Consider the following 57671-nt stretch of genomic DNA (forward strand, 5'->3'; position numbering starts at 1 on the left):
GTTGCGCATCATCATGAGTGTTGTTGTCGCGGCGTGTAGTTCGCGTGTGGTGGCGTCGGCGTCGATATAGATATCGCGCAACTCGGCGAGGAGGGCGGGGAGTGGGGGCATATGTCCATTATGTGGAGAACATGTGTTCGAGTCAAGGGATTCGCGGAAGGAGGTTGATCGAAATCGACTGTGCACCAATAGATTCAGAAACGGCAGAAGGGCGGTAGTCCGATTGTAGCGGCGACCTCTGACAGAAACGGGGCGTCGAATTGGGTTATCCACAGCCGACATCGAAGTGACACCGGCAGTACACAGCCAGACGTCAACCACCAGCGCGAGAGTGACACGGCCGCAGCCTGTTACACGTTCCAACCGCAGTAATACTCAGTGCGGAAGACGCCACGAAACACCGGCGCGAGCCTCGACCACCCGCCAGAACAAGCGGTTACGACCCGCAGTCGGCGACGCTGGTGACGGAGAGCAGATCCGCGACCGGTACACGGATCGTTGTCTGTGTGCCCGACAGCTTCAACGGAAGGCCTGCGGCCGGAGCGGTTTCGGTGATCTTCCCGCAGAGTGTGGCACCGGACCGCAACGTGACGCGGACCTGTTCGGTGGCCTGGGGCTCGGACGCCGGGACCAGCCACCACGCGACGACGCCCACTCCGAGCGCGATGAGCGCCCCGGCGACGAACCTCTTGGCGGTAGTGATCTTGTCGGCCGAGCCGATCGCGACCGCGACCGAGTACGTGCGAATGGAGCCGTACTTCTTGATCACCTCGGTGTAGTCGACCGAGTCCAGCCCGGGTGAGCTCGCCGACTGTGCCTTCCACAACCCGATGATCGCCAAAACTATCCCCGCTGCAAACGCGATGACGAGCACGTAGATCCAGGGAGCCGGAATCTTCTGGGCGTCGGGTCCCTTGATGATCAGCAGCGAGGTGATGAGTGCGATGAACCCGGCGAGTCCCGCCCGCCACTTCTCCGCGGTCGCCGTCGCACGCTCGATGCTGTTGTCCAGCAGAAGATCCCACGCGGCCAGGTTCGCGGCGGCGTCGGCGGGCGGAGGCTGCGTTGGCCGGCGGTACTTCGCAGGCTCGGGCTCCGAAACGGGCGCGGCGTCGTCAGTCATCACGGTTCTCCGGCTTCACGTCGGCCCGGAACCAGATACCGCAGCCGTTCGAAACGCCCTTCGGTCGGCCGGGATGTTTTCCTTCGCAACGGCATTGGACGTCGACCGACTCGTACTCGACCCCGTCGCCCGAAGAGTCTGAGTCGGCTCCGAGGCTCTTGGCTCCGGCGGGGAGAGGTGCGGTGTAGGTGGCGTTGAATGCGACGTCGTGCTCGCAGCGTGGGCATGTACCGGATGCCGTGGCAGTCCGAATCCTCTTCTGCTTCACCAGGTCCACGCTGAGTGTGCCCTCGATCAACAGGTCGAAAGCCTGGATGGTCCACTCGAACGCGTTCTGGTCCTTCAGCGTGTACGGCATGTCGGTCAGGGTTCATCTCCTCACCACGTTCCCAGCACGGTGAGCGGTGCCCACCGAGACAACTCCCCGCGGCGAAGATCCGGGTGTCGCAGCCATTTGAGAGTTGCAGACTGCAGTGCTCGAGGCAAGGGTTGTGCAGTCGATTCGTGCAGAAACCAGTTGACGAACATCGAACTGGGACCGTCGTCGAGCATTTCCGACGAACTCGCGACGACCGCGCGCGAGCCCCGGGCAAGGGCGAGCGTCGCGATTGACAACGGGTCGCCCGCACCATGATCGGGGGAGTGCGACCCCCAGCAGGAGATGAGTGCCAGCACTCCCGGTGGCGACGCTCCCAGCATGTCCGCGGGTGTCAGCGCGGTGTGTACGTCCAACTCGATGTAGTGCACCAACTCGCGGACGGGTCGCCCGTGCGCGACCGCGATCACCATCTCGTCCGACGATCCGCGGAGGATGGCCGCTCGGCAGTCCTGAGCTGTCGCGAACTCGGCGCCGCCGACCACCCCATGCGCGTCCACCTCGGGACTCTTCCAATGCCTGACCCGTGCGTCGACCACATCGCGTAGGCGCCCACCCGCCTTGCCGATCATCGTGACGGATGGACTGATGCACGACGGGTTTCGTTCACCGAGAAACAACTCGTTCGACGCCGCGCGCACCGGCAGCGCTGCCCACGGCACCGCCCACAGACTTCCGGCGGGAACGATGACCAGCGGGGTGTCCGATGGCACGATGGCGAACAGATCCGGGTGCAGCACCTGATGCAGAATCGCGACGTCGTCGGGTGTCGCCTTCAGGGACAGCCCGTCGCGATAGAGCTCGACGAGGAGGTCCCACGCGGCGTCGTCGATCGGATAGATGCTGCTGTACATGTTGCCGGTGGCATCGAGGAGAAGCATGGCGATCTCGTGTGGTTCGCGCAGCGGTGCCAGCAACAGTAGCCACGAGTCGCCGAGATCGACGCGCTCCCACAGGTCGTCGATCGACGCCGGATCGAAGGGGGAGTACAGCGCGGCGAGGGCGTCGTCGAAGTCGGCGCGCGCGAGCGGCGGCAGCGCCGACCGCACCGCGATACCACCGAGCATGCGGGTACGGTCTTTTCGTTTGCTTGCGTGGGCGTCGGCTTCGAGAACCAACTGCGACATGAGTTGTGCGTCAACGGTGTTCTCCGGCGCCGCTTCGAGCAGACCGGCGAGGCGCCGGCCTACGACGGACTCGAAGACGGAGATGAAGGCGTCTGGGCGCTGTGCGTCGACGGCGGCGAAATCGACGAAGGCTGCACCGAGGTTCGACAATGCCTCTGTGGCTTGCGATGGTCAGCGTCGTTCAATAGGAGGCAAGCCCGCGCAAGGCGACGCGCGGCGAGGCGTAAACGACGCGCGTAGTCGACGTCGTGAAGAGCAGGTGGCCATACGCTCTGGGCTCGACGAACAAGATTTGTGCGCGCACTCGATTCAAACTGCGTTTAGTTCGCCGCACGGCGTCGAAACCTCATCGAGGAGAGAGTCATCCGGCTTATACTCAGATCCTGCGAGAACATCAGCTTTTGCCTCCGCGATGTCGGCGTCTTCCACTGCGACACTCTCGCGACGCGCCGCGAGGAATCCTGCTGTTGCGGCAAGCTCGCCCACTGTATTCGCCGTGCTGCGATAGATGCTCCTTGATTCATCGAACGCATGCTGCGCTGCGGCGAAATCACCCGCGTATCGCTCACATACTCCGATGTACCGGCGGAACACCGCGGCCGCCCAGGAGTGCTGAAGCGACTGATGCGGTGACTCATGAAGGAAGGTTTGGCCGAGCGAGGTGAGTTCAGCGGCTATACGTCTGGCCCCGCCAGAGTCGAGGGTCCTTGCTCCGCAATCGAGGTCAGCGATGATGATCGATGCTGCGGCGAGGGCGCCCCACGAGATGGAGCCAACAGCTGTGAATGCGTCACGGGCGTACGTAAAATGCTCGCGAGCACGGACCGGTTCGGATCGCACGATCAATTCGCCTGCCCAGAAACTGCATTCAGCTGCCACACGAGTGTACCCACGGCTGATCGCATAACTTATGCCAGCAGCAACGTCAGGTGAGTTCGGCGCATTGAATAGGTAGTGGAGTCGAATCTGTGCTACTTCTGATGCTGCTATTCCGTAGGTGTCATCGGCGCTGCCGAAGTAGTCGCGCGCTTCCGCGATTTCTTGAATTGCTCTCACATCGCCCTGACGGTCCAAAATCAGAGCACGGGTATAAGCGCACCATCCGTGGCGAATATCGCGCTCGGGGCCCTCAATCGAAATGGCCGCCTTGTCTGTGCGATCAAGATCGTCCAGTACCGCCGGTGTGTCATGCGGATACGCGAACAAAGATGCGCGAGCCCGCTCATAGTAAGCGCGCGCGAGGAGCTTAGGGTCCAGAGTCGTCTGGGAAAGCTCGAGCGCACTCTGCGCCAAGTCGAGCGACTCCATTCCGTCCGGACTCGCGCCCGTGCGTCGGATTATCATGCTTGCCAAACACAGTGCCTCGACGCGAACGCTTGGTGCCGATTTGGGCGAGTTTCCGATGGAAGCGAGATCATTGACGAATTGCGGTGTCTCACTGATGTTGAGCTTCGATTGCCGGTAAACGAAAGTCACGATCAGGGCGGGGCAGTCGATGAGCGTGGGATCGATTGCATTGGTCACGCGGGCAGGTGGACTGGCATGTTCGACGATTCGCTTGTAGCGTCGAACCCTCTTGTCGTCCTTATCTGTGACCCACGTCAAGTCTCCGGATTGGGTAAGTTCACGAAGTGTGCGGGAGATGACGGTGACCGGAGAACCAACGAAGGCGCTGATCGACGTAGGAGTGTCTATGCCAGCGTCGATTGCTAACAGCACCTTCTGTCGTAGTGGCGTGCTCGACGGCGTGCGCGCAGCCGCGGCTGATGTCGTGCTGTGAAGGTGCTGCCGAAGAAGTCCCAGGAGTGTGGTTATCGGTACCGACCACTCATCGGCTATATCGGCACCCTTACTCTTGGCGGAGCGTCGCGCGTCTTCGAGCGTCTCGACGGCATCTTGGAGAATTCGCGTATCCGTTTCGGGCGCATCTATCAAGTCCGAAACCGCTTGCCCGAGAGCGGAAGCGGTCCTCATATCAACGCTTCGGGCGAGTAGCCGTGGTAGCAACTCAGCGAAGTCAGTGGCTGGTGTAGCTGACGCCAGGTCGTTTGCGGTCATACCACGTATAGTACATGTCAAGTACCGTGTAGCAGTGCAAGATGCCTTGGGGATCTTGCACTGCCAAAATCACACGGTTGTAATACGCCTCGTGGAGGTGTCAAAAATCGCTACCTCAGTCGGTGAGGAAAAGTTGTGGCGAGCGATTCGTTTGGCGTGCTCTCTTGCGGGTAGTACGACGATAGTCCCGGGATCGTGAAGGTTTCCTGTGATCCACTGAGACGGGTTGTTGGCCAGGACAGTGGTTGTCTGGGTGGCTGCCAACAATCCGTCTGCGACGGACACGAAGCCACTGGTCTTGCCCGTCATGTTGCAGACGATGAGGAGCGTGGGCCGGATTCTGCGCAGAATCTCTTGAATCGTTGCGTTTAGCAGGTCGGAGCAGATGAGCACAGCGACGCTGTAGTTTTTGCCGTGGTAGAGGGTGATCTGATGAGAAGCTTCGATGTCTTCGGTGTGGATGGTGCCGGCAGCGATCAGTTGGAATACGCCGGACTTACTGTGTGAGCCGTCGCCGAGGCGGTTGGGTCCGTGCGGAAAGTGTATTTTGACGGAGTTTCGCTTCTTTCGATCGGTGTCGATGTGATGATAGCTTCCCGACACTACAACCCGAAGTCGCGAACGGTAGGGATTACTGTCCAGCGCCTTTCCGAGGCGGGCGCGTAGTTTGATGTTTTTGCCGATCAGGTAAGTGCTCAGGCGGCGAACAATGTGTCGATTGGCGACTAGTTCGGGAAAGACGACGATTCCTGCGTCTGCTGCAAAGGCTTTCTCAGTCCCCGCCTTCATGACAGAGTACTGAGTCATAGGATGGGATGGGCGTATGCCGAAGAATAAGTGGGCGTCTCGTGACTTATACCATTCTCCAAGATTCAATTCACTAAAATCTCTGTTGGGTTGTATTATCGCAATGCGAAGCCCGTTTTCTCCGATCGCCGTGTCGAAATGTCGACCGCGCGTTCGGTCGATGCTCACTCGGAATGGGGAGGCTAATTCGTTTCGCCACAGTGACAAGCCTGTCACTGCTGAAGGATTGAACTGGTCGAACCGCTCCGGCGAGGGGCTCTCGGATAGATCATGGGGATCATAAAGCGCTAAGCAGCCCTGAGCGTGGGTGGGGAACGCGCGCATATCGACGAGGTCGTAGATTTCTGCGCCATCGGGGCTAAATTCATTGGCTTCAAAGGTGCCGTTGAGGCCAACGGCGATAACATTCGCTGCATGCCACGCGGCCAATGGACTGTCAGATGATTTCGCGATCAACTCTGAGAGCTTCGAGAGGACCGGTACCCGTATGGTTGAGGCGATGGTCAGGCCAATGAGCTGGGTAATCTCAGGAGCTACGTCAAGCCTGCGCACTGCAGCAGTATCAAACGTATGCCCGCTCGCAGTGCTACGTGTCGCGTAGATCAGGCACACTTCGGCGACATCAAGGGCGGTGACGACGTGGTTCTCAAGTGCGTGTCGAAGGGAGTCCAGGTGAGAATCGGACAAGGAGACTCCTTCGGGTGCGGCACGAAAGGCTAATCCTATCTAGCGCAGTGTGATGCAGAGCGGCAAATCGCAGAGGATGCCAGCAATTCGCCGTATCGATCGGGGGTCTGTCGCCATAGACCTGTTCACTTCGCAACAGAACATCAAGGCGGTGTGCACCAGATGAGACGGGTACTCAGCCATCCGACGGTCCACCCACGCACCGCTCGATAGTCCCGTCCACGAGCGCCGCGATGTGGTTGCGGACGTCGTATCGAGCGGCGTAGGCATTCCACACCGGCAGCACCCGCGCCAGCGCGGGGTAATCATCTTCGACGCTGCTCGGTTCGACGGTCTCCAGCCACGGCTTCTTCTGGTCATACGCGCGGTTGACCTCATGCCATTGCAGCTCGAACCCGATGAGCGACCAGACCGCGCGCCAGAGGTCGTAGGCCTGCTCGTCGGATAATCCGGTCTCGTTGGCGGTGGTGATGAACGTGTCGATCATCTTGTACGGCGGAGCGCCGGTACTCGCACCCTGGTGCAGCAGCTCGGGGAGCCACGGAATCGCTGCCAACCCGGCGTACGTGTCGTAGAGCTGGGCGAGGAGCCGATCGCGCGGTCCGCTCCTGGGCGCGTGCCACTTCACGCGACTCGTGACCTCGGCGATGACCATCGACAGCAGCTCCGGCTTGCCGCTCACATAGTGATAGAGCGCCATGGGACGCAGATCCATCTCCTCAGCGAGGGACCGCATGTTGAGCGCGCCTGCGCCGTCGCGGTCCAGAATGCGGATCGCGGCGTCGATGAGGCTTGCTCGGCGTTGTTGCGGGGTGACAGTCACTGAAACAAGATTCACACAGTCGACGACGTGGCGCCACTACCTGCAAAGGGTTCTACCAGCGACAACAAGCGAGTAGCAGCCAGGGCTGGCCACTAGCGGCCATCGGTGCAACACGGTGGAGTTTATGCGAAAGCTACAGAGATGCCCGCCCGCTGCTTAGTCTTCGCCGTTTGCGGAAGAATTGAAATCGGGACATATCAAACAGAGCGTCTCGATTCAGGTGCGGATTCTTTTTGATATTAAGTGTACGCACATCGAGGTTGTGGATATTGCATCTGGGCGAACGACCTTGCGTCCTGGAAGCTTCGCTCCCCAAGCGCAAAAAGAGAGCCTACCAGCATATTCAGCGCCAGAACGGTATCGCACCAACGTGAGTGCAGTGCCGGCCCGACGGTGCATCAGCGACCGTATGTATGGGCCGCCTCAGGTTACTCACAGGTACGAATTGTGCGATTGGTTGGCTCGGGTTATCTTTCTCGCAGCGACACAATGTGGCGTCGTACGCGTAAGAAATCTCGCAACGTAACCTTCAATGAATGGGGATCAGTCGTGCTTCGGTCAAGGCCGGGGGAAGCAAGGGGGACAAGTGGTAAGCCGCACTCAGGGCGTACCAAACGCGGCGACGGTGCCGTCGATCAGTGCGGTCACATACGTCAGCACGTCGTAACCGGACGTGAACTCGTTCCAGTGGGGCACCAACCTCGTCACGGTCGGCAGGTCTTGCAACGCATCGGGACTGATCGTGTGATGCCACGGTGTGTCGTCGGGGTACGAGCGGGTGGCGTCGTCCCATTGCAGCTCCGAGCGCAGCAGAAACCACACCGATCGCCACAGTCTCACGGCGTGCGCATCGCTGAGGCCGAGCTCGTTGGCCGCGGTGACGAACTGTTCGGCGAGGATCAGTGGCGGGATTCCGATGCCTGCGCCTTGTCGAAGAAGATCGGCCATCCAGGGGATCGCCGACAGCTTTCTGAAGATCTCTGCGGACTGGTTGAGCATCCGGGTGCGCGGGTCGCCGCGGTGGATCGTCCAGTCGATGTTCGACGCCACCTCGGTGATCACCATCGACAGCAGCGCCGACTTGTTGGGTACGTGGTAGTAGAGCGTCATGGGCTTGAGGTGAAGCTCTGCCGCGAGGGTGCGCATGCTCAAGCCGTCAACACCGTTGCGATCAAGGATGCCTATCGACGCGTCGACGATGCTTGCGCGACGCAGGGGTGCCTCGGGATTCATCCGACACATCGTTACCCATGCCTGCACGGATACGCCAGTACAGATAGTTGCCGGAAGTAATGAACCGGCGACCGCGAACCCAGCAACTACGCACTCTCGTCGAACATCGTGTAGTCCAAGCGGATGAATCTCACTCGATCGGTGTTTCGTACACGTGCGGTTTACATGCACGAACCCGTTCGGCAACGCGCGCAGGTCACACTCGGCGGGCCGTTCTTGTCGGTGGAATCTGTTGTAGTGCAACCATGTTGAGCGAAGTTGGTGAGCGCAGTCACAGTGCTTATTGCGTTCCACGAGGAAAACGTCACCCCCGAATTGTGGCAAACCTGAGAGCAACGTATGTTTCTCGTACGCGTGCGAAACACTCTGAACGTATGCGCTCCACCGTCGGGGTTGGTTCTGTCTGCAGTACCTCACGCTTCAAGAAGGAGAGGGAAGTGTTCCTTCGACGTGTCGACTCCGATGCATGCTGCACTGAGCAGCGGGCTTCGTTCTCGACTGGCTCCGGACGGCTGTCATGACCGCCGAACGCGACTTCTCATTGGGTGACGAGGTCGACTTCGCCAGCGTGACGACGGCGGACTCGCCGCGCGCGTGGGTGAAGGCATACCTGACGCGGGTGAGCTGGAGCGATGCCCTCGTCGTGACGGTGGTGGTGCTGGCCGCGCAGATCTTCCGATTCGGATCCGACGACCCGCTGCGCCCAAACGGCGGATGGGGTTTGCCGGCGACATTCGTCTCGATCGCGCTGATCCTTTGTTGGTTGGGCGCGTTGCGTGCTTTTCAGTCGCTGGACCGTCGCATCGTTGGAGCGGGACCCCAGGAGTACAGTCGCGTGATCTCCGCGTGCCTGTCGGTCTTCGGCGTGCTGGCGATGCTCGACCTGATGTTCCGGCTCAACATCGCGCGAGGCTTTCTGCTGGTCGCGCTACCTGCCGGCACGCTGGGCCTGCTGCTCAACCGCTGGATGTGGCGCAAAGACCTGATTCGGCAACGCACCAAGTCGCAGAATCTCGAACGCCTGCTGGTGGTGGGAGCCGTCGAGCCCTCCAAGCCACTCGTCGAGCGGCTACTCAAGAGTCCTTCGCTCGGATACAACGTTGTCGGCGTCTGTCTTCCGCCGAGCCGACGCGGGACGCCGGAAGAACTCTGGGTGGCCAAGCGCATGGTCCCGGTCTTCGGCGACTTCGACGATGTGCGCGACGCCGTCCAACACACCGGCGCGACGACCGTCGCAGTCACCAGCGCAGAGGCTCTCGGCCATCAGGCCATGCAGGATCTCTCCTGGGAACTCGAGGGCATTTCCGTGGAAATGCTTGTGGCGCCGGGAGTTACCGACGTCGCCGGCCCGCGGATGATGGTGCGACCAGTCGCCGGCCTACCTCTCCTGCACATCGACAAGCCGCGCTATGAGGGAGCGAACAAGTTCCGGAAGGGCTTCTTCGACCGGTTCGGTGCGAGCGTCGCCCTTGTGCTTGCGGCGCCGGTGATGCTCTGTGTGGCGTTGGCAGTCAAGCTCGATTCGCGCGGGCCGATCTTCTACAAGGCCACGCGGGTGGGACTCAATAACGAGCCGTTCGACATGTGGAAGTTCCGCTCGATGGTGCAGGACGCCGACCAGAGGAAGTCGACGCTGGCCCACCTCGACGAGGGCGCCGGTGTGCTGTTCAAGATGCGCGACGACCCGCGAGTTACTAGAGTCGGCAAATTCATCCGCCGATACAGCCTCGACGAGCTGCCCCAACTCTTCAACGTGCTCGGCGGATCGATGAGCCTTGTTGGCCCACGCCCGCCGCTTCCCGATGAGGTGAAGAAGTACGACGGTCGGGTGTCTCGACGGATGCTTGTGAAGCCAGGAGTTACCGGCCTATGGCAGGTGTCGGGGCGATCCGATCTCACGTGGGAAGAGTCTGTGCGGCTTGATCTTTCGTACGTGGAGAACTGGTCAATGATGCAGGACCTGCTAATCGTCTTCCGAACGGCGCGAGCGGTAGTCCGGCAAAGCGGCGCATACTAGCAATTCTCTGTCGGAAAGTAATACTCCTAACCTCTAGACATATATGAGAGCGAGTGGATTGTGGAGCGAATACGCTCGGCCAACAAGAGGTCTATCCAGAGCAGAGCAAGACCCAAAGTTGCCCACGTAACCGAGGCGCTTGGAGGAGGAGTGCAAACTGCGATACAGCAGTACATTGCAAACTCGCCGCACGCAGACCACGTACTCATCGCAAGAACCCGAACTGATTCGAAGGTGGTAGACGAAAAAGGAGTCGTGCAAGCTGTACTCACGGCAAATGCTGGAGACGGATTCGCAAAGTTCGCGAAGAATGCGTTGAAGGCCTTAAAGGCGGTGGATGCAACACATGTTCATCTCCACTCGAGTTTTGCGGGGCAGCTTCGCCACGTGCTAAACCCCGCAAACTACGAAATCATCTACTCACCACATTGTTTCGCGTTCGAGCGCTGCGACATAAACGCCGTTCAGAGATCGAGTTACAAGATGCTCGAACGCATCGCATCTAGTCGCTATCCGCACGTGATTGCTGGGGTTAGTGACTACGAGAGGCGAACTGCGAGTGCAATGAGCAGAAAGGTAGAAGCAGTCGAACTACCAAACGTTTTTGGCGAACATAACGCCGAAGTGTGTGCTCTACTCGCTACGAGGATTCAAAACCCACCACGCCGAATTGCAACAGTGGGTCGTGTGGGTCGTCAGAAAGCTCCAGAGTATTGCGCCGAGGCCGCGCGATTGCTCGATGACCAGGGAATTGAGTGGGTTTGGGTGGGTGACGGTGCCCCCAAAGAGGTGGCTCGGCTCAGATCTGCAGGTGTCAGAGTTACTGGCTGGCAGCCGCGTACGGAAGCGTTCAGGGTCCTCTCGGAATCCGGCCTCTACGTGCACACGGCAGCCTGGGAAGGAGCGCCGATGGCATCCCTCGAGGCACGAGCCAACGGCGTTCCTGTGCTAATGCGTCGAACCCGGACTACTGCTGGTCTGCCGTTCCAGCATTTCGGCGGGGTCAATGAGTGTGTGGCCGCGATCCGGGATTTCTTCGAGGACCAGCAGAATAGAGAAAAGATGATCGACCGTGAGATCGACTATATAAATCACCTCAAGGAGAGCAAAACGAACCAGGCCGCTGTATTGAATCGTTTGTACGCGATATAGCACGTCAAATGGAGAATGGGCTACCCTTGAGAGTAATAGTGCCAGGACGAATCATCGAAAGAAACGTCGGCGGCAATACTACGTACACGCGAGCGCTTGCAGACGGACTCACCGCGCGTGGAGTGGAGGTGAGTGCTATGAGGTGGGGCAAACATCCACCGACAACAGCACTATACGAGGCGTGCGAATCCCTAGGTCGCGCACCTGACACCGTTCTACACTTTACTGCCGACACTGGCCCAATTCTACGAACAAGAACACCCTCAATTGTCACTGTACACGGGATTGCATCCCGCTGGATCGATGGCGTACGCCGGAAGCCGGCGGAGAAAGTTTGGCGAACAAGGGTATCGAGAGCTATTTCTTCGGCAGATGCGGTCGTCACTGTTTCCGCGTCCAGCGCAAAAGATGTTGCGGCAGTCTTTAACATTGACGAGAAGGCGATAAATGTAATTCCGCATGGAATAGACTATGAACGGTTTTCCCGTCCTTCTGGACTATCCTTACAGGCCGGGAGTGCCGTTCCGCGAGAATTCATGCTATACATCGGGAATATCGAGCCCCGTAAGAACGTGGACGCGCTTTGCGAGGCGTTCTCCAGCCAAATAGTGCAGAATCTGGGCATACAACTTGTGATTGCCGGTAGACCCGCCTGGGCATACGGGCAAACGATGCAGCGTATTTCGAATACTCCCGGAATCATCTACCTCGGTGAAGTCAGCGACGAGGATGTAGTAGCGCTACTTCAACGCGCTAAACTATTCGTGTTCCCGAGTAGGTACGAGGGATTTGGTTTTCCAGTGTTAGAAGCGATGGCGTCCGGCTGTCCCGTGCTCACGACCAGGCGAGGGGCTCTCAACGAGGTAGCGGGTCCCGCAGCTACGGTCGATGACTTGGACCCAGAAGCCATCGCCGAAGGGATCGTAGCTTGCCTGGCGGATGAAGAGTGGCTAGATGCGACAAGCCGGAGCGGTCGTCTTTGGGCCCAAGATTTCAGCTGGGATAGAAGCGTAGAAAGTCACCTCGAACTGTATAAGCAGGTACTCAGATGAAACGCATATGCATACTTCACGCGTACAGTCCGCTGAATTCCGGCGACGGGCTGCTCGTGCAGGAAGCGGTGGATCTGGTTCGCACGGCGGTCCACCCAGACGTAGCTGCTATAACTCTCGTAGCCGTTCACGCAGAATCATTTTCGCACGACGATATCGAACTAGTTACTTCACTGCCCCGCTCGGGTAAGCAGGCTTCTGAGTATGTGCGGACTATCTGCAATCTATCATCTTATGACATTGTTGTCGGCGTCGGTGGCGGCTATCTCCGGTTCGGAACGTGTCAAGAATTTCTGAAGACCGGATTGGTGCATATTCCCCAGCTCCTGGCGGCCGCATACTCAAAATCGTACTCGGTGTACTTACCTCAGAGTATTGGACCGGCGCCGCGCCGTAAAAACAGCGGCCCCACTCAACGAGTTCTAGCATACCTGCTCTCAAAGATCGACTTAGTGTATGTCCGAGACGACAAATCGCAACAATTTGCGCGAGGAGCACGAGCAATACGGTGTTCCGATATGGCGATTCCGCGCATAGCCGAGACCGGTAAATGGGAGGGAACGGCGCCGCGGACCCCTGCAACCGAGCCTGTTCTCAGTGCGCGGATGATCGATGGCGAGATTCCGCACTTGGTTGTCGATCTTGCAGCGAGTCTGCCTAGCTACTATGTCTACACGCAAAGCACCGCGTCAGGGAACGACGACCGTAATGTCAGCCTGGCACTTATGACGGATCTCGGCGAGGTGTCCCACGCCCAACTAATGTCGCCTACGCAGGCACAGCCCCGTGTGGTCATTGCCGTACGTCTACATGCGGCGCTCATGGCACTGGCTGCTGGCCACTACGTAATACACCTCGGCTACGAACGCAAAGGTTGGGGCGCGTTTAGCGATCTAGGGCTGGATGACTATGTTCACTCGGTGCGTGATTTCTCCGTGAGCCGGGTGGCTAAGCAAGTCGAGGCACTTCTGTATGATCCTGGAGAACGTGAGCTGTACTCCGAACGGGTGCAGAGTTCTTTAGGCGGGGTTGCGGATACCAGCAAAGAGCTGGTCGCAGCACTAAGAAGGACAGAGGCAGCGAAACGTGCAGCGACGTAGCATCTCGGATGACACCCGCGAGGCGAGGAGGGGCGGGCGCAAGGAACTTTCATGGGCCCTCAATCCAGCAACAATCTATGTTCTGGTTTGCGCAGCCTCCCTATCGGCCGCCGCGATCGCCTCTCAGTCAGCTTGGTTTGACACCACCGATCAGATCGCGCCTCCGCAGGCGTACTTGACTATACTCGGATACTTGTTGGTTGCCTCTGTACTAGGTTGGCTCGCGGCCTACTCGTGGCCCCGTACGACCCGGTACATCGCTCCTGTGGAGTCTGATCTAGGAAGACAGTTAGTCTATTCACGCCTAGCGGTAGCCACTCGATTGTGCGGGATTCTGGTTGTGGCAGCCTACGGCCTATGGGTTCTACTCGCAGTCTATAGAGGGATGACTCCCGGAGTGGCCGTATCCGTACTAGAAGGTGACCCGGCCGCTCTCAGGACGTCTCGATGGGCACTTACACCACTTTCAGGGGTAACCTCCCTTGTCGCACTCGGGGTACCAGTCGCGGCGGTGTACGCGAGTGGAGTAGTCCGAATGCGAAGCCCGGACTGGGCGGTACTCGCCGTAATTGGGTTGGGAAGCTTGATGCGGATGTTTCTAAACGCGGAGCGTCTCGCGCTTATTGAAGTGCTGATTCCTGCTGCGTATGTGTTCGCGACGGCGGGCAAGGTTTGGGGCCCGCTTAGGCGGTGCGGCGCTGTTATTGTTGGCGGGAGCGTGGCGGTCCTTACGATCTTCGCGGTGGGGGAATACCGACGACCGAACTATATAATTGGAGCGCAGTCCCAGAATTTCCTAGGCTACTTGAGTGACCGCATCGGGGGATATTACCTATCTGCCGTATCAAACGGCTACTACTACCAGTCCCTCATTAACAAGCCCCCGGCGCCCTCGTACTCGGCGGACGCCTTTTGGAAGTTCCCGGGCGTAAGTAGCCTTGTCACGCCTGAAACGATATACGGACGCGATTCCCGGTCGGAGTTTCTTACGATGCTCCGATCGCAGTTGAACCCCGAACTCAACACTATCTCCACACCCGGAGTGCTGGTCGCTGAGCTAGGATTGTGGCTCGCGTTAATCGTTACCTTCATAACGACCTTCGCGATCGCGCTAGCTTGTTGTCAAGTTCGCACCGCCAATATAGTGGCCGTTGTTGCATGCGGAATCTTGATTGTCGCGGCACTTGAGTCGGCAAGGTATCCGTACCTCGTGCAGAGCAGGTGCCTCATCGCCTTGGTTGGGTGTTGGGCAATACACAAATGGACACATTTCCCACCAGCGGGCACTGTCGGGTCTCGTTCAATTCCCTCAATGTCGCAGGCCCGATAAAGTGATACGGCGTCTAAGTCGCACAGCGACAGGGATAGTGATGAGTGGGGCTGGTGCCGTTATCCCGATTTCAGTAGCCTATGCGGCCCTACGTATCCCCAATATCAACGCAGGTGCAATTGCGGGCGGCCTTGCTGCTGCAGCCTTCTTCGGCCAACTCGGAAACGCGTTCTTCGTGGAGGCTCATTTGCTTGTCCAGAACAGGCGTGATAGAGCTCAATATCTGCCGTCATTGTTTGTCGTCCTCTCGGTCCCCGCCCTGGTTGCTTGTGTCGTCGGCATGTACTGGATGCCTGTGTGGGCAGTCGGATTCACGTACCTCGCAGGCATTCTCGAAGTTAGTCGGATGCAATCAATTGTTCGCAATAAATGGGCCGGGGAGGTGCTTCCAACGGCATTGGTGGTTGGTAGCTCAGTAATCACTTGCGTCTGTCCGAGCACTACCGTATTGATACTTGTACTTCCCCTTATGATGTGCGTGGTCATCGCACTAAGGTGCAATGTCAAAGTCTGGATTCCTTTTTCCGCACCATCGAAACAGGGGTGGTGGGTTGTTGCTGAAGCCGGTGCATCATCGTTCACTCAACCCGCTATGACGTTCGTGATAATGTCAGGTCTGGGTCCCGTAGAAGCACTGGTCTACCGTCTGGTTGGTTCGATCACTAATCTTATGTCTCCGATATTGGCATACATTCGGGTAAGGCTACTGTCACATAGGTCGCGGGCCGATTTCATATTTGGTGTCCTCCTAGTTGCGTTTGCATGCGTCGCTATTTTTGTAGCTGATCTTGTAGGACTTCTTCCGTATCTACTCGGGAAGCGGTGGCATGATGTGGGCCTGATTATTTTGATATCGGCCGTCATATGGAAAGCGTCCTCCTTGCTTTCAGTATGGCCGTATGCCGCGTTGCGGCGGCATGGTCGGGCACGCCGGGTCTTCTGTATCAGAATTGTCAGTTCCGTCCTGTATTTCGCTCTAGCGTGGGTGGGAATGGAGATGAAGGGTGTCGCAGGAGTTTTTATCGGATTTGCCGTTGCGGAGGTAGTTTCATGGGCCATTTACCAGATAAACCTAGTATTTGTCGAACGGGCATCGCCGTGTCAACAATCGGTCGGGAGCGCGACTTGATAGCACTCCTGGAATCCATTCCAGAGTGCTCGAGCATTCTGGTCGCCATTTCATGGCAAGGTTCTAGCGCACCCTCTAGGCATCTCAAAAGTATTCTAGAACGAAGAAATGTTCGACTGACTTTCAACAATGGTGGAGCAAGCGTGGGTAGGAATGCAGCTGTTTCGAATCTTGGCGGGGAAGTCGACCTTCTTATGTTCCCGAATGACGATACCGTGTACTCGGATGCCTTTTGGGCCGCATTTAGCAGTATCGACTTCTCAAATGTAGACGCCGGGCTATTTGCCCTGCGTCATTCGAAGTTCGAAGACTCGCCTTCGCGGAGGGGGTTGCGCACTTGGAATGGATCGAAGATCGGGCTTACCCGAAGCGTGCTGACTGCCGCGCACGAGCCAGGAATGATTGTTCGTTATCAAGCCTTCCGCACGGTCTCCGGATTCGACGAGCGAATAGGTGTGGGTAGCCCAACGTTCATTCAGTCGGGCGAGGGTTCAGATCTTCTCGCACGGCTACTTTTGAAGGGATGCAGGGTACGCGATCTATCGGGGGAGTTGTGGGCATCTGAATCGGATCAGGAGCGCGGCGATCTGCTTGTTGCTAAGCGACTCCGATACGCGGCCGGTCCTGGGTACGTTCTAGGGCGGCATCGTTGGTTACCGTGTTCGACGCTTGTTCTTCTGCGGGTGATTTTTGGTGCGAGTCTTCGTTGTGGAACGAAAGGAGGTAGGGCCGTTGTCCGAGGATACTGGGCGGGAAGGTCGGCTTCTCACAATTGTGCCTAGCTGTGACACATATGAGGCACATTTCGGAAAATTGGACGTTGACCCCGTTCAGCTTGCCAACGGGTCCTATAGAGGAACGTGGATATCGCAGTATGCGGCCATTCTTCAGAGGTTCGGGATAAGGGTTCGCTTGGTTGTTCCGACTTTAGGTGAAAACGTCACGTACGAGGGCTCGCTTCTGACTCTAGTTTTGGTCCGAGCGTCCTTGTGGTATCGGCTGGCTGCACGTTTGGGTGGGCGCTTGAACCGCAGTCGAGCGCGAGTCGTGTTTTCGGCGTTGAGCAGCCTGTGCTTGCGCGATCAGCTAATCCAACAGAAGTCCGACTGCGTCTATCTCCAGGAGTACGCGACCGGGCGTTACTTGTATTTGTCGCGCGTGTTGACACAAGCAGGTGTGGCTCACGTCGGCGCGTATCACGGGACTTCCGTCGCGCAGTTGGGACCGTGGCAGCGAGCTTTCAGTCGGGGGGTCCACCGTCTGTCGGTGCTGACGACAGAGGAAATGAATTGCGTCTTGGAATCGCAGATTGAAGCTGATGTTTCTCTTATTCCGAACGCTGTTAACTCGCTTTGGTTCGAGGCACGCTCAACAAGGTCTCAAGATGGATGCGCGAGTATCGTGTGGGTTGGCCGAATGGAGAGGCGTGCAAAAGGTCTGGCTCTTCTGCTATCTATTGTTGAGCGATTTTCTCCGGAGGACGGCTATCGCTTTATAGTTGTGGGCGATGGCCCGGACAGGCATTGGTTCGAGTCCTGTGTGATTTCGGCAGGGCTGGGGGAGTTGGTGTCCATCATAGGGAGAATCGACTCTGCGGACGATCTGGCTGAGGTTCTTGCAGCGAGCGTCGTCGTGCTGAACACGAGCAGTGTGGAAGGATTCCCGATTTCAGTACTCGAGGCAATGTCTGCGGGGTGCGGGGTCGTAGCAACCAATCTCCCTTATGTTGCCACAGAGTTGCGAGGAGCTCCGGCTGTCGCAAGTTATTCTTCCGGTGATGCGGGAGCGGCAGCGCGACTTATTGTTGAAATGAGTAGAATGATGCTAGATGAGGATGTCCGAGCTGCGCAGCGCAGCTGGGTGCGCGCGAGATTCTCTGAGGATGTCTTCGCCGCCCAGATTATCGAGTTTGCTGGCCTTCCGTATATTGATACGTGATCGGCGATACTTCGCAATAGTTAGTCTTGTCCAGGGAATCTGAGGAGGTAGTTATGGAAATTGCACGTGAAGTCGACCAGTCAGATTCAGCGCTACGTAAGGTTATGGGAGTTGTGGCGCGTCGCTGGTGGATTGTAGCGATGGGTGGACTGATTGGTGCAATGGTAGGCGTTGTATCAAGTCTATTTTCGCCGACGGTATACGAGGCGCAGACTTCGTTGTATGTGACTGCCGGTGACGATGCTAGCTCAGCAAGTGCCGCCTATCAAGGCACAATGGCTAGTCAGCAGCGGGTGCTTTCATACGGGGACTTAGTTCGTTCGGACTCGGTGTTGGAGGGGGCGTTGGAGCGTTTGCCGAGTACGGGGTTAGCCGTCGACCAGCTCCGGAGCTCGGTGCGTGCAAGTTCCCAGCCGAATACGGTTGTGCTAACTCTGTTCGTTACGAGTGAGTCCTCAGAGAAGGCGGTGCAACTCTCTAATGCGGTCGGTGCGTCTCTTGTTGAGAACGTATCGGCGTTGGAGTCGTCGCCGACGAACAGGCAGCCCTTAGCTAAGTTGACAGTTGTCACTCCGGCGAGTGGTGCGGTTGTGATTTCGCCGAACAGGAAGCGGAACCTTGGTTTGGGCCTTCTGGGCGGTTTAGCTATTGGTTTTATCGCGGTCATCATCGCGACAAAGCTGGATAACCGTGTTGGTTCGGCCGCTGACATCGATGCTCTGGTGGCGTTGCCGTTGCTAAGCGAGGTTCCTGAGTCCAGCTCGTTAGGAGTCCACTCGCTCGTTGATTTCAGCGTTGGTGGAGACGCGGTTCCGGAGGCATTTCGACGGCTTCGTACTAGTCTATTATATTCCAGTGTTGATCGTCTGGTAAGATCCGTGCTGGTCACAAGTGGTAGCGCTAATGAGGGTAAGACTACGACCGCGCTAAACATGGCCGCTTCGTTCGCGGAGCTCGACAAGAGAGTTCTTTTGATCGAAGCTGATCTGCGTCGTCCGTCCTTTTCGGAGAAGATTTCGCACTCCGGTGGGGCAGGTTTGACGGATTGTTTAGCTGGGCAGGCTGAGTTTGTTGACTTGGTAGCGGAACTGCCAGGGGCATCTATTTGGGTACTGCCTGCAGGCTCCCGGGTCGGAAACCCGAGTGAATTGTTAAGTTCTGACAAAGCTAGGCAATTATTTGCGCAACTAGTGGACCAATTTGATTACGTCGTTGTGGATTCTCCGCCTGTCTTGCCGGTCTGCGACGCTGTGGTCCTTGCTCACTTGGTTGATTACACGGTCTTCGTTGTATCGGAGCATCGAACTAAACGTAGCGAGCTTGTGGCAAGCGTGAGCGCGATTCGGGGTAGCATTGGTGACAGCGGCTTTGCGGGTGGTGTCGTTCTTAACCGGGCAGACTCTCGTGGTATGTCGTATGGATATTACGGCTCAAGCTCTGACAGTTCCTCGTCGCTGTCAAGTGTCTCAAGTCGAACCGGTATTGTCTGATATTCGTGGCGGCGCCTGATAAGTCGTCAACTTGATTGGTTCACTGCGGGGAGTCGTCGCGTGCATTCCTGGGTGTGTGTCTGTTTGCCCATGGATGGCGAGGTGAGCTGTATTGAATTTCTCGGATCGGTTTTGTGGGTACGGCGTCCGTTTCCTTTAGTCATTGACGACGCCCATGTGGCGCTCGGTTTGAGGCGGTGCTTGCCCTGGGGTTTCGGCGTGGGCGATCTATTCCGAGCAAGCTGGAACAGACATTCTCGGAGTGGCGTTATCAATTAGCGGCTGCACCGGAACCCGCGCCGCACCAGGCTCGCTCGGTTCGGTCAGTTCGAATGTGAGGGTGGCAGTCTCCCCGGGCGGCACGGCGACGGTGGCCTCGAATGCAGGATGGCCGCGTTCCGTCGACCCGATGACCTGGACGGGTTGGCCGTCGACCTTTACACTGGCCACCTGAGCGCCCGTCGTCGTGAGAAGTCGGACGGATGAGATCATCGACCCCTGCGGAACGTCGGTGGCAAGCCCTGGGAAGAAGCCCATCTTTCCGGCGACGTAGTCGGGGAGTCCGGAGGCGTCTTTTAGCGTGTTCGTCAGTTTGATTGTCGCCGTGGACTTCCGGGTGCCCGGAGTGCAGGCTGCAGCCGTGTACTCGATCTGCCGCTTCAAGTAGTAGTCCATCTTGTTGCCGCCGAGGTTGTTCACGACGAACTGCGCGTAGGGTGCCCGATCGTTGGGAATCACGTTGGCCAGCGGTGTTGTTTCAAGCTGCTTCTGGATATCAGGCGTTGCGCTCCATACCGAGATCCGGTGTTCGCTGACCCCGTGTCCCAACGCGCGCAGCACCTCTTGCGGAGACTTGAGTGGACCGGTGAGCTTCTTGACCACCTCGATCGCGATGCCTTGCAGGTATGCCTTTCGTGCAGCCTGATCGTCGGGGTAACGGATGTAGGCTGTCGACTCGGTAAGCTCGACGACGTTGTCTTTGGTGATCACCTCGGCGTCTGGCATCGTCACCGGTCCGGTGGCGCCGAGGATGTAGCTCAGAGCAATAGGGTCGAGCGCGACGACGCCGTCGACATCCATGCCGGACTGCTGCTTCCACATCGATTTCCAGATCTGCGCGGCGTAGGGAAAGTGCGCGCTCTGATTGCTGTTTCGGAAGTCGGTGGTGGGGCGGGTATATCCGTATTGCTCTTCGTATTCCGGGCCAAGGGATATCGGAGTGAACGCTTTGTTGAGCTCGCTGTTGGCGCCCAGGTCGTCGACTGTGGGTTTGCCGTCGTCGAACCGCAGGATGCCGAATCCGCCCAGCAGGCCGCCCGTGCCACGAGCTTCAGCGTTCGTTTGGAATGCCATGAAGTACGTGCGGGGGCCGTCGGCGCCGAGCATGGCCGGCGCGATGTTCGCGGCGATCGACGTGTAGTTCACCAGATGCGCAACATCGGTTGTCTGCGTTTGCACCTGCGACCGGGCGTCGCCGAGCGAGGAGACGAAGTGAGGGTCTTGGATGGCCTGCGCATCCTTGTCGAGTCGGGTTGCGGCCGCGGAGATCTTGGTGAGCGCGGGAGCCTCGCTGCGCAGTGCTGCGACGTCGACTCGGCCACCTGCGAGGAGCGAATCGGGAGCGACGCTGCCGCCCAGGTCCGCGGTGGGCTTCAACACCTCCGAGGTCAGACCCAGCGCGACGTCGGAAATCTGTTGGGCTGTCCGCAGCGGGCTGCCGAGCCACGGCACCGCCGCGGCCACGTTCCAGGAGACTGAATGCGTGGTGTCGCTGGCGTCTTGCGCGTGCTGCTGGGCTTCGCCGGCCAGCCGCGACGCTGAGGACATGTCCTCGTGCAGGAGTGCATCTTTGGATTGCTGCGAGAGGGTGCGTGCCTGCTCGAGGCTGGACTTGGCCGACTGCGCCTGGACTACGAGCCAGACGCAGTACGCGGCGATGATGACGATGACGGCCACGCCTGCGAGCACAAGATTCCGGCGTCGGAAAGCCGTGCGTCCGCTTCCCGGTTTGTTGGTGGTCGAATCAGAATCGTCGGTCGAGTCGTCGTGATTTGCCCGACGCGGGAAGAGACCCACTCAGCTAGTTCCCCTGCACTCAGGCGTCGAAAAACTTCGACGCGAAACAAAGACGAAAACATGTGTCCATACGAAGAAAGACTCGCCGGTCATGCTGAGTGCATGACCGGCGAGTCTGTTCTACGACTGATTAGGAATGGTACGGGCCGACCTTGGTGATGTTGGCGATGACGTTGGCGATGAAGGTGAATATTCCGCCAATTCGACTGAGGCCAAACGCTTTGAAGATCTGGCCGGTCCTCGTGAGTGCGACGTACGTCGTGGTACCGACGATGGTGGCAACGCCCTTGGCCCAGTACGCGGGGCCCTGGCGGAACTGCGCACCCGCGGTCTTGAAGCCTTCGATCAGATAGCAGCCGAGTTGGTTCGGCAGGCAATCGCTGAGGCTCCGCGCGGCGACGCTCGGAGCGGCTGCGCTACGCGCGGTGGCAGCGCTGACCACGTAGGGCACACCCTTGGTGATCATCGCGACCTGCGCCGGTGCGGCGTCGGCAATCGGGGCGGAGTGGACAACTGCCGGGGTGAACGCCGCCGCCGTGGCGATCGACGCGGCAGCAACACCGAGCTTGACCCTCGTCGAGAAGCGGCGTTCGGGTGCGAACGTGGACGCGACTGCAGTAGCCATCAGGCCTCCTGTGTACTCCAAAGTGATTAGGCGTCCACATCAATGTGGAGCTCCCTTAGCGCGAGCTAAGAATTGCCTCATAGATTGTCACGGCAGGTACTGGTTGTCAACACGGAAACCGCCCGCCGCCTGGTGTTTTCATAGATTTGACACTGGAGTTGCCGACGGTCAACCGTACATGTGCGGTATGACAACTCAAATCCGCAGATGTGAGGGTTCTGGGCGTCGGCGATATGGCTCTGGCGTGTGGGCCGACGGCCGTGGCCCGGGGTTGGGGGTGGGGTGCTGGCTTCGACTCGGCTGCTCGCTGCGCTCGCGGCCGGCTCAACCAGCGGGAGGGCTCAACCAGCGGTTGGTCGGCATCGCGGCTGGTCGGCGCCTTATCCAATCTGTTGCATTATCTACGCCTTTCTGACGCTCGGTGCTGCCCGTGTGACAGCCACTCGGTGCCTACCCTGCAACTAAGCCGACAACCCGGGGTCCTATGCCGAAGGGGTGATCGTCGTGGCGCAGCAGCATCGCGGAGTGATCGCAACAGTGTCGGCCGCCCTGTGCCTACTCGTCGCGCTGGTGGGCTGCGGTGTACAGACGCAGTCGGGTACCGCGGTCCCAGCGCCCCCTTCGCCGAGCGACCACATCCCCGCCGACTTCAACACGACGTTCCGGTGGCTGGCTGGAGACATCCTCGATCTGTCCGGCCCGGAGGGTACGTTTGTGCGGGCTTTTGTCGAATCCTTCGAGATCGCGAATGCCGCTCAATCAGCGAGTTGGGGGTATCCCGGGTTTTCCGACGCGGCGCCGTCGAACATTGCGCAGATGTTGACCGTCTACCCGTCGAAGGTGTCGGATGCCACGCCGTCGGTGGGGACGGTGTTCTTCTCCCCGCTGCGTCGGGAGGACTCCGCGTTCGGGACGCGAATCGTGCTGTGCCGCTACGGGTATTCGTCGGTGCGCGATGGGAGCGGAACGTCGGCGTGGAGTTCTCGGGTTGATACTCCGCGGCCCGTCGAGATCGACTTCCGGCAGCAGGCCGCCGCACCGCCGATCAAGGTGCGTGGGACGCAGCGCACGCCGGGCGGTGATGTCTTCGGTGGGTGGTATGCGTCGCGGTATGACTTCGCCGCGGTGTATCCGACGCCGACGGCTGACCAGCAGGCCTGCGCGTCGAATGTGCCTGCGGCTGTGCCGAATCGGGCTGCGGCCCGCGGGGAGCGGCCGTGGGCCCCGATGAGCCCGAGCCCGGGGTGGTCGGCGCGCGCGGATCTGTGAGCTGGCTTCGACACGGCTGCTCGCTGCGCTCGCGGCCGGCTCAACCAGCGGGTCCGGTTCGACCGGCGGGGAAGCTCGGCCGGCGGGGGAGGCGCTCAACCAGCGGGGGAGGGGTGTGGGCGCGGGCGGATTTGTGAGCTGGCTTCGACAAGGCTGCTCGCTGCGCTCGCGGCCGGCTCAACCAGCGGTCCGGGGGTGGTGGGCGCGCGCGGATTCTTGAGCTGGCTTCGACTCGGCTGCTCGCTGCGCTTGCGGCCGGCTCAACCAGCGGGGAAGGGCCTCCTCCGCTGACGCTCGTTATGCCACCGTCCGTATGCGTCTCGGACGGCAGGCCACCGTTCGCAGTAACGCCACGCAGCGCACAGCAACCCGACAGCGGACGTTGCAGAAAACTGCGCGCCAATCCTGCGCCGGCTACCACGCAAACACCGCCGACCTCGTCGCGATTGTGGAAATGTGGACAACCGGATCCGACGCTCCGAAAGTGTCACAGGCGGTCGCTACAATTGGCAGCGGAGACCGTCTACACACTCGAAACATGTTGCTGTGCAGCGGGTTTCGTTCAGATTTCTCCCCGAAAATCATTGACTCGAACACCTGTTCGTCGCATAGTGGACATATGCCCCTCCTCACCAGACTCCTCGATCAGCTCCGCGACGTCCACCTCGCCGACGACGCCACCGGACGCGAAATCTACGACGCGACAAAGACACTGATGACCATGCGCAACATTGTCGACTATCTGCTCTGCATGCACGCCACCGCGATGGACAGGCTCGCAGTGGCCGGGCCGGGCGGCAAGACACGTGTCCTACTGATGGACATGGGCGCGTCACCCGCCACCGCGTCGCGCTGGCTGCAGGTCGGTGAGGCCGTCGGACGACTCGACCGACTGCCCGGATACGTCGAAGACGGCGTGTTCTCCGGCGAGCACACCTCGGCGATCGTGTCTGGACTCACCCACATCGAAAAGCGTTCACCCGACAAGCTTTCCACCGACGAGCGAGGAGCCCATGAGAGTGCCCTCATCGCGCAGGCGATGTCGGGAGCCAAACCACGAGAAATCGCCGACGTCGCCCGCAGCAGAGCCAACGAGCATTCCCACGAGCGCGGCGGCGTACCCGCAGCCGAAGACCGCACCATCAATTCGCTCTCCATCACCCAGAACAGCGACGGACGCACCGAGATCCGTGGCGACCTCGACCTGATTATCGCCGAAAAGCTCACTACCGCAATCGATTCCCTGTCCGCGGAACGTCCCGAGCCCGACGGCTCACCCGACAGTCGTTCCAGCGGGCAACGGCGCACCGAAGCCCTCGAACAGATCCTCGACCTCGCCGCCACCATCGACACACCATTCGTCACTGCACCCACAACCACTCTCGCGTTGTTGGTCCACGCCGACACCCCAGACCCTGCACGCTTGCCATGGGTCGGACCCGTCACCGACCTGACCGCGCGCATACTCGCCTGCGACACCTCACTCACCGAGGTCGTCATCGACGGCGAGACGGTGCCCCTGGAAATGGGCCGCAGCAAACGCCTGTTCCCGCCTCACCTCCGCAAGGCGATTGTCATCCGCGATGAATGCTGTGTGAAGTGCGGAGGGCCTGCCTCATGGTCGCATGTGCACCACCTCCGCCATTGGATCGACGGCGGCACAACCGATCTCGACAACGGATGCCTACTGTGCCCCTCCTGCCACGCGCAGATTCATGCCAGCGACTGGGAAGTCGTGATGGGTCACGACCGCCACCCGTGGCTCATCCCACCGGTCGGCGTCGACCCGCGGCGCACACCGCTACCTGCCTACAACCGAAGAACCCTCCGCCTCGACGACGTCGCCGCCTAGAACACAACAGCCGCACCCATCGTCCCTTGAGAACTCCATAACAACGCCTCGGATGCCGCGACACGACGGCACTCCTCAGCACGTGAGAGACCGAACGGGTCGACCAATCACTGACGCGTGTGCGCTGTCGCGCATCCACCGGCACAGGGCTCACGACCCTGCATCAGAACGAGCTCGTAGCCCACATGTGACGAGCGTGGTGGAGGAAGTGCGCGTGATGGGCCATCCGGGAGTCGTGTCCTATCACCACCGGCCGATGGGCGCAGTTGTCTCGCCCCGGCACGCCTGCGGCGGTCAACGCGACGAGCCGGGCCACACTCGGCAAACGCGATGAATCCCAGATATGTCGCACGGTGTCGATAGTCTGAGCACGGCGCAGACGTCGACACACACGGGGAGAGTGGATGACATCGAAGACGCGTACCGGGCTCCGACGCGTGGCTGCTCGGGCGACGGTGGTCGCTGCGATTGCTATGGGAGCCGCCGGACTGGTGCCTGGAAACGCTGACGCGGCGGTGCGCATCTTGACGATCGCACAACCGGGCGGAACGGGTAAATACGGCGCCGGATGCACCTATACGCTCACCGCGCGCGTGACCAATGACGACCCGGTGACGTTCTCGGTCCGTCAGCCGACGCGGCTTGCCAACGGGAAACTACTGCGATTCACCTTCGACGTGGTGCCGCACCGGCATGTCGCGATATTCCACTGGAGCCCCGTCGTCGAGGGGCGCTTTGTTCTCGGGGCGCGGCAGGGAGATTCGCCGTGGAAAGTGCGTGGAGCCGATGTGGGTCGGCGGTTGGACCTGGGGAGTTCGTGCTCGGGGATCTGATCCAGACCCCCGAGCCATACGGCTCAGTGAGCGGCTTCGTATGCTTCGACGATCTCCTTGGGCAGACGACCACGCGGGCCCACCTCGTAGCCCTCTTCGATCGCCCATTCACGAATATCGCTCGTCGAAGCCGCCGCCTTAGGCGACGATGGCTTCTTGGTGGTCACGCGCGGAGCCGTGGACTGCTTGCGGCCGCCGATCCTCGTGGAAGCCTCCAAGAGTTTCGCGACGGTGACGCGGCCGTTCTCGACCTTGTCGAGGTTGGCGCTGGAAATGTCGAGCTGATACTCGACGCCGAGCCATGACCACAACACCGTGTGGACGTCGTCGAGTTCGATCTCCCGACCATCGAGATCATCAACAAATGCGACAGAGCGGATGGTTGCCATACAGCGAGGTTAACTGATGTCGTCGTCCGCACGAGGGACGGACACGGTAATTTCCCGTCAGCGCCGTTGATGAATATCTTCTTCAATAGCGCGCATACGGTATATCAGCGGCACAGTGTTGCTGGCGTAAGCCGATTTCGGTGATCGCGATAAGGTGGCGGCATGGACGCTCTTTTCGTGTGTACCGGCAACATCTGCCGGTCACCTATGGCTGAACGGACATGCCGCGTCAGGGCAGCTACCCGCGGCGTCGACCTCGGTGTGTCGAGTGCCGGTGTGGGAGCGCTCAATGGCCAACCAATGCATCCGCACGCGGTGGAGGTTCTCGCTGAAAATGGCTTTGATGCAACGGGTTTCGTTTCGCGATATCTACAGCCGAGGATTCTCCAGTCTGCCGATCTGGTGCTCTGCATGACGCGCGAGCATCGAGCCGCGTGTCAGCGAATGTTGCCTGTGCGATGGAAGCGGATGTTCACGCTCGTCGAATTCGTCGAATTGGTATCGATCCTCGACCGCGATCCGCGGAGCGGTGGTGCAGGGGAAGGCTCAGTACCGGGAGAATTCGACGCCGCGCCGAGTATCGACACGCTGATGGCGGCACGCGGTCGAATCGATACAAACTCGGCGCATCTGGACATCCTCGACCCGATGGGTCGCCCTAAATCGGATTTCGAGCGCGTCTACGGCGAGGTGGTGCCGCGGGTTGACAGCGTCGTGGAGTGGGTCGCGCGCACATAACCCCGAGGTGTAGGAGACAGGGGGTTTGAGGCAGGGTTTTGACCCCGAGGCGTTTTGACCCCGAGGCGTCGCTCGGCGTGGTTTCATTGCCTGCATCGAGAGGGAGGGACCTCGGATGCGGGGCAATGCAGAATTCAGCGGTGTTCGTCGACGACGTGTCGTGCTCGTGGCGGCAGTGGCAGCCTGTACTGCGGCCACCATGGGCCTTGGGCTTGCTGGGCCAGCCCTGGCCGTCGACCCTGATCGGCTTCGAGATGGATGTGTGTGGCGCACAACCGAGGAAGAAGCCCAGCACATCCAGACGTGCACCTTCAGTTCGACGTCGCTGGGGCAGGACGTGACCGTGCAGGTGCGACCGTCGAGCAATGCCCCCGGCAGCACCGAGCAGGGCGTGTACTTTCTCGACGGACTCGGCTCGAATCCGGAGTACAGCTCTTGGGCGTTGCCTGCGGCAGGTGCCGTCGACACGTACAGCACCANNAGCGGTGCTGGTCAATGGATGACCAATTGGCAGCAGGCGCCGACGGGCGCGAGTACAGCCCCACAGTGGGACACCTTCGTCGGTGAGGAACTGCCGGGGTACCTCGCAGACAACTTCGACATCGGCACCACGAACAACGCGATTGTCGGCGTGTCGATGTCCGGTGCTCCTGCGGTGATCATCGGGTTGAATCATCCGGACGTGTTTTCGGTGATTCGCTCGTATTCGGGCTATTACCAGACGAATTCGCCATTCGGTTGGATCGCCATCCCACTGATCCAGATTCTCCGAGCCAACATCGACAACGGTCTGTCGGCCATGTGGGGGCTACCGTTCAGCGCAGGAAACGCGTGGGCCGAGAACGACGTCTCCACGCGTATCTCCGAAGCTGCGGCCAACGGGCAGACTGTGATTCTCTCCTCGGGGAACGGCATTCCGACGCTGCATGAACTGACGTCGCTCTTCTCGCTGATCCAGGAAACCTGGGAAGAGGACCCGAGCAAAGTGATCGGACTCTTACCTGCAGTGGTCCCGGCAGCGCTGAGCGGGTTGGTGTTGGGCGTCGGCCTGGAAGTGGCGTCGTATGTATCGACGTTGCTTCTCCAAGCCCAGACGCGAGCGCAGGGGCTGCCCGTCGACTATCACTTCACCAACGGCACCCACAATTGGTATGCGTGGTCGGCCAGTGCCGAGAGCGACGCACAAGCGATCGAGGATGCACTGGCCTCCTCGCGGGCGAAATCGGCGACCGAGCAGGTGCAGCCGGCGAGTCCCACCCCGGCGACTCTTGCTGCGGTGCAAGCGGAGCCGACTCCGGTGTCGGCGTCCGTGGTGCATGACGAGACCGCGGCGACTCCCGCGGAGGGTGCCGTCGTCACGGATTCGCCGCCGCCGAGCGTTGCTGAACCCGCGCCCGCTGCGGCAGTTGAAGCGCCGGTCACCGAGGTCGCTGAGCACGAATCCGAGGACGCGGCATCGTCAGCGGGCGATGCGGGGAATCCCGACGATCAGCAGGCGCCTGATGCGTCGCCTTCTGCCAGCCCCAGTGTGCCCGCGACCTCAGGGGCGGCGAAGCAGTCGGGTGGTGAACCGGCGGTCGGCGCAGGAACGCACCAGATCAACTGAAACGGGCCCGCAGCGCGCGGCGGTCGACCTTGCCTGGCCCGCGTAAGGGGAGTTCGTCGATCTCGATGACGTCGCGGGGCGCGGCGTAGCGGTCGAGTCGCTCGACGACGGCGCCGCGAATGCGCTCGGCGTCGAATCTGGTTGTGTCAGAAGGGACGACGAAGGCGACGACCTTTTCGCCGAGCCGCTCGTCGGGTAGTCCGACGACGGCGCACTCGCGTACGGAATCGTCGTCGAGGATCACGGCCTCGACCACCTGCGGCACCACTGTGAGTCCGCCGGTGGTGATCGCTTCGTCGGCGCGGCCGATGATGCTCAGCACGCCGTCGTCGAGGCGGCCGAGGTCGTCGGTGAGGAAGGTTCTGGCGTCTGGCGTCAGCGTGAACACCGGATGGTCGGGGAGGTTGCGATAACCGTGCGCGACCATCGGGCCCGAGAGTGCCACGCGCCCAACGCCTTCGGGGTTGGGGTCGAGGAGTGTGATGGTGACGCCGTCGAGGGGGATGCCGTCGTAGACGCAGCCGCCGCCGGTCTCGCTCATGCCATAGGTCCGGATGATCGGGAGCCCGGCGTCGAGTGCGCGGCGCAGCAGGGGTGCGGGTGTCGCCGCGCCGCCGACGAGAAGCGCATCGGCTGTGCGGAGTGCTGCGGTGGCGCGCGGGGAGTCGAGCACTTTGATCAGCTGTGTGGGGACCAGCGAGGTGTAGCGGCGCGGACCGTCGAGGGCGTCGAGGGCGTCGGCGAAGGCGTCGGGGTTGAAACCGGACGAAAGGTCGAGGACGCCCGGTGTGCAACCTGCCGCGAATGCGCGGAGTAAGACCTGGAGGCCGGCGATGTGGTGCGGCGCGAGTGCGAGCAGCCAATTGCCCGGTCCACCAAGGTATTTGTGCGTCGCGGCCGCGGAGGCAGCGAGAGTTGCGGGGGAGTGCTGCGCGCCCTTGGGGGTGCCGGTTGTGCCCGAGGTGGAGATGACGAGTGAGATGTGATCGTCGATGGGTTCTCCCGCTGCGAGGGCGGCGGCGAGGCGCGCGGCCTGCGCGGGGTCGGCGGCGGGAGTTGGGAGGGCGGCTGGGGCGCTGGTTTCGACACCGCTGCTCGCTTCGCTCGCGGCGGGCTCAACTAGCGAGGGGATCGCGGTAGGGCTGGTTTCGACACCGCTGCTCGCTTCGCTCGCGGCGGGCTCAACCAGCGGTTGGGGCTCGAGCGGTGGTTGAGTAGTGACCAGCGCGAGTAGGGCGTCGCGCAGGCCCAGGACCGCCGCGTCGGCGGGGAGGGGGAGTGGTCGCAGGATGCGGGTCACCGCAGCAAAACTACTCCGGCTCGACGCCGTCGGACGGTGGCGGGTCGAGGGGATGGTCGTCGAACGGCCAGCCGCGCGATTCGAGGTAGGTGCGGACGCGCTCGATGTCGGCCTCGTGGGGCAGCTCGTGGGTGACCTTGGAGATCTTGACCCCGGCGTCGATCTTGGAGATCGGCTCGGGGGGCGGCGCCGACTCGCGGATGAGTTCGCCAGAGACCTCGTCGACCTCGTCTTCACTCAGTTGGCGACGAAGCAGTGCGACGAGGGGGATGTAGTCATCGGTGGGGACGCCGTCGGGATACCCCGCGCGCAGCCAATCGATGATCTTCTTCAGAAATTGCGGCCGATCGGCCACGCCGTTCCCCCTCACGCACACTCAGATTTCCTCGTGGTTCTCAGTCTGCGATTCTAATCGGTCCGCGCCTGCTCATGGCAGGCGCGGACCGAGTGACAGTGACTTGTGACAGATTGTCAGATGACGTTGCTGGAGGCCTCGGATTCAGACGCCAGGGGCCAGCCGACCGCGGCCAGCCGCGCAGCAACCTGATTCACCTCGTACTCGGTGGGTGGCTCATCAGACACGACACCGATCGCGTTCCTGATCTGTTCCTCGGTGAGAGGCGCGCCCAGTCCCTGCTCGGCGGCCAGCTGCATGCACACGCGCATGATCTGATCCTCGTCGAGCACCTTGGTCAGCAGCGCCAGCAGTGGCGGAAAATCGGTGGGCGGGATGCCTTCCGGATATCCCTTGCGAATCCAGTTGACGGCGGATTCGAACAGTGATGCGTTAGCCATGTTGCCTTCCGGTTCGAACGTCGGTGTGTCGAGTGGCGAGGAGGTGCACTAGCTGCCCGGGCCTACTTGTACGCCCACGACGGGAAGAGCTTGATGTCGAAGTAGTAGTTGAGCGTCTGGCGGCAGATCCACAGCAGGCCGATGACGATCACAGCCGCGACGATCGCGAACAGGACGTAGCCCAGCGCTCGCAGCGCCGGATTGGGGGCCGACGTGGTGCCGTCTGCGTTGACTCCACCTTCGCCGCGTGCCTCGCACACCATGCCGACCGCGAACAGTGCGGGCAGACCCGCGCCGAGCACCAGACCGATTGCGAAGACCTTGAGGATTGATTCGACGATGTCCATGAGATTTTTCCTTCAGTCGTCTGTGTCGCGGGGGCGGACTAGGTCATCGCTGTCGGGTCGGGAACCTGACGCGGACCGTCCTGCACGCTCGGCGGGATGATCGAGTTGGTCTCTTCGTCCCATTCGTCGTTGACGTTGTTGGAATCGACCTTGTTCTGCTGTGCACGCCAGTACATGTAGGCCGACGCCGCGACCAGCAAGACGAAGATGACGACCGCGCCGACGACATCGCCGAGCAGGTGGCCGAGGCCGTAGCAGATCGCGCCGACGAGGCCGGCGGCCGGAAGCGTGGTGACCCAGGCGATGACCATGCGACCCGCGACAGCCCAGCGGACCTGGGCGCCCTTCTTGCCGACACCCGAGCCGAGGATGGAGCCGGTGGCGACCTGAGTGGTCGACAGCGCCATGCCTGCTGCCGAGCTGGTCAGGATGATCGCGGCGGAGCTGGCCTCGGCGGCCATACCCTGCGGGGAGCTGATCTCGACGAGGCCCTTGCCGAGCGTACGGATGATGCGCCACCCGCCGAGGTAGGTGCCGAGTGCGATGGCGCCCGCGCAGCTGACGACCACCCAGATCGGCAGGCCGTGCTTGACCGACGATGCGCTCAGGTGGCCGGTGCTGATCAGGGCCAGCGCGATGACGCCCATGGTCTTCTGTGCGTCGCCGGTGCCGTGAGCGAGGGAGACCAGGGACGCAGTGACGATCTGGCCCGAACGGAAGCCCTTCTCCTGCTTGGAAACCAGGATCTTGGCGGTGATCCTGAAGATGATCCAGGTACCTACCGCGGCCACCGCACACGCGATGAACGGTGAGGCGAGTGCGGGGATGATGACCTTCGAGAGCACGCCGTGCCAGTCGATGCCGCTCATGCCGAGGGCCGCGATGCCCGAGCCGATGAGCCCGCCGAACAGCGCGTGGCTCGAGCTCGACGGCAGACCGAACAGCCAGGTGAAGAGGTTCCAGAGAATGCCGCCGACGAGGCCGGCGAAGATGATCAGCAGGGCCTCGTTGACGTCGATGCCGGAGATGAGATTTCCGGACTTGTCCTGCAGATGAAGAATGTTCTTGGTGATTGTCGCCGCGACCTCGACCGAGAGGAACGCGCCGACCAGGTTGAGGATGGCTGCGATTGTGACCGCAACCTTGGGCTTGAGTGCGCCGGTGGCGATGGAGGTCGCCATGGCGTTTCCGGTGTCATGGAATCCGTTGGTGAAGTCGAAGCCAAGTGCTGTGATGACCAGCAACACGAGGACAAGCATCTCTCCGCTCATGGGCAATATCATGATGCCCGGGTTAAGGATTCGCCTAAATTACGTTCGACTGCCGTATGTTTGTGACCTGCGGGTTTGCCTATCCGCACACGGTGTTCACCTAGTGTTCACCGAACCGACCGTGGGCGGACACCATTTGCCCGGCTAATGTCCGATTTTTGTGCGTTGGGGGTCTCGACAAGCTCGACCAGCGGGCGGGGCGCTCGACCAGCGGGCGGGGCACTCGACCAGCAGTGGGGGCGAGCGAGCGCTCGGGCGGGTCTCGACAAGCGGTGGGGGCGCTGTGGAAGAATCCGAAACCATGACCGCTTCTGCCATCAAGCTCGGTATGCCCATCAATTACGCCGGTGATTTTCGCGAGACGATCGACAACCTCGTCGACTTCGAGTCGGCGGGTGTCGCTCGAATCGCGGTGCCCGAGGCATACAGCTTCGACGCCGTGAGCCAGCTCGGCTACATCGCAGCGCGCACCGAGAAGATGGAGCTGCAGTCGGCGATCCTGCCGATGTACTCGCGCACACCGTCGAACTTGGCGATGACCGCGGCGGGGCTCGACTTCATCAGTGGTGGTCGCTTCGTGCTGGGTATCGGCGCGTCGGGGCCGCAGGTGATCGAGGGCTTCCACGGTGTGAAGTACGACTACCCGGTGGGGCGCGCGCGTGAGAACGCCGACATCTGTCGACTGATCTGGCGTCGGGAGAAGACGGAGTACCGAGGCAAGCACTACACGCTGCCGTTCACCAAGGAGGACGGCGGCACAGGGCTTGGCAAGCCGCTGAAGATCATCAATCATCCTGTCCGCGAGAACATTCCGATGTTGCTCGCTGCTATCGGTCCGAAGAACACCGAACTCGCGGCCGAGATGTTCGAGGAGTTCCAGCCCTTCCTGTTCCACCCCGAGCACGTCGACGTCGCGTTCGGTGAACCGCTGGCAGCGGGCAAGGCGAAGCGCGATCCTTCGCTGCCCGAGCTGGGAATTGTGGTGCAGGCAACCGCACGGGTGACCGAGGACGCCGAGCAGATCGAGAACGCGTCGCAGATGGTTCGGCACCAGGCGGCGCTCTACATCGGCGGCATGGGCGCGCGCGGGAAGAACTTCTACAACCAGCTCACCGTCCGTTACGGCTACGCCGACGCGGCCAAGGAGATCCAGGACCTCTACCTCGACGGCAAGAAGGTCGAGGCTGCCGCGGCGGTTCCCGCAGATCTGGTCGAAGCGATGAGCCTGATCGGTCCGCGTTCGCTGGTGGCCGAGCGCGTCGCGGCGTTCCGCGCGGCGGGTGTCACGTGCATCCTCGCTGCTCCGGTGGCGCCGACGCATAAGGAGCGGGTCGAAGACATGGCTCAGCTCGCGGAGATCTTCGCGAGCTGAGCCAGCCTTCGTCCGCATTCAGCGGTCAGTTGGTTTTCGTTGATGTGCCCGCCGAGCTCTTGGTTGCGGTTGCTGCTGCCGTTTGTGTAGCGGTCGGCGTTGCCGTTGCCGTCACCTTGGGTGTCGCCGTTGCCGTGGGTGTCGCGGTTGCCGTGGCTGTTGCAGTTGCCGTAACTGTCGGTGTTGCGGTTGGCTTGGACGTTGCAGTCGCAGTCGCCGTGGGTGTTGCAGTTGCAGTAGCCGTGGGCGTTGCGGTTGCACTCGGCGACGCGGTGGTCTTTGTCGTCGACGGACTTGCCGTGGTCGGAGTTGCGGCGGCCGCCGAGGTGGTCGTCGGGGTGGCCGTCGGCGCGGCGGTTGTTGTCGCCGTGGTTGTTGTCGCCGGGACCGTCTCGCTACTTGCTTGTGCGGCAAGCTTTGTGACGGTCGTGGTCGTGGCGGCGTCAGCGCCGTACGCATTGCCCAGCGCTGCCGCCAAGTCGTTCAGCATCTGCTGGAACTGTGCGGCCAGAGCGGCCATCATCTGCTGCAGAGCATCGTTGAGCGCTGTCGACGGGTCCGTGGTTCCGCCGCCCGTATTCCCGCCGCCCGTATTTCCGCCGCCAGTGTTCCCGCCGCCGGTGTTGCCGCCGCCAGTGTTCCCGCCGCCGGTCGACGGTGTACCCGGGTTCGATCCGGATGCATACTTCGCGATGAGTTCCGCCAAGACCTGAGCTGCTGGTTTCGCTGTCCAGTCGGTGTGGAAGAGTCCGAAATTGTCTTCAGTGATGCCGTCTCCGGTCTTGGTGTCACGCGTCTCGTAGATGTAGATCGGTCCGGCGCCGGTCTGCTTCTGCCAGGTCTCGATGAAGTCCTGGATGAAGGCTGCCTGCTGGGCTTCGGTGTACGCGCCGGAGGTCGGTTGGCCGTACTCGGTGATCCAGATCTTCTTCGCGGAGTCTCCATATTGTGTCATCAGCGCTCGGATGGCCGCGATCTGCAGAGAGGGCGCGTCCGGATGGTCGTTCGTCGAGTACGACGCGTCGTACTGGTACGGGTGGTACGAGAGGGCGTTGAAGTATCCCGCCGCGCCTGCCGCGTACATCTGAGAGATGAAGTCGATGGGGTTCAACGTGTTGCCGCTCGTCACGGCAGCGCCGACGACGCCGGCGATCACGACGGCGTCAGGGTCTGCGGCCTTGATGGCGGCGTAGGCGGCCTTGAGCATTGCCGTGTAAGCGGCAGGATCGATTGGGTTGTAGAAGAGGGTCGAGTTGGGCTCGTTCCACACTTCGTACCCTGAAATCTTGCCCTTGTAACGCGTTGCGACCGCAGTCGTGAAACCTGCGTACACGGCTGGATCAGTGTGACCATTGATGATGTTGCCTGCCCACCACGGTGTTGCGGCGATCGTCGCCACCAGGCTGATCCCTCGTGACTGTGCAGCGTTGACAAGCTGGTCGAGTTGGGTCCAGTCGTACACGCCCTGACGATTTTCGACGCTGGCCCACGGGATGAGCACCCGCACGCTGGTCACGCCGAGCGATTGGATCTTGTCGAGGGTCGTGTTCATGTCGGCACTGCTCAACGAGTACAGCGACGAGTCGGCTATGCCGATGGTGGTTGATGATTCATCGATAACCGCCGCCATGGTGTAGGGCAGGGTTACGGTGCGGATCTGAGAAATTGAAGACTTGCCCGCCGGAGAGACGGCAGGGAAGTCGATGGCAACCAGGGCGGTGCCGAGTAGTGCTGCAGCGCAGAGCGTTAAAGACCTGGTACGAAGACGTGATGTGGGCATCGGGCAGATTCCTGTCAGTTGCCCCCCTTGACTACAGAGTAGATACGAAAATCGATTCGGGTGAGTTAATTGGGGGTTACTGAACGATGCGGAGCGGATTCGACTGCGGATTTGTGGAGGGGTTTCATATTGCGGGTTCACAGAGGGGTTTCAGGTTGTCTCGGTTTCAGGTCGGGGGTCGTGCCACAACGCAAAGATGCCCCCGCCGGTGAAGGCGGGGGCATCTGAGGTGGTGCAGCAGGTGGAGCCGAGTGGCGACCGATGTGTCGGCCGGCGTGCTGTCAGATGGCGACGGCTTGGCTGGGCGACTCGATGGCGACGTCTGACTCCACCATCATCCGGACCAGCGACTTGAAGTCGACGCGAGGTTTCCAGCCAAGCTTCTCGTGCGCCTTGGTGGAGTCACCGATGAGGAGGTCGACCTCTGCGGGGCGGAAGAACGCAGGGTCGGTCTCGACGTACCGCTCCCAGTCATCGATTCCGACGGTCTCGAAAGCGACGTCGAGCAACTCGCGAATCGTGTGCGTCTCTCCGGTCGAGATGACATAGTCGTCGGCCTCGTCCTGCTGGAGCATCCTCCACATCGCGTCGACGTAGTCTCCGGCGAAGCCCCAGTCGCGCTTCGCGTCCAAGTTGCCCAGAACCAGCTTGTCCTGGAGGCCCAGACTGATGCGTGCCACGGCCTGTGAGACCTTTCTGGTCACGAATTCAGGCCCGCGCCGCGGGGATTCGTGGTTGAACAGAATGCCCGAGCTCGCATGCATGCCGTACGACTCGCGATAGTTGATCGTCATGTAGTGCCCGTAGACCTTGGCGACGCCGTAGGGCGAGCGCGGCCAGAGCAGCGTCGACTCACGCTGAGGGACGTCTTGCACCTTGCCGAACATCTCCGAGCTCGACGCTTGGTAGAAGCGCACAGCCTTGCCGGAGTCGTCGGAGTAGAAGCGTACGGCCTCGAGCATATTGAGAACGCCGAGACCTGTTACTGCACTTGTCAATTCGGCGTTGTCCCAGGAGTATGCGACAAACGACACCGCACCGAGGTTGTACACCTCGTCGGGCTGAGCCTTTGCCAGTGCCCTGATGAGGCTCGCCAGGTCGAGAAGATTGCCGCTGAGGATCTTCACGTACGGGTGACTGCGTCGCAGTGCCGGCAGCTTGGGGTTGTTCTGCCCACGGATCAGTCCGTAGACCTCGTAACCCTTCTCATGCAGCAATTCGGAGAGATAGAGCCCGTCCTGGCCGGTCACGCCCGTGATCAGTGCGGTTTTCAACGTGTGTTCACCTCAATGCTTGCCAGCAGCCGTATAGATCCGGCGTCTGAGTGTTTGGACTAAGCAGGAGCAACAACAGGGTCTGCAAAGTGTGCGCGCTTGAATTACAACTGATTTCTGCCACCCCGGCAACCGTAGTGGCGGTAGTCACAGACGATGACAAAACTGTATCAGGAGATGCGAAACATTCGCGCCATCAGCGACGATATGAACTCAACGCCTGCGGCCCATTTAACTCAATCTCACAGGAAACCTGCGGTATCGGGAGGGCTGCATAGGAATTGCTTGTCACTCCAATGTCGATCTGACCGCAGGCAACCAGGCGTGACGCACTGCAGATGTTCCCTTCTGTTCACTCAATGGAAACACGGGATTAGCTGGGGCGAAACGCAACGTGACGTCGACATTCGTCGATGTCAGCGCTAAACGTGATGGTCCGCACATGGCTGTAACGACCGCGATTCGTCGGTCGAATGGTGTGATAGACACGTGGAGACGGTGACAATGTCCGATTCTGTCGTCTGCGCGCGTCAAGCATCTCGGCTGCCAGATTTTAATGTCAGAGCCGCTCGCTGGAAGGAATACTCTCCGCGACTGGGTTACGCTTGCGCGGTGTGTATCGGGAGATGATCTTCGGATTCAACGATGAACCGAGCAGAACACTGTGTATTGCCCTCTTGAGTCAACGTCCACGAATGGCGGTTTCTAAGAAATCATGCGCCTCGCAATAGCTCATGACTACCTCACGCAAAGGGGTGGCGCCGAGAAGGTCGTCTTGGCACTGGCAAAAGCGTTCCCCGACGCGCCCATCTACACCACCCTCTTCGATGCGGACGGTACGTATCCCGAGTTCTCCTCCATGGACATTCGGCCCAGCTTTCTCAACCATGTGGGCCCCCTGCGTCGAAACCATCGGACGGCGCTCCTCGCGCTACCGCCTGCGGCACGGTCGGTGAAGATCGACGCAGATGTCGTGATCGCGAGTTCGAGCGGCTGGTCACACGGGTTTCAGACGACCGGGCGCAAGATCGTCTACTGCTACTCGCCTGCCCGATGGCTCTACCAGACCGATGCGTATCTCGGTGACGGGGCCGGACTGGCCAAGCGGGTCACGCTGGCACTCATGGCGCCATCACTACGTCGCTGGGACCGCAGAGCAGCAGCGCAATGTGATCAGTACCTCGCCATCTCACGCGCCGTCGCAGGCAGAATCAACGACGTGTACGGCCTCGACGCGGCCGTGCTGCCGGCGCCGGTCACACTCACCGCACGGCCGGATTCCGCGATGGAGTCTGTCCGCGAGATCGAGCCACTTGTGCGAGAAGGGGACTCGTTCTACCTGTGTGTTTCTCGGCTGTTGGCCTACAAGAACGTAGACAAGGTCCTCGACGCTTTCGCCGGTAGCGGTCGTAAGCTCGTCGTGGTCGGGCGCGGACCCGAGCGCGATGCGCTTGTGGCAAAGAACCTTCCGAATGTGACCTTCCTTCAGGATCTTTCGGACGCGCAGATGTCGTGGCTGTATCGGCACTGTCGTGCAGTGGTCGCGGCCAGTCTTGAAGACTACGGCCTCACTCCTCTCGAGGGAGCGATCTACGGGAAGCCCTGCGCCGTACTGCGTTGGGGTGGGTTCTTGGACACCGTCGTCGAAGGCGTGACCGGGGTCTACTTCGACAATCCCGATCCGCGCTCGATTGCTCAGGCGGTGTCCTCGTTGGAGGAGATCGAATGGGATCCACGCGTGATCGCCAACCACACGTCCCAGTTCAGTGAAGAGATGTTCAGTTCGCAGATGCGCCACCACGTCGACAAGCTGGTGCAGTACGCATGAGTGCGTCAGCGCCGATAGCGCTCATCACAGGTGTCGAGGGCCAGGACGGCTGGTATCTGAGCCAGTTGCTGAAGTCCCAGGGTTATGAAGTGCACGGTACGGTTCACCGCAAGCCGAGCATCGGGGACGAGACCGTCGAACAACTGATCGCGAACAGAGTGGGCATCCACGTCGCTGATGTGGTCGATGCCGACAGAATGCGAACGCTGTTCGACGCTGTGCGGCCCGATCACGTCTTCCACCTCGCAGGCGTGTCATCGGTTGCGCGGTCGTGGGAAGACCCGGTCGGCACGACTCGCACCAACTCCATGGGCACAGCTGTGGCGGTCGCCGAGGCCCTTCGGTTTCAGAACGTGTCCGGTAAACCCGTCACGTTCGTCAACGCGTCGAGCGCAGAGGTGTTCGCGGGTTCTGGCCGCGTTCCGATCGACGAGACGGCACCGATCGCACCCATCACTCCGTATGGCGCGTCCAAAGCGCTCGGTCACACGCTGTGTGTTGCCTACCGGGCCAAGGGACTCGCCGCGTCGAATGTGATCTTGTTCAACCACGAATCGCCGAAGCGGCCCAACACCTTTGTGACCGGTCGGATCGCGGAAACAGTTGCGCGGATCGCGGCAGGGAGCTCCGAGACACTCTCGCTGGGCAACCTGAGCGCGCAGCGTGACTGGGGGTGGGCACCCGACTACGTCGATGCGATGCGTCGGATCGCACTGACCGGACGCGGCGAGGACTACGTCGTCGCTACCGGAACGCTGCACTCTGTCGCCGATTTCGTTGCCGCGGCGTTCGCATCCGTCGGTATCGAGGATTGGGCGCAGCGAGTCGAGGTGGCAGATCACCTCGGGCGACCCAACGACGCCGCGGTGCTCGTCGGCGACTCGACGCGGTTGCGTACCGAGTTGAACTGGGCACCGACGCGGACGTTCGAACAGATCGCAGAGTCCATGGTCAATCACTACGCGCAGAAAGAGATGGCATGACGGTGGAAAGCGCCCGGCAGGATGAAACGGGTTCTGAGCAGAGCGAGCCGACGATCACGCTGCCGCAGCGAGACGACTTCACGCCGCGCTACGACTTCAACGACATCAGTAAGTTGGGCAAGGCGCGCAACAGGATCGGCATCCTGCTGTACAACTCGTTGATCACGCACATCCCGTCGCACACTGTGCGGCAGGGGTTTCTGCGAGCCTTTGGCGCGAAGATCGGGAAGGGCACATCGATTCTTCGTGGCTGCCTCTTCTTCGACATCGACCAGGTGCGGATCGGCGACTACTGCTCCATCGGGTTCCGATGCCTGTTCGACGCTCGATCGGGCATTCTGATCGGCGACAACGTGGTGATCGCATCGGACACACAGATCATCGCCGGGCACCACGACCCCAACAGTCCAACCTTTGCGCCGATTCTCAATCCGGTGCGGATCGGTGACTACGTGTGGCTGGCAAGTCGGTCGACCGTGCTCGCGAACGTCGACATCGGTCGAGGTGCGGTGGTTGGTGCGTGCGCACTGGTGACGAAGTCGGTGCACGACCTCGAGATGGTTGCCGGTGTGCCTGCGAAGGTTCGCTCCATGCGAGACCCCGATGCGTTGCAGTATCGGCCGTTCTATCGGCCGCTGCTGTACTGACGATCAGAACCCGGAGAGGCGATCGGAACACGGAGAGGATGCCGCTGCTGTGAATGCAGGACCGGTGAATGCAGGATTACGAGTGATCTACGTTGCGCCAGAGGCTGCCGCGGGTGGCGTCGGTGCATTTGCTGACCTCTTGTTGCCTGCAATCCGTGACCTGGTCGGCGACGTCGTCGAGATTCGCCACGGTAAGCCGGGATCGGACACTGTTGCGCAACTGCGTGCGCGTCGTGCTCAGATCACCGAGGCGATCGCCGGTGCAGGTGGTCGCGACGTGATCGTGCACAGCGAACTGTCCGGCGGTTCGGTCGAATCTCTGTGGCCGACTGCGCGTCTGGGCGTTCGATCGACGGCAGTGGTACATGACCCACCCAATCTCGTGTGGTGGCCATTTCGGACCAAGTTCTTGGCGGACCGTCGGGTACTCAACCACGGCCTGCATTTCGGTGCGCGCCCGGTGTCGCATCAGGTCGAGAAGTACCTCGGTGCCCGACGTGAGTACTTTGCGCTCAGTGAGATCGGCGCCGAGTCGATTCGCCGCCGATTCCCCGGGGCCACCGTGAAGCGGACCTACCACCCGACCACCACGAGCGTCGAGCTGCCAGAGCCCTCGTTGCGGCCGCGTGCAGTGGGACTCTTCGGGATCGTGTACCGGGGCAAGGGTTTTGAGCACATTGCCCGAATCCGTGAGGTGCTGCCCGACGACATCGAGATCCGCATCGCAGGTCGCGGGACGGAGTCGATTCCGTCATCGCCGGGCGTCACCGTCCTCGGCACGCTCGACGAGGAGCAGCTCGCGGAGTTCTTCGGCTCGATCCAAGCGCTGCTGATGCCGTACGGGCGACGCAGCCCGTACGGGATCGCATACCCGGCTTCAGCGGTTGCGGCGCAGAGCATTTCCCATCAAACGCCCTACATTGCGACCGATCACGGAGCGCTCGGTGAGCTCGGCGCCGAGGGCGGAGCCATCGTCGTGCCGGGCGAAGCGGACGACCTCGCGGGACTCATGGCCGCGCGGGCGACACAGTTGCTCGACGACCCGGCCCGCATCGGAACCCTCCACGACGAACTCGTGCGCATGTGTAAGGAACGCACACCCAAGCTGGTCGCGGAAGTGCTCGTAGAAACGTGGTCACGGTGAGCCCGTTCGCGGCGGCTCGCGATCTGGCACAGTCGCATTCGCACATCACGAAGGCAGTCGTCGCGGCCATGTGGACGTATGGCGGACGTGGGATCGGGCTGCTGTGGACGCTGATCCTGATCGCCAAGCTCGGCATCGGTGGCTACGGGCAGTACGCCATGGCGTTCGCCCTTGCCGCCATCGCAGCGGCTCCCGTCGACAACCCGTTCAGTGTTCGCGCCATTCGGGAGAGCGAGTCCCGCTTTCTCTCGGAACGATCGGGTCGCGTTCTGGTCGGTCTGACGGCAATGGTCGCCGGAGTGGCGCTCATCGGAGTCAACTACCTCGCATGGTTCGCGTTGCTCGTCGGCGGCGGCGAGGTGGTCTTCAATGCCTACAAGAGCCGCGCCTTCCGCGACGGCGACCCACACCGCGTCATGCGGATGGACACGATCAGGCAAACGACCAGTATCGCGCTGGGTACTGGCTACCTCATGCTGGCGCCGCAGCCAAGCCTTGTCGGTGCCAGTTTGCTCTATGCCGCACCGTATCTGGTGATCGCGTGCGCCTCTGTTCGGATGGTCTGGGGTGTCGCGCCGAAGGCTCCCGGCACACCGCGCATCATCGCGATTCTGTTCACCGAGCACCTCGCCAACGCGGTCTACATCCAGGGCGACATCCTGCTGCTGGGATTCCTCACGAACAGTGACGTGGCCGGCTACTACTCGGTGGCGAGCACATTCGCGTGGGCGGTCGCACAGATCGGTCAATCGTTTGGTGTGACCTACCACGAGAAGCTGCGGGCAGCGGGAGGTCACGCGTCCGCCGGGCCTCCGAAGAAGCACGTGTTCATCGTCGCGACGGGTGCGTCGCTAGCGCTTCTGATCGTGGGCGTCGTGCTCCTGTTCACTCCGGTCGCGACCGAGCTGGCCGTGTCGATGATTGTGATGTCGGCGTTCGTGTTCTTGCGGGTGTTCAACTTCGTCTATACGACGCTGCTGTATCTACAACGGCGCGACGCGGTGCGCACCATCTCGGCGGGCGCTGTCGCGCCGGTCAAACTCGGACTGGTCGCCGTCTTGGCGATGGCAGGGCTTGGTGCTGTCTCGGGCGCGATTGCGTCGGTTGTCGCCGACGCACTGTTGCTCGTGGTGCTCAGCCGTGCCTCTCGTTCTCGCCCACTGGAATCGGGCGACGTTGCAGAGACGCCGGGCGCTACCGCAGAGATGCTGAGCGATACCGCAGAGATACCAGTGCAAGTACGCGGCGGTCGACATCGTCGTGAAGATCTCGAGAACGAGAGGGGGGTGCTATGGAGCGGGTGACTTTTCTGCTCTCCAAGGATCCGACGACCGAGCACGGCGGCGATATCGCGCTGTCGCGAATCTTGATTCAGATCGCATCCGAGCACTACGACGTCGAGACGGTGTGTCTATCCGGAGAGTCGGGTCCAGCTGCGGATCGTAGCGTGACGCGCGTGCCCAAGCCGCCCGTCAGCGCTCGCTCGCTGCTGACCCGTAGCGCGCGGCGTATGCAGAGCCTCTGCCATGTGCGCTACGACGTCGAAGCGCTTGTCGCCGAATTGAACTCGCGCGAATCGGATGTCTTCATCGCCGAACACAGCTATATGGCCGAGTCGTTTCTCCGCTCGCGGCACGCGGGCACGGCTCCGTTCGTGGTCAATACGGTGAACACCGAGTCGGAGGTCTGGAAGGCCACCCGCGGCTGGATCGGGCGGGTGGAGGCGCCACGAATACTGCGGGACGAGGTCCGTGTGGCGAGGGCTGCGGACGCCGTCGGAACCTACGACCGCGAGGAGGCCGAGTTCTATCGCGATCGGGGAGTTCGGATGGCGCGCTGGATCGACCTGACATTGCCGCCCGCGCCCCGATTGGATCTGACGAACACCGCGAGGCGATTGGTGTTCATGGGAACGAGAGACTGGCCCCCGAACCAGGAAGCGTTCCTCACTGCACTGCGGCTGTGGCCGAAGATCTCCGAGGGCATCAGTGACGCCGAACTGTGCATCATCGGCGCGAAGAAGCCGGGCGCGGTCGATCCGGAATATCCCCAGGGGGTTCGGGACCTTGGCTTCGTCGACGATCTGCAGGAGTTCTTGGGCACGTGCCGCGCGCTGATAGCACCGGTCTCGACCGGCGGCGGTGTGCGGGTCAAGATCCTCGAGGCCGCAGCCAAGGGCCTGCCCGTTGTGGGGACTTCGGCGGCGATCGGATCGCTCGGGCCGGTGCTCGGGCTCGACCCGCGTGATTCCGACGACGAATTCATCGCCGAGTGTCGACGGTTTCTCCTCGAAACCGACTATTCGACCAAGAACGGCTCGGAACTCTATGAACGGAATGCCTCGCGGTGGGAAGCGGGTGTGCCGCAGGAGTCCGTGCTCGGTTTGATAGCACGTAACCCGGTGCCCGCAGGTAGATGAGACCATAGAACCACTGCATTCACGAACCCCTCAGACTCACGAACCCCCTCAGACTCACGAACCCCCTCAGACTCACGAACCCCTCAGACTCACGAACAAGGACTGGATATCGCAATGAAGGCGATCGAACGACGAGATCACCAAGGCCCCTCAGCGTCGAAGAAGGGGGGTGTCTCCCGTGTAGCTCCTCGCTGGGCACGGCCGATGATGGTGGTAGCGCTCCTGATCGCGGTAGTCGGTGCTCTCACGACCGTCGCATCCGGCCAGGCACACGCATTCCCGCGAGCCAGCTTCGGTTTCAGTGAGGGCGGGTATTCGCTGAAGAGGTCGAATGCCCAGTTGGCTGCGACGTACAACTCGGCATCCGAGTTGGGAGCCACGTGGTCGAGGATGGTCGCGTACTGGCCCGATATCGAGCCGTCGCCCGGCAAGTTCGATTGGTCGAACACCGACCGCCTGGTGAATGGCGCTCGAGCTCACGGATTCCGTGTCGACATCATTCTTCTCGGTGCGCCGACGTGGGCCGGCGGTAACGGTCTGCCCGGCACTCCGCCCAATGCCGCAGCCTTCGGCAACTTCGCTGCGGCTGCGGCGCGGCATCTGGGCTCCAGGGTCGATGCGTACGAGATCTGGAACGAGCCCAACCTGGTCAACATGTTCACGCCGGTCGATCCCGCGCGCTACACGTCGATGCTGCGTGCCGCCTATCCGCGGATCAAGGCGATCGATCCTTCTTCCACTGTGCTCAGTGGTGGACTGGCGAGTACGACTGCGTTGAACCTCGGTGCGTATACGACTCCGCCCGTCGAGTTCCTCAGGCAGATGTATCAGGCCGGCGCTCGAGGTTTCATGGACGCTGTTGCCGATCACCCGTACACATTCCCCTACACCGCCGACCGGGATCCCAACGCGCGGTGGGCGCAGACTGCCGCGATGCACGACATCATGCGCGCCAACGGCGACGGCGGAAAGAAGATCTGGATCACCGAATTCGGCGCACCGACAGGGTCGGGTGGCGGTGCGGTGAGCGACGCCGCGCAAGGCGCGATCCTGACCAGTGCGCTGCGCGAGGGCGCGTCGAGGCCCTACATCGGTCCGATGTTCTTGCACTGCATCCAAGATCCGGGAGCCAACCCGTCGAACGTCGAGGACAACTTCGGCGTCACGCGTCTCAACAACTCCAAGAAGCCGGCGTTCTGGGCGGTCAAATCCCAGATCCGGTGAGCCGGGCATCGCTCCCGCAGCACCTACTCGTCGCACTGGCGGCAGTGGTCGCTGTCGTGAGCTCGGTGTCGTGCGGAGCGGTGGGGACATCGCATCAGGCGAGCGGTGTGTCTTCTCAGAAGGTGCACGCGCAGGCGACGCCGCTCGCAACACCCGAACTGGCGTTCTCCGGAGGCGGACGGTTGCTGTGGGCATCCGACGACGAACTGCAGCGATACGTCGCGGCGGTTGTCGACTCCGGTGTTCGCATGGTCCGTATGGATTTGTCCTGGCCGCTGCTGGAACCCGCTGAGGGGGTGTTCAATTGGGCTCCGTTGGATCGCGTGGTGAACGCATTGAGGTCGAGTGGTATCAGCATTCTGGGCATCATCGACTACACGCCCGCGTGGGCGTCGGGACACAGCGACCAGGTGACGTATCGCCCGACCACGGCGGCCGAGTACGGCGATTTCGCGGGAACCGTTGCGTCGCGCTACAGGGGACGAATCAAGGCGTACGAGATCTGGAACGAGCCGAACGGGACTCCCTACTTCCGTCCAGAACCGGACCCGGAGTTCTACACCTCGATGCTGCGAGCTGCCCATACCGCCATCAAGGCGGCGGATTCGGCGGCGTTGGTGGTCGGGGGCGCTGTGGGATTGGCGCCAGACACCGAGATCAGCATGAACGCGCGCACGTTCGTCGAGCGCATGTATCAGGCGGGCGCGGCAGGACATTTCGACGCGTTGTCGGTGCATCCCTACAGCTACCCCAACGGGTTGACGGCCAACGCGGACAACAAGGTTTCGGTTGTGTCGATGCTCGCTGATATCCGCGCCGAGATGGTCGCACGCGGCGACGGTGGTCGCAAGATGTGGGCCACCGAGGTCGGCTACCCGTCGGGGGGACCAGGCGGCAGTGAGTCGCGCCAGGCCGGCCTGATCACGAAGTTGGCCGCAGACTGGGCGCAACTGCCCTACGGCGGTCCGGTCTTCATTCACGAACTGGTGGATCGTGGAGCGTCGGACGTCGACAAAGGGTCGACGACGGACTTCGGCTACACCACGTTTGCGGCTGAGACATCGTTCGGAGTCGTGCGTTCGGACTTCACACCCAAGCCCGCCTTTGCCAAGGTGAAATCGCTTGTCGCGCAGCACACGATCAGCGATCCGACGGTAGACAGGGTGCGCACGGCTGCAGCGGAGGGCGAGCGCATGCTCGGCGAGGCAAGGACGCCCGTGTACCAGACGACGTCGCGCAGAGGGATTGCCCAAACGGTGCAGCGGTACGCGTCGGGACGGGTGATATGTGGGTCGGCGGGCTGCTACGCGGTGCCTGCCGTCCTGGTCGATTACGTCGCACTCCTGGGTTACCCACCATCGGGCGCGTTCACCGGGACAACGCAAGACATCGATTCGCCCGGAGGTACCAGGGTGTTCTACAAACCAGCGACCGGAGTGCATTCGCTGTCGGGCGAGATGCTGAAGGCATGGTCGCCCGAGGTGGGGTATCCGGTGGCCGAACAGCAGGTCGTCGACGGCACGACAATCGTGCAGTGTGAGAACGGTTCCATTGCGTACAGGCCCGGAGGTAAAGCGGTGGTGAGGTTTTCGTGAGGAAATGGGTGCGTAACCTTCTCATCGCGGTTGTCATTCTTGTGGCCGTGTTCTGCCTGCTCATAGTGGTGGCGATCGCGCGACCGCTTCTTCATCGTGGGAGCAACGATCTGGGAATCCACCAGAGCGTCGACGCTCCCGGCGCGGTCATCTCGGCGCGCGAGGTCTTCGATATTCCGCTCAGGTTGAAACTCGCCAAAGTGCATGCCGTACATGTTCTCTACGCGTCACGTGATGCCTCCGGAGTGATTCAGCGGGTATCGGGAACAGTGTTCAAACCAGACGGCGCCGCCCCGGCCGGGGGCTGGCCGATCATCGCGTTCGGCCACGGGACAAGCGGAATCAATCAGCCGTGCGCGCCGTCGAGCAGCTCGGGTATGGACGGTGCTGCGGCGCTGGCGTTGGGCCTCACATCTGCGAAATACGCTGTGGCAGTGCCTGATTACCAGGGGCTCGGCGCGCCAGGAGTACACCCGTACCTCGACAATGTCACCGAGGGTCACAATGTGATCGACTCGGTGCGCGCATTGCGCACGGTTTTCCCCGAATCGTCCAAACGGTGGGCGGCATACGGCGGATCACAGGGTGGCGGTGCGGTGTGGGGGGCGGCAGATGCGGCGCCATCGTATGCGCCGGAACTCGACCTGCTCGGAGCGTCGGCGCTCGTACCTGCGGCAGACCTCACCGGGCTCGTCGACAAGGCGCTCGCCGGGACCCTCACCCGTGACCAACAACTCGTTCTGCAATGGGTTGTCGAATCCCGGGCGCGGATGGACCCGAACTTCCATCGCGACGACTTCCGCAAGGGTGGAGCTGTCGCGGGCTGGAATACGTTGTCGGCGTGCGACAGGTCGCTCGCCAAACAGCGAGATGAGATCGCCAAGAACCTCGGACCGCACGATATCGGTCCGCAGAATCCGGCAGCAGCACAACAGTTGCGTGACGTGCTGGCTGCGTACGCGATGCCGAAGAACCGCTCAGCCGCGCCGTTGCAGATCACCTACGGGACGGCCGACACGTTCATCGATGTGGCATGGACGGACGCTGCCATCCGGCGAGCGTGTGGGCTTGGAGATACGATCACCATCGATCGGCAGCCGGGTAAGGGACACGGAGACATCAACGGCGATGCCGTGATCCCATGGCTGCTCGACCGATTCGCCGGAAAGCCCGCGCCCAACAACTGTTGATCGGACGAGACCGTGCAGGAACCGAACACAGACACACCCGCATTCGATCTGACGCCGGGTTCACCCGATCAGATTGCGCGCCACGGCGATTCCAGTCGACGAAATCAGGCTGTGCGCCGAGCCAAGGACGAGGTGCTGCGACTGCTGGCGACCGGCGAGCCCGCGCCGAGGGTAGACGCCCCGTATCTGGTGGTCCCGATTCTCGGTCAGTCGAATGCGGTGGGCGACAACGAACTCGAGCCGGACGACTTGTCGCCGGGAGTGCTGCCCGTACACCAATGGCCCGGGTGCGGGAGACGCAAGGGGCAGATCCTCCTCGCCACTGACCCGCTCCTGCATGAGATGCCTGCGCGCGGCGTCGGTTTCGGTCGGTCGTTCGGCGAACGGTTGGCCGCCGAAACCGGCGGGCCGGTGCTGCTCGTTCCGTGCGGGCGTGGTGACACGTCGTTCTATCCCAAGAACGGCTACAGCTGGGACCCCGCAGATAGGTCGGCTCGGGTCAACCTGTTCACCTTCGCGCTAACTCAGATCGAAGCTGCGTTGGCGGCGGCGGGTCCATCGGCTCGCGTAGCAGCATTTCTCTGGCACCAGGGCGAGTCCGACGTCCCACTGCAGGCGCCGGATGCCTATCGAGCGCGACTCGAATCCGTTGTCACCGGGCTCCGGTCTCGCTTCGGCGATGCTCCATTCATCGTGGGACAGATGGTTCCCGAGGAGATCGAGAGCAGACGAGCCGAGTATACGGGCGTCGACGACGTGCACAGGACCCTGCCTCGGACAGTTGATCGCTGCGCATTTGTGCCGGGACCCACCGGGATGGCCAAGTCGCCGACCGAACTCATTCACTACAGCCGCGCCGGTCAGCGTGAGCTGGGTGCGCGAATGTATGCGGCGTATGCCGACCTGTCGTCGACGGGCGACCCCAGCTGAAAGTCTGCTATCAGTACGCGCCGTCGCTGGAGATCACTGCGCGTGCCGTCCTCCACATGATCATCAGATCGTGTGTGATCGACCAGTTCTCGACGTAGGAGAGGTCGAGGCGCACCGACTCCTCCCACGACAGATCCGATCTGCCGGACACCTGCCACAGCCCGGTCATCCCCGGACGGACGAGCATGCGGCGCGACGTCGGGTCGTCGTAGGTATCGACCTCTTCGCGCAGGGGAGGGCGGGGACCAACGAGGCTCATCGAACCGAACAGGACATTGAAGAGCTGCGGGATCTCGTCGATGCTGTACCGCCGCAGGAACGCCCCCACCCGGGTGACCCGAGGATCGTCTCGGATCTTGAACAACACCCCGTTTCCTTCGTTCTGGTCGGCGAGCTGGCCGCGGAGCCTGTCGGCGTCGACGACCATCGACCGGAACTTCCACATCTGGAACGGGATGTTGTTGAGTCCTATGCGTTCTGCGCGATAGAAGACAGGCCCGCGGGAGTCGATCTTGATGGCGATCGACACCACGAGAAGCGCGGGAGCGAAGGCCAGGAGCAAGAGCGCGGCACCGATACGGTCGACTGAAGCCTTCAGCAGCCGGTTGGCGCCGTGATACTGAGGCTTCTCGATGTGCAGAAGCGGAAGGTTTGCCACCGGACGGACCGACATCCGAGGTCCGGCGACGTCGGTGACGCCGGGGGAGACCAGGATATCGACGTTCATCCCCTCCATGCTCCACGACAGCTCCCGCATGGCGGAATGACCGAGAACCTCGGCGGACGTCACTGCCACCGTGGTAGCGCCGCTCAGTGCCACGGCCTCACGCGCGTCGTCGAAGGTTCCGATGATCGGGATTTCGCGCTCGCCCACGTCGAGTGTCGACGCGTGCGCTTTCGATGAATCCTCGGGAACACATAGCCCGACCACGTGGTAGCCGAGCCGGGGATGAGCGGAGAGGTGTTCGATGAGCGGCGCGGCCGAGCGGCTCGATCCGACGACCAACACCTGGTGCTGGTCGACACCCTTCTCCCAGCGACGTGCGATCGCTTTGCGCCACAACCAATGTGCGATGAGCAACGTCAGAGTGCCGAAGGGTAGGGCGATGGCGATGAATCCACGCGCCACGTCGAACTTGAAGACGAGGTCGAGCATCGCGATGACGCCGAACGCGATGACACTCGATTTGAGAATGCGGGTGTACTCCGCGTGTCCAGCACCGATGACCCGTCGGCTGGACGTGCCCGAAACCTTGAGAACAATACTCCACAGCGCGATGAGAGCCAATGGAAGAATGACGAACGGAAGATGAATATCTCCCACCGGATTCAGCAGTCGGGGCGCGCCGTATTCTGCCGCAGGGCCGCCGTAGCGCGCGACGGTCGCGCAGGCCACGCTGATTGTGACGATGATCAACTCGGTGGCACGAAGTCGTGACGAATACTGATCCAGCCATGACCGGTCACCGGTGGATACGGCTGGTCGGAATACTCGCAGATACCGAGGGTAGGGGCCATCGGTACGGGGCGATGAGGGCAATGGACGAATGGCCACATGTACTCCGGCGGGTCAGTAATTGCTCATGAAACCTGCCGACGGTCGGACAGGCTTTGTTGCAAGCGCAAATTCTTTGCAGGCAGGGGTTTGGGGCAGGCAGAGATTTGGTGCAAAGCAATGCGGTGTCTCTATTGATTCACGCCTTTGGGGCTTCATCAACGCTGAGCGCCCACTGAGTAAATCTTAACGATTCGCACCGAAGGCGCAACTCCGAATTTGTGTGAAATATGACGCGTAACGTTCGCTGTCGCTGCTTCGATAAGGACCTGATTGGTGCGCTCGGCGGGCTGCCGAACCTCAAATCGGGTAGCCTGAGCCGGTGGTGGCATCGCGATCGGAGTCAGCGACGTATGCCATCCGACGGCAGGCCGTGCTGGTGGGTGTCGGAGCGGCTTGTGCTGCGGCTGGTCGATATCTCGTCGATCGGTACTTACCGGTGTCGCCGATTCTTATTGCTACGGTAGCGCCCATATGCGCTTGCTTCATCTATGCACTGGTTCGCATGTCCGGGCAGCGCTCGGAATTCTTTGTTGCGGGCATCGTGGTTGGTTTATCGGGATTTGCCTCGACCGCGGTGCTCGGATTGATGTACTACCCCATCTGGCAGGGGATCGTGGTTCTCGCAGTTACTCCACCTGCGTCAGTGATCGCCTACGTTGCAGGCAAGGTGGTCGCAGGCAGGGTGGTGTCGCAGCGATGATCGTCGCGGTGTCAGGTCTGGTGCTCACGGGTTGCATTGCGGCAGTGGTGTGGTGGTATCTCGCGGCGTCGCGAGGTCAATCCGATGTGCTCGGCAGAGTGCTACTCCTCGTTGTGCTCGCCGCTGCGTGTGCCGGCGCCGCGTGGGGGCTGCCATTCTCCGGGCAGGTGCGTTCGATTCTGGTGCTGGGGGGATGTGCCGTTCTCGCGCCCTACGCGCTGATTGTCGCAGCCACGGTCGAGGCGACGGCGAGCCGCACCCGTCGCCTCTCAACCGCTTCGGGATCCAGACGACGCAATTCAGAGGTCGCGCAGTTGCTGGTGACGACGCTCATGTCCGCGGCACTCGTGATGCTTTACATCCTCGCGGCAGCGTCGGTTGCCCTCCTCGTCTATGTGGTGGTGAGTCAGGGTTTCGCTGAAGTGAGATGAGGACTCGTCAGCCGGGCGGGCATCCGGTGAGCGCTGCCCGCGCAGTTCCGGCGAACTGGTAGGCGTAGACGAAAGCCCAAGCCCCCAGCGAGAAGTGGTAGGCGCTGGGAACGGCGACGAGCTCTACGTCGATGCCGAGGCACTGCCGGAATATCACGCCCGCGCGAAACAGGTGGTGGCGCCAACTCACTACTGTCACTCGGTTCCAATGATGGGCGCGCGCCTGTTCGCGAGTGAACAGGGCCTCGCCCGTTGTCGTCGACGGCCGCGGTGCGAAACATACAATTCTGACCTTCCGGTCCGACGGCTGGCAGGCCGCACGCATCGTGGCGTCCTCCGCGGGATACGGGTTCGAGAGCAGTACGGTCTCCGCGAGACCTGCACGGGCGAGATCGATTCCGAAAGACTCGCGGCCATCGTGCGCACCGCCGAGTACCACGATGGCGTCTGAATGGACCGGCGGCTCTGCGGGTGGATCGGTGAAGAGGCGATAGCCGACGACGGCGCCGGTGAGTTGTATGACCATCAGCGCGGCAACCAGGATGCCGATTACCCGGACCCCGCCGGTCACGGGACCAGGACCATATCAGCGACGGCGGGACCGAATGGCGTAGTTGATCGCAGGCTTCTCGACGAAGTAGAACGACAGCGTCGCGAGCGCGATGCTGACCGCTCCGACCACAACGAAATTGAACGCCAAGCCCGACCAGGTGTCGCCGTGCATCCATCCCCACCTGCCAAGGACCAAGAGGACGGGGAAATGCCAGAGGTAGATGCTCAGCGATACCCGGCCGCAGTACTCGAAAGGTTTCCAGTCGAGCGCCCGGGCAAATGCCGAATCGTCGCCTCGCGCGAAGGGAATGACGATGAACAAGATGATCATGCCGGAGGCGAGTGCCGTCGCGGTGCTGGAGAAGGGCGAGCCGAGGGCGATGAGCACATAGGTGATCGGAATCAGTGGGAGGATGGCGAGGCCGGTCCACGGTCGCGCTCGTTTCAGACGACGACGCGAGATGAGCCCGGTCTCGGCCCCGACGAACAGAATCGCGGCGATCATGCCGAATGCGAAGTTGTCAGACGAAGCGATGAAGCTGCGCAGCACGACGGCCACCCAGTTGGGTCCCCAGTTCGCCATGATGAGGTCGGTTATGCCGAGCCGGTTCGCGAGCCACAGGGCAAAGAACTTCCCGGCGGTACCCAGAATCACCAGGACGGCGGGGCCGATGAGAGCCAGCACGATCGGATTCCACCCGTAGCGGCGTCGTAGCGTGAAGACGAGCAGGCCGATGAGCGGCAATGCCACGTAGAACACGATCTCCATGGTCAATGACCACGACGGGTTGATGCCTGTTTGAAGCATCGACGGGATGTAGCTCTGGACGAGCGAGAGGTTGGCGGCGATCATGGCCGGATCTGTCATCATCCCGATCCCGGCGAACTTGCCGCTTGATTCCGCAACCGCGGCGTTCTCCAGATATACCGCGCGCATGAGGTAGCTCGCGACGAGGAAGATGAACAGATATGCCGGGAATACCCGCAGTATCCGGTGTCGGGTGTACGACGCTACGTCAGGCTGTGACTGTCCACCGGTGAACAGGCGACGAAGAATGGGGAGATACAGCAAAAAACCGGAGAGCGCGAAGAAGAAGATCAGTGATTGACCGAAGATCTGCAAGTGGCCGGAAAAAAACGTGTTCGGCGAATAGTGGCCACCGACGTGTTGGGCCAGCACAAGCATGCACGCAATTCCGCGAGGACCGTCGAGTCCGCGAATTCGTGCTCGAAAAGGCTTGGCCCCTGCGGTGTTTGTAGCCTCGGTGACCTGCTGGTCCCTCGATCGTGGGGGATTGTGTGTGTGGTTTTCAGGAATGCGGTGACGCCCTGATGATGCGCTCTTTTCGACAGACTGCTCAGGTGCTGTCGCGGAGTGATCACTCACTTGTCAACAATACAACGAGAATGGAAACGTGTCGCGTCAGATGTTCGTGCATCCCGATGGACTCCCCGATCCTTGCATTTGTTGTTCGAGCCAGGAGATGGCAACGCCGGGATCGACGTCGGCGTGTCCGCGGTCGGGTTGGAAGGACACCACGAGATCAGCGCCGGCTGAGCAATTCGCACCTATCACGGCAGTGGTCCACGCGGAGTCGATCAAGGTGTCTTTTCCGCCGTACATCACCAAAATCGGGGCGGTGGGCAGGCCTTTGGGGAGGCCCCGCTCGCGCAAGAGTCGTTCGAGTTCTTCGCGGCTCGTGGCCGAGTCCGGCCGAAGGTCCGCATCGGTGAGTGCGTCAGCTGCCTGCTGTCGTTCCTGGCTGTAGCGGGATGCGCACTGCGACAACGCGGTCCAGTTCGTGGTGGCGGAGCCTCTACGATAGCTGTCGAGATCAAGGCTGGGATTCTCGTGCTTGAGCGCCAGCAGCAACCACTGGTAGAGCCCGTACTGATCTTTTGTCAGATTCGATGACCACGCCTTGTCTGACAGCTTTGAGATGTCCGCAGGGGGCGAGATGGCGACGGTGCCGACAAGGTTGAGGCCCTTACCGTACGAAGCCGCGAGAACGTTCGACGCCCACGCGGCTTGGCCGCCCTGCGATACGCCGAATCCCGCCCACTTGTCGGAGGTGTTCGAAGGCGACATCTGCCTCATCGCACGCACCGAGTCGATGATGTTGTGTCCCTCGGTCGTCGCATCGAGGTACGGGTGCGTTGGCTCCGCGTCGCCGGGGGTGCCCAGGCCCTGGTAGTCGCTGACTGCCACGGCGTATCCCTGAGACAGCAGAACGTAGACAAGGTCGGCCGCGCCACGAAGGCTCGAGTCCAGCGTCGGCCCGCATTCGCTGAGAACACCGACGGTCGCGTGGCCGAATCCGATGATCGGCCACCCGCCCTGGGGTGCCTGGCCCGCCGGCACGAAGAGGCCGCCGGTGACAACGGTTGGTTTGTTGTCGTGATCGGTCGAGGAGTACTCCACGCGCACAGCGAGACTCGTCGCCGCCGAGATCCGACGGTCGAGAACCGGCATGGTTTGTGCCCACGACACTGTTCCGGGCCCGGTGGCGCCAGCGCGTGGCACGTCGACCGGAACGCCGGGAGGACGGCCGGATGATGTTGTCGCAGACTGCTCGTCGGAGCCGCAGGCGGTCAGTGCTGCAGCGACCGCGATGGCCAGCGCCAACCAACTCACGAAAATCCGCACGCGTACGGTCGGGCGATTCACTGCGAATTCTCCAACTCTCGACTCGATCTGAGGGTGTTCGATGCACCGAGCGCATCGTCGACTCTGTTGCGTAGCAGGCTGAATGCGAGGAGCGCCACCGCGGAGAACACGACGGCAACGGCGGCGCCAAGGCCGATGTAGGTGAGCAACTTCGGCGAGGTCACTCCCATGTCGGTGGCGGCGTCGATCGTCTTCAGCTCGTAGGGTGCACGTCCGTTCAGGTTGTCGACTTCGACCACCAGCTTGGGCATTTCACCGGCAAGCGCCGCGGAAAGTTGTTGTGCGGCTTGCGGTGTATCTCCGGTTGTCGTGATCGTCAGCACAGCGTTCGTTGGTTCTATCGAAGCGACGACGCGCTCGCGGAGGTCGGCAGGGGGAGTCTGAGGATCGATACCCGGCCACTGTGCCGCAGCGACGCGCATCAACAGTTGGTCGCTGGTGGCCAGTTCACGATAGGAGGGTGCGCGTAGCTGTCCGGCCAGGCCACTGGTGCGAGCGCTGGACACCGTCGCGGAACCCGGGGCGACGATGAGCAGGCGTGCCTGCGACTCATAGGTCTTGGGCGTCATCTCTGCCGCGAGCCATCCCGCGAGTCCGCCTGCGATTGCGGCGCAGATCAACACGATTCCGCCGCGCAGGAGGATATGTGCGTACTCGCCGACGGTTCGCGTCGATGGTGATCTCATGGGCGATCGTCGCAATTGCTCTGGGGTTTGTCGCCGTTCAACACGCCCTTCATCCAGGGAATTGCCTGGGAAGAATCGAGTCCGGCGTGGGTATCGCCAACGCGTTTGACGATTGTGAGGTTTTCACCTTCCTGGCAGGCTTTGCCGATGACCCGTTCCGTCCACTGCGGAGGGATGAGCGGATCGTCTGTGCCATACATGACGAGAACGGGCGAGTTGTTGCGGCCTGCGGGCAGGGCGTAGTCGGCGAGTTGATCGCGCAGCGCGTCGGTGGCCGCAACGGTCTTCGGCTTCAGGTCTTGTGGTGTGAGCGAGTTCAGCGCGCGCTGGGTGGCCGTCAGATCTCCGGTTGAGTCGGGAACACACCGAATCAAGGTCTCCCACTCTGACTTGGCACGCTCGGAGCGATAGTCGTCGAGGTTGAAACGGTCAGGGAAGGTCTTCGACAGCGAGTCGAGTGCATAGACGAGAAGAGGGTATTGATCGCGTGTCAGTGTCCCCTGCGCAGCTCGGTCCGCAAGGCCCCTCATATCTCCGACGGGAACCAGCGCGACCGTCGCATCGAGATCGGTGTCGCTCCCGTATTCGGGTTGGCGGTCGCCGGCTGCCCACGCCGCCATGCCGCCGAGCGAAACACCGAATGACACCCAATGCTTGCTCACGTCGGGCGCGATCGCCTGTGCAGCTCGGACGGCATCGATCTGGTTGTTGCCGTAGGTCTTGGCGCTGAGGAAGGGATGGTTGCCCTTGCCGTGGCCGAGGCCCTGGTAGTCGGACATGACAACGGCATAGCCGTTGAGCCGGAATGCCTCGATGATGGTGTCGTTGCCGAGTAGATTGCCGTATTCGGAAGGGCCGCAGGTGCTCTCGGTGCCAGAGTTGCCGTGGCCGAATGCGATGAGTGGCCAACCGCCCGCGGGTGGGGTGCCCTTGGGGACGACCAGAATTCCGGACACCTCGGTTGCCGAGTTGTCGATGCCAGAAGTCGAGCGGTAGATGATTCGCTTGACGACGGCGTCACGATTGTTGATGGCCTTGACGGGTCCGCGGGGCGGATCCTCGACGGCCAGAACCGCACCCGGTTTGCCGGTGTCGCGGGGCGTCGTCAGCGAAGCGGAGGGCAGCGGTGACTCGGGATATGCAGCAGCCGACGGCGACAGCGTCAGCGGGGTGTCGTCAGTCGATTGTGCGCATCCCGACACCGTGATCGCCAGAAGGCAGACCACGCCGACCGCGAGCGCAGTCGCTGCGCGACGTGAGGTGAAGGTCGAGATCACTGCGGCAGGGCTCACGAGTCCGCGTGCACCTCGGCTGCGTCGACCCTCGATGCCGACACCCGCTCGGCGGCGAAATCGCTTGTCGGTGAACCGCTGTCAGTGTCCTGTGTGCTGCTGTCGGTCTGCTTGTGAGCGACTTTGGCCGTGAAGGTGAGCACCACGCCGAGCAGCGGAGCATTGACACTCTCGATCGCCTTTGTCGACGTGCGAAGTTGCTTCCTCGTGGTGACGCCGCGTCGAGTCACGAGCAGTGCGCCGTCGGTGCGCGCGGCGATGGTGAGTGGTTCCGGCGACGCCGACAGCGGACCGGCATCAATGATGACGTAGTCGTAGGAATGGATCGCAGCCGCAATGACGGCGTCGAAGCCGTCTCCGCCGATGGCGCCCCACGGGTCAGACGTAACCGGACCACTCGGCAGGAGGTCGACGCCGTCGTGAAGACTCAGCGTCGCATCGTGAAGCGAGATTTCGCCCACTGCCACGGTCGTCAGACCCTCGGTCGGCGGCTGACCGAGGTCGTCGGTGAGGGTGGGATCGGCGAGGTCGGCGTCGATGATCAGCACGGTTTTGCCGCGTGCGGCGAACGACGACGCGAGATTCACCACGGTGGTCGTCGCGCCGACGTCGCGGGTCGGACCGACGACGGTGATCGCCGACGGAGCGGTGCGATGCCGAGTGCTTCCCGAGGCGATGAATCGCAGATTGGCGTCGAGGCGGCGGTACGCATCGGACGTCGGTCCGGTCGCGGGCTCCAGAGACGAATTGTCCTTCAACTCCGAGTCGGTGGGGATCACGGCGAGAATGCCGGACTTCTCGGTGGCGTCGGCGATGTCTGACTCAGAGTCGATCCGTCGACGTTGGTAGATGCCG

Annotated in this window: 50 protein-coding genes (1 of these 50 running past the window's edge); 26 read left to right on the forward strand and 24 right to left on the reverse strand. The window is 61.5% G+C overall.

Translation table 11 applies throughout. The features are described from left to right. Window positions 1-436 precede the first annotated feature (436 nt). From B3T59_RS07310 to B3T59_RS07340, 7 genes are all read right to left on the reverse strand, one after another. The gene (locus B3T59_RS07310; RefSeq protein ID WP_287001871.1) at window positions 437-1123 is read right to left on the reverse strand and encodes a hypothetical protein; all 687 of its coding nucleotides are present in this window, start codon (window positions 1121-1123) and stop codon (window positions 437-439) included. Further along, window positions 1116-1481, reverse strand: coding sequence for a hypothetical protein (locus tag B3T59_RS07315; protein WP_287001872.1), 366 nt, complete (start codon window positions 1479-1481; stop codon window positions 1116-1118). Before B3T59_RS07315 ends, B3T59_RS07310 begins: the two co-directional genes overlap by 8 nt. Window positions 1482-1501: 20 nt before the next feature. Continuing rightward, window positions 1502-2776: a hypothetical protein gene (locus tag B3T59_RS07320; protein ID WP_287001873.1), complete on the reverse strand. Its 1275-nt coding sequence runs from the start codon at window positions 2774-2776 to the stop codon at window positions 1502-1504. Window positions 2777-2935: 159 nt separating this feature from the next. Beyond that, a complete protein-coding gene (locus B3T59_RS07325) occupies window positions 2936-4684 on the reverse strand; it encodes a hypothetical protein (RefSeq protein ID WP_287001874.1) in 1749 nt (582 codons plus the stop codon). A gap of 69 nt (window positions 4685-4753) precedes the next feature. Then, the gene (locus B3T59_RS07330; protein WP_287001875.1) at window positions 4754-6178 is read right to left on the reverse strand and encodes a hypothetical protein; all 1425 of its coding nucleotides are present in this window, start codon (window positions 6176-6178) and stop codon (window positions 4754-4756) included. 175 nt (window positions 6179-6353) lie between these two features. Next, complete coding sequence (locus B3T59_RS07335; protein WP_287001876.1) at window positions 6354-7001, reverse strand: TetR/AcrR family transcriptional regulator; 648 nt, start codon at window positions 6999-7001, stop codon at window positions 6354-6356. A 600-nt stretch (window positions 7002-7601) separates the two neighbouring features. Next, a complete protein-coding gene (locus B3T59_RS07340; RefSeq protein ID WP_287001877.1) occupies window positions 7602-8234 on the reverse strand; it encodes a TetR/AcrR family transcriptional regulator in 633 nt (210 codons plus the stop codon). Window positions 8235-8751: 517 nt separating this feature from the next. Between B3T59_RS07340 and B3T59_RS07345 the strand changes: the two genes are divergently transcribed. The 8 genes from B3T59_RS07345 to B3T59_RS07380 all read left to right on the forward strand — a co-directional run bounded on the left by B3T59_RS07345 (window position 8752) and on the right by B3T59_RS07380 (window position 19442). After that, window positions 8752-10251, forward strand: coding sequence for a sugar transferase (locus B3T59_RS07345; RefSeq protein ID WP_287001878.1), 1500 nt, complete (start codon window positions 8752-8754; stop codon window positions 10249-10251). Between the two features lie 60 nt (window positions 10252-10311). Beyond that, entirely contained in the window at window positions 10312-11403 is a 1092-nt protein-coding gene (locus B3T59_RS07350; RefSeq protein ID WP_287001879.1) for a glycosyltransferase family 4 protein, read from the forward strand. A gap of 137 nt (window positions 11404-11540) precedes the next feature. Then, window positions 11541-12455 (forward strand): glycosyltransferase family 4 protein, encoded by a 915-nt coding sequence (locus B3T59_RS07355; RefSeq protein ID WP_287001909.1) that lies wholly within the window; start codon window positions 11541-11543, stop codon window positions 12453-12455. Further along, window positions 12452-13555, forward strand: coding sequence for a polysaccharide pyruvyl transferase family protein (locus B3T59_RS07360; protein WP_287001880.1), 1104 nt, complete (start codon window positions 12452-12454; stop codon window positions 13553-13555). Before B3T59_RS07355 ends, B3T59_RS07360 begins: the two co-directional genes overlap by 4 nt. Before the next feature lie 535 nt (window positions 13556-14090). Further along, on the forward strand, window positions 14091-14885 hold the full coding sequence (locus tag B3T59_RS07365) for a hypothetical protein (RefSeq protein ID WP_287001881.1): 795 nt from the start codon (window positions 14091-14093) through the stop codon (window positions 14883-14885). Between the two features lie 40 nt (window positions 14886-14925). Beyond that, window positions 14926-16014, forward strand: coding sequence for a hypothetical protein (locus B3T59_RS07370; RefSeq protein WP_287001882.1), 1089 nt, complete (start codon window positions 14926-14928; stop codon window positions 16012-16014). A 1266-nt stretch (window positions 16015-17280) separates the two neighbouring features. Then, on the forward strand, window positions 17281-17952 hold the full coding sequence (locus tag B3T59_RS07375) for a glycosyltransferase family 4 protein (RefSeq protein ID WP_287001883.1): 672 nt from the start codon (window positions 17281-17283) through the stop codon (window positions 17950-17952). A gap of 53 nt (window positions 17953-18005) precedes the next feature. Beyond that, on the forward strand, window positions 18006-19442 hold the full coding sequence (locus tag B3T59_RS07380; RefSeq protein WP_287001884.1) for a polysaccharide biosynthesis tyrosine autokinase: 1437 nt from the start codon (window positions 18006-18008) through the stop codon (window positions 19440-19442). Between the two features lie 228 nt (window positions 19443-19670). Here B3T59_RS07380 and B3T59_RS07385 read toward each other — a convergent pair whose 3' ends face one another. Together B3T59_RS07385 and B3T59_RS07390 are read right to left on the reverse strand one after the other, a co-directional pair. Continuing rightward, window positions 19671-21518 carry a DUF4012 domain-containing protein gene (locus B3T59_RS07385; RefSeq protein WP_287001885.1) on the reverse strand — a complete coding sequence of 616 codons (1848 nt, stop codon included), beginning with the start codon at window positions 21516-21518 and terminating at the stop codon, window positions 19671-19673. A 130-nt stretch (window positions 21519-21648) separates the two neighbouring features. Beyond that, window positions 21649-22143 carry a hypothetical protein gene (locus B3T59_RS07390; RefSeq protein WP_287001886.1) on the reverse strand — a complete coding sequence of 165 codons (495 nt, stop codon included), beginning with the start codon at window positions 22141-22143 and terminating at the stop codon, window positions 21649-21651. A gap of 495 nt (window positions 22144-22638) precedes the next feature. Here B3T59_RS07390 and B3T59_RS07395 point away from each other — a divergent pair, with 495 nt between their 5' ends. The 3 genes from B3T59_RS07395 (at window position 22639) to B3T59_RS07405 (ending at window position 26097) form a co-directional block, all read left to right on the forward strand. Beyond that, window positions 22639-23412 (forward strand): hypothetical protein, encoded by a 774-nt coding sequence (locus tag B3T59_RS07395; protein WP_414652076.1) that lies wholly within the window; start codon window positions 22639-22641, stop codon window positions 23410-23412. Between the two features lie 619 nt (window positions 23413-24031). After that, window positions 24032-25264, forward strand: coding sequence for an HNH endonuclease (locus B3T59_RS07400; protein WP_287001888.1), 1233 nt, complete (start codon window positions 24032-24034; stop codon window positions 25262-25264). A 404-nt stretch (window positions 25265-25668) separates the two neighbouring features. Continuing rightward, the gene (locus B3T59_RS07405; protein WP_287001889.1) at window positions 25669-26097 is read left to right on the forward strand and encodes a hypothetical protein; all 429 of its coding nucleotides are present in this window, start codon (window positions 25669-25671) and stop codon (window positions 26095-26097) included. 23 nt (window positions 26098-26120) lie between these two features. Here B3T59_RS07405 and B3T59_RS07410 read toward each other — a convergent pair whose 3' ends face one another. Beyond that, window positions 26121-26486, reverse strand: coding sequence for a histone-like nucleoid-structuring protein Lsr2 (locus B3T59_RS07410; RefSeq protein ID WP_141277072.1), 366 nt, complete (start codon window positions 26484-26486; stop codon window positions 26121-26123). A gap of 162 nt (window positions 26487-26648) precedes the next feature. Between B3T59_RS07410 and B3T59_RS07415 the strand changes: the two genes are divergently transcribed. Further along, a complete protein-coding gene (locus tag B3T59_RS07415) occupies window positions 26649-27224 on the forward strand; it encodes a low molecular weight phosphotyrosine protein phosphatase (protein WP_285897842.1) in 576 nt (191 codons plus the stop codon). Window positions 27225-27423: 199 nt separating this feature from the next. Beyond that, window positions 27424-28830 carry an alpha/beta hydrolase-fold protein gene (locus tag B3T59_RS07420; RefSeq protein WP_422653619.1) on the forward strand — a complete coding sequence of 469 codons (1407 nt, stop codon included), beginning with the start codon at window positions 27424-27426 and terminating at the stop codon, window positions 28828-28830. On the opposite strand, the gene menE is transcribed toward B3T59_RS07420, so the two are convergent. From menE to B3T59_RS07445, 5 genes are all read right to left on the reverse strand, one after another. Beyond that, the gene (gene menE / locus B3T59_RS07425; RefSeq protein ID WP_372495570.1) at window positions 28823-30019 is read right to left on the reverse strand and encodes an o-succinylbenzoate--CoA ligase; all 1197 of its coding nucleotides are present in this window, start codon (window positions 30017-30019) and stop codon (window positions 28823-28825) included. The two genes, B3T59_RS07420 and menE, sit on opposite strands and share 8 nt — an antisense overlap. Before the next feature lie 121 nt (window positions 30020-30140). Next, a complete protein-coding gene (locus B3T59_RS07430) occupies window positions 30141-30485 on the reverse strand; it encodes a DUF3349 domain-containing protein (RefSeq protein WP_251723626.1) in 345 nt (114 codons plus the stop codon). A 116-nt stretch (window positions 30486-30601) separates the two neighbouring features. Continuing rightward, window positions 30602-30925, reverse strand: coding sequence for a DUF3349 domain-containing protein (locus B3T59_RS07435; RefSeq protein WP_251723625.1), 324 nt, complete (start codon window positions 30923-30925; stop codon window positions 30602-30604). Between the two features lie 62 nt (window positions 30926-30987). Further along, window positions 30988-31272, reverse strand: coding sequence for a hypothetical protein (locus B3T59_RS07440; protein ID WP_251723624.1), 285 nt, complete (start codon window positions 31270-31272; stop codon window positions 30988-30990). A gap of 38 nt (window positions 31273-31310) precedes the next feature. After that, window positions 31311-32543, reverse strand: a complete 1233-nt coding sequence (locus tag B3T59_RS07445) for an inorganic phosphate transporter (RefSeq protein ID WP_287001891.1) — start codon at window positions 32541-32543, stop codon at window positions 31311-31313. A gap of 301 nt (window positions 32544-32844) precedes the next feature. Between B3T59_RS07445 and B3T59_RS07450 the strand changes: the two genes are divergently transcribed. Continuing rightward, window positions 32845-33915, forward strand: a complete 1071-nt coding sequence (locus B3T59_RS07450; protein ID WP_287001892.1) for an LLM class F420-dependent oxidoreductase — start codon at window positions 32845-32847, stop codon at window positions 33913-33915. A 25-nt stretch (window positions 33916-33940) separates the two neighbouring features. Here B3T59_RS07450 and B3T59_RS07455 read toward each other — a convergent pair whose 3' ends face one another. Further along, a complete protein-coding gene (locus B3T59_RS07455; protein WP_287001893.1) occupies window positions 33941-35695 on the reverse strand; it encodes a cellulase family glycosylhydrolase in 1755 nt (584 codons plus the stop codon). 281 nt (window positions 35696-35976) lie between these two features. Then, window positions 35977-36969 carry a GDP-mannose 4,6-dehydratase gene (locus B3T59_RS07460; RefSeq protein ID WP_251723620.1) on the reverse strand — a complete coding sequence of 331 codons (993 nt, stop codon included), beginning with the start codon at window positions 36967-36969 and terminating at the stop codon, window positions 35977-35979. A 715-nt stretch (window positions 36970-37684) separates the two neighbouring features. Between B3T59_RS07460 and B3T59_RS07465 the strand changes: the two genes are divergently transcribed. The 10 genes from B3T59_RS07465 (at window position 37685) to B3T59_RS07510 (ending at window position 48929) form a co-directional block, all read left to right on the forward strand. After that, a complete protein-coding gene (locus B3T59_RS07465; protein WP_287001894.1) occupies window positions 37685-38797 on the forward strand; it encodes a glycosyltransferase in 1113 nt (370 codons plus the stop codon). Further along, on the forward strand, window positions 38794-39780 hold the full coding sequence (locus B3T59_RS07470) for a GDP-mannose 4,6-dehydratase (protein ID WP_287001895.1): 987 nt from the start codon (window positions 38794-38796) through the stop codon (window positions 39778-39780). Before B3T59_RS07465 ends, B3T59_RS07470 begins: the two co-directional genes overlap by 4 nt. Then, window positions 39777-40427 carry an acyltransferase gene (locus tag B3T59_RS07475; RefSeq protein WP_287001896.1) on the forward strand — a complete coding sequence of 217 codons (651 nt, stop codon included), beginning with the start codon at window positions 39777-39779 and terminating at the stop codon, window positions 40425-40427. Before B3T59_RS07470 ends, B3T59_RS07475 begins: the two co-directional genes overlap by 4 nt. Before the next feature lie 82 nt (window positions 40428-40509). Continuing rightward, complete coding sequence (locus B3T59_RS07480; RefSeq protein WP_287001897.1) at window positions 40510-41571, forward strand: glycosyltransferase; 1062 nt, start codon at window positions 40510-40512, stop codon at window positions 41569-41571. Beyond that, window positions 41568-42875 carry a lipopolysaccharide biosynthesis protein gene (locus tag B3T59_RS07485; protein ID WP_287001898.1) on the forward strand — a complete coding sequence of 436 codons (1308 nt, stop codon included), beginning with the start codon at window positions 41568-41570 and terminating at the stop codon, window positions 42873-42875. Before B3T59_RS07480 ends, B3T59_RS07485 begins: the two co-directional genes overlap by 4 nt. Continuing rightward, entirely contained in the window at window positions 42863-43990 is a 1128-nt protein-coding gene (locus B3T59_RS07490) for a glycosyltransferase (RefSeq protein WP_287001899.1), read from the forward strand. Before B3T59_RS07485 ends, B3T59_RS07490 begins: the two co-directional genes overlap by 13 nt. 204 nt (window positions 43991-44194) lie before the next feature. Then, the gene (locus tag B3T59_RS07495; protein WP_287001900.1) at window positions 44195-45214 is read left to right on the forward strand and encodes a cellulase family glycosylhydrolase; all 1020 of its coding nucleotides are present in this window, start codon (window positions 44195-44197) and stop codon (window positions 45212-45214) included. Then, window positions 45211-46809, forward strand: a complete 1599-nt coding sequence (locus B3T59_RS07500; RefSeq protein WP_287001901.1) for a cellulase family glycosylhydrolase — start codon at window positions 45211-45213, stop codon at window positions 46807-46809. The genes B3T59_RS07495 and B3T59_RS07500 overlap by 4 nt, the downstream gene beginning before the upstream one ends. A gap of 8 nt (window positions 46810-46817) precedes the next feature. Continuing rightward, window positions 46818-47999: a lipase family protein gene (locus tag B3T59_RS07505; RefSeq protein ID WP_287001902.1), complete on the forward strand. Its 1182-nt coding sequence runs from the start codon at window positions 46818-46820 to the stop codon at window positions 47997-47999. Window positions 48000-48011: 12 nt separating this feature from the next. Next, a complete protein-coding gene (locus tag B3T59_RS07510; RefSeq protein ID WP_287001903.1) occupies window positions 48012-48929 on the forward strand; it encodes a sialate O-acetylesterase in 918 nt (305 codons plus the stop codon). Window positions 48930-48939: 10 nt separating this feature from the next. Here B3T59_RS07510 and B3T59_RS07515 read toward each other — a convergent pair whose 3' ends face one another. After that, the gene (locus tag B3T59_RS07515) at window positions 48940-50325 is read right to left on the reverse strand and encodes a sugar transferase (protein WP_287001904.1); all 1386 of its coding nucleotides are present in this window, start codon (window positions 50323-50325) and stop codon (window positions 48940-48942) included. A 664-nt stretch (window positions 50326-50989) separates the two neighbouring features. On the opposite strand from B3T59_RS07515, the gene B3T59_RS07520 reads away from it, so the two are divergent. Next, a complete protein-coding gene (locus B3T59_RS07520) occupies window positions 50990-51187 on the forward strand; it encodes a hypothetical protein (protein ID WP_005208620.1) in 198 nt (65 codons plus the stop codon). Beyond that, window positions 51184-51618, forward strand: coding sequence for a hypothetical protein (locus B3T59_RS07525; protein ID WP_287001905.1), 435 nt, complete (start codon window positions 51184-51186; stop codon window positions 51616-51618). Before B3T59_RS07520 ends, B3T59_RS07525 begins: the two co-directional genes overlap by 4 nt. A gap of 7 nt (window positions 51619-51625) precedes the next feature. Here B3T59_RS07525 and B3T59_RS07530 read toward each other — a convergent pair whose 3' ends face one another. The 6 genes in view from B3T59_RS07530 to B3T59_RS07555 are tightly spaced (at most 36 nt apart) and all read right to left on the reverse strand, a layout consistent with a single transcriptional unit that may run on beyond the window. Continuing rightward, the gene (locus B3T59_RS07530) at window positions 51626-52189 is read right to left on the reverse strand and encodes a YdcF family protein (protein WP_005208622.1); all 564 of its coding nucleotides are present in this window, start codon (window positions 52187-52189) and stop codon (window positions 51626-51628) included. A gap of 15 nt (window positions 52190-52204) precedes the next feature. Further along, window positions 52205-53557 (reverse strand): acyltransferase family protein, encoded by a 1353-nt coding sequence (locus B3T59_RS07535; protein WP_287001906.1) that lies wholly within the window; start codon window positions 53555-53557, stop codon window positions 52205-52207. 36 nt (window positions 53558-53593) lie between these two features. Beyond that, window positions 53594-54838 (reverse strand): lipase family protein, encoded by a 1245-nt coding sequence (locus tag B3T59_RS07540; RefSeq protein ID WP_005208634.1) that lies wholly within the window; start codon window positions 54836-54838, stop codon window positions 53594-53596. Continuing rightward, window positions 54835-55524, reverse strand: a complete 690-nt coding sequence (locus tag B3T59_RS07545) for a hypothetical protein (RefSeq protein ID WP_005208637.1) — start codon at window positions 55522-55524, stop codon at window positions 54835-54837. The genes B3T59_RS07540 and B3T59_RS07545 overlap by 4 nt, the downstream gene beginning before the upstream one ends. Further along, a complete protein-coding gene (locus B3T59_RS07550) occupies window positions 55521-56816 on the reverse strand; it encodes a lipase family protein (protein WP_005208639.1) in 1296 nt (431 codons plus the stop codon). Before B3T59_RS07550 ends, B3T59_RS07545 begins: the two co-directional genes overlap by 4 nt. After that, a protein-coding gene (locus tag B3T59_RS07555) for a polysaccharide biosynthesis tyrosine autokinase (protein ID WP_287001907.1) crosses the window boundary here: on the reverse strand, window positions 56813-57671 show its 3' portion. It continues 587 nt past the right edge of the window; the window shows 859 of its 1446 coding nt (coding positions 588-1446); the start codon falls outside the window, past its right edge — the gene reads right to left on this strand; it ends in the stop codon at window positions 56813-56815. The genes B3T59_RS07550 and B3T59_RS07555 overlap by 4 nt, the downstream gene beginning before the upstream one ends.

This window comes from Gordonia sp. UBA7860 (genome assembly GCF_002500165.1).
Classification (GTDB): Bacteria; Actinomycetota; Actinomycetes; order Mycobacteriales; family Mycobacteriaceae; genus Gordonia; species Gordonia sputi.

What these genes read in the sequence shown, in the direction of transcription:
- B3T59_RS07310 (WP_287001871.1), bottom strand. Translation starts at nt 1,123, where the DNA reads ATGACTGACGACGCCGCGCCCGTTTCGGAGCCCGAGCCTGCGAAGTAC.
- B3T59_RS07315 (WP_287001872.1), bottom strand. Translation starts at nt 1,481, where the DNA reads ATGCCGTACACGCTGAAGGACCAGAACGCGTTCGAGTGGACCATCCAG.
- B3T59_RS07325 (WP_287001874.1), bottom strand. Translation starts at nt 4,684, where the DNA reads ATGACCGCAAACGACCTGGCGTCAGCTACACCAGCCACTGACTTCGCT.
- B3T59_RS07340 (WP_287001877.1), bottom strand. Translation starts at nt 8,234, where the DNA reads ATGAATCCCGAGGCACCCCTGCGTCGCGCAAGCATCGTCGACGCGTCG.
- B3T59_RS07345 (WP_287001878.1), top strand. Translation starts at nt 8,752, where the DNA reads ATGACCGCCGAACGCGACTTCTCATTGGGTGACGAGGTCGACTTCGCC.
- B3T59_RS07355 (WP_287001909.1), top strand. Translation starts at nt 11,541, where the DNA reads ATGAGGTGGGGCAAACATCCACCGACAACAGCACTATACGAGGCGTGC.
- B3T59_RS07360 (WP_287001880.1), top strand. Translation starts at nt 12,452, where the DNA reads ATGAAACGCATATGCATACTTCACGCGTACAGTCCGCTGAATTCCGGC.
- B3T59_RS07365 (WP_287001881.1), top strand. Translation starts at nt 14,091, where the DNA reads ATGCGAAGCCCGGACTGGGCGGTACTCGCCGTAATTGGGTTGGGAAGC.
- B3T59_RS07370 (WP_287001882.1), top strand. Translation starts at nt 14,926, where the DNA reads ATGAGTGGGGCTGGTGCCGTTATCCCGATTTCAGTAGCCTATGCGGCC.
- B3T59_RS07380 (WP_287001884.1), top strand. Translation starts at nt 18,006, where the DNA reads ATGGAAATTGCACGTGAAGTCGACCAGTCAGATTCAGCGCTACGTAAG.
- B3T59_RS07390 (WP_287001886.1), bottom strand. Translation starts at nt 22,143, where the DNA reads ATGGCTACTGCAGTCGCGTCCACGTTCGCACCCGAACGCCGCTTCTCG.
- B3T59_RS07400 (WP_287001888.1), top strand. Translation starts at nt 24,032, where the DNA reads ATGCCCCTCCTCACCAGACTCCTCGATCAGCTCCGCGACGTCCACCTC.
- B3T59_RS07405 (WP_287001889.1), top strand. Translation starts at nt 25,669, where the DNA reads ATGACATCGAAGACGCGTACCGGGCTCCGACGCGTGGCTGCTCGGGCG.
- B3T59_RS07410 (WP_141277072.1), bottom strand. Translation starts at nt 26,486, where the DNA reads ATGGCAACCATCCGCTCTGTCGCATTTGTTGATGATCTCGATGGTCGG.
- B3T59_RS07415 (WP_285897842.1), top strand. Translation starts at nt 26,649, where the DNA reads ATGGACGCTCTTTTCGTGTGTACCGGCAACATCTGCCGGTCACCTATG.
- B3T59_RS07435 (WP_251723625.1), bottom strand. Translation starts at nt 30,925, where the DNA reads ATGGCTAACGCATCACTGTTCGAATCCGCCGTCAACTGGATTCGCAAG.
- B3T59_RS07440 (WP_251723624.1), bottom strand. Translation starts at nt 31,272, where the DNA reads ATGGACATCGTCGAATCAATCCTCAAGGTCTTCGCAATCGGTCTGGTG.
- B3T59_RS07445 (WP_287001891.1), bottom strand. Translation starts at nt 32,543, where the DNA reads ATGAGCGGAGAGATGCTTGTCCTCGTGTTGCTGGTCATCACAGCACTT.
- B3T59_RS07450 (WP_287001892.1), top strand. Translation starts at nt 32,845, where the DNA reads ATGACCGCTTCTGCCATCAAGCTCGGTATGCCCATCAATTACGCCGGT.
- B3T59_RS07455 (WP_287001893.1), bottom strand. Translation starts at nt 35,695, where the DNA reads ATGCCCACATCACGTCTTCGTACCAGGTCTTTAACGCTCTGCGCTGCA.
- B3T59_RS07465 (WP_287001894.1), top strand. Translation starts at nt 37,685, where the DNA reads ATGCGCCTCGCAATAGCTCATGACTACCTCACGCAAAGGGGTGGCGCC.
- B3T59_RS07470 (WP_287001895.1), top strand. Translation starts at nt 38,794, where the DNA reads ATGAGTGCGTCAGCGCCGATAGCGCTCATCACAGGTGTCGAGGGCCAG.
- B3T59_RS07475 (WP_287001896.1), top strand. Translation starts at nt 39,777, where the DNA reads ATGACGGTGGAAAGCGCCCGGCAGGATGAAACGGGTTCTGAGCAGAGC.
- B3T59_RS07490 (WP_287001899.1), top strand. Translation starts at nt 42,863, where the DNA reads ATGGAGCGGGTGACTTTTCTGCTCTCCAAGGATCCGACGACCGAGCAC.
- B3T59_RS07495 (WP_287001900.1), top strand. Translation starts at nt 44,195, where the DNA reads ATGATGGTGGTAGCGCTCCTGATCGCGGTAGTCGGTGCTCTCACGACC.
- B3T59_RS07520 (WP_005208620.1), top strand. Translation starts at nt 50,990, where the DNA reads ATGTCCGGGCAGCGCTCGGAATTCTTTGTTGCGGGCATCGTGGTTGGT.
- B3T59_RS07525 (WP_287001905.1), top strand. Translation starts at nt 51,184, where the DNA reads ATGATCGTCGCGGTGTCAGGTCTGGTGCTCACGGGTTGCATTGCGGCA.
- B3T59_RS07545 (WP_005208637.1), bottom strand. Translation starts at nt 55,524, where the DNA reads ATGAGATCACCATCGACGCGAACCGTCGGCGAGTACGCACATATCCTC.